The sequence below is a fragment of the Verrucomicrobium sp. 3C genome (assembly GCF_000379365.1).
Lineage (GTDB): Bacteria > Verrucomicrobiota > Verrucomicrobiia > Methylacidiphilales > Methylacidiphilaceae > Methylacidimicrobium.
The window spans coordinates 1,418,036-1,475,706 of the sequence record NZ_KB901875.1 but is presented as its reverse complement, the minus strand read 5'-3'; the positions used below and the strand labels follow the sequence as shown (position 1 = coordinate 1,475,706).

51 protein-coding genes, 2 tRNA genes and 1 pseudogene (2 of these 54 running past the window's edge) are annotated in these 57,671 nt (G+C 60.3%); 9 read left to right on the top strand and 45 right to left on the bottom strand.

Translation table 11 applies throughout. The annotated features are described in order from the left end of the window. The 6 genes and pseudogenes from A37A_RS16440 to dapF all read right to left on the bottom strand — a co-directional run. Positions 1-19: the start of an IS200/IS605 family accessory protein TnpB-related protein gene (locus A37A_RS16440; protein ID WP_231363886.1), read on the bottom strand. 1,565 nt of this gene lie to the left of the window's left edge; only the first 19 of its 1,584 coding nucleotides appear in the window; the start codon lies at positions 17-19; its stop codon lies beyond the left edge, outside the window. 34 nt (positions 20-53) lie between these two features. After that, positions 54-555 (bottom strand): annotated as a pseudogene (locus A37A_RS16435) (IS607 family transposase). Positions 556-1,157: 602 nt separating this feature from the next. Continuing rightward, complete coding sequence (locus A37A_RS0107850; RefSeq protein WP_018290969.1) at positions 1,158-1,562, bottom strand: hypothetical protein; 405 nt, start codon at positions 1,560-1,562, stop codon at positions 1,158-1,160. A 143-nt stretch (positions 1,563-1,705) separates the two neighbouring features. After that, positions 1,706-2,440 carry a 4-hydroxy-tetrahydrodipicolinate reductase gene (gene dapB / locus A37A_RS0107840; protein ID WP_018290967.1) on the bottom strand — a complete coding sequence of 245 codons (735 nt, stop codon included), beginning with the start codon at positions 2,438-2,440 and terminating at the stop codon, positions 1,706-1,708. A gap of 14 nt (positions 2,441-2,454) precedes the next feature. After that, entirely contained in the window at positions 2,455-3,333 is an 879-nt protein-coding gene (gene dapA, locus A37A_RS0107835; protein WP_018290966.1) for a 4-hydroxy-tetrahydrodipicolinate synthase, read from the bottom strand. Next, positions 3,330-4,148, bottom strand: a complete 819-nt coding sequence (dapF, locus tag A37A_RS0107830; protein ID WP_018290965.1) for a diaminopimelate epimerase — start codon at positions 4,146-4,148, stop codon at positions 3,330-3,332. The genes dapA and dapF overlap by 4 nt, the downstream gene beginning before the upstream one ends. A gap of 58 nt (positions 4,149-4,206) precedes the next feature. On the opposite strand from dapF, the gene hisH reads away from it, so the two are divergent. Both hisH and A37A_RS0107820 read left to right on the top strand, forming a co-directional pair. Then, a complete protein-coding gene (gene hisH, locus A37A_RS0107825; RefSeq protein ID WP_231363826.1) occupies positions 4,207-4,890 on the top strand; it encodes an imidazole glycerol phosphate synthase subunit HisH in 684 nt (227 codons plus the stop codon). Continuing rightward, entirely contained in the window at positions 4,887-5,624 is a 738-nt protein-coding gene (locus tag A37A_RS0107820; protein ID WP_018290963.1) for a HisA/HisF-related TIM barrel protein, read from the top strand. The genes hisH and A37A_RS0107820 overlap by 4 nt, the downstream gene beginning before the upstream one ends. 19 nt (positions 5,625-5,643) lie before the next feature. Here A37A_RS0107820 and A37A_RS0107815 read toward each other — a convergent pair whose 3' ends face one another. From A37A_RS0107815 to tgt, 8 genes are all read right to left on the bottom strand, one after another. Then, positions 5,644-6,819, bottom strand: a complete 1,176-nt coding sequence (locus A37A_RS0107815) for a metallophosphoesterase (protein WP_018290962.1) — start codon at positions 6,817-6,819, stop codon at positions 5,644-5,646. Between the two features lie 19 nt (positions 6,820-6,838). Next, on the bottom strand, positions 6,839-10,072 hold the full coding sequence (gene carB / locus A37A_RS0107810; RefSeq protein ID WP_018290961.1) for a carbamoyl-phosphate synthase large subunit: 3,234 nt from the start codon (positions 10,070-10,072) through the stop codon (positions 6,839-6,841). Between the two features lie 295 nt (positions 10,073-10,367). Further along, entirely contained in the window at positions 10,368-11,465 is a 1,098-nt protein-coding gene (gene mqnC, locus A37A_RS0107805; RefSeq protein WP_018290960.1) for a cyclic dehypoxanthinyl futalosine synthase, read from the bottom strand. Next, positions 11,456-12,187, bottom strand: a complete 732-nt coding sequence (locus tag A37A_RS0107800; RefSeq protein ID WP_018290959.1) for a menaquinone biosynthesis protein — start codon at positions 12,185-12,187, stop codon at positions 11,456-11,458. The genes mqnC and A37A_RS0107800 overlap by 10 nt, the downstream gene beginning before the upstream one ends. An 82-nt stretch (positions 12,188-12,269) precedes the next feature. Next, on the bottom strand, positions 12,270-14,030 hold the full coding sequence (recJ, locus tag A37A_RS16430) for a single-stranded-DNA-specific exonuclease RecJ (protein ID WP_018290958.1): 1,761 nt from the start codon (positions 14,028-14,030) through the stop codon (positions 12,270-12,272). Positions 14,031-14,240: 210 nt separating this feature from the next. Continuing rightward, positions 14,241-16,535: a protein translocase subunit SecDF gene (locus A37A_RS0107790; RefSeq protein ID WP_018290957.1), complete on the bottom strand. Its 2,295-nt coding sequence runs from the start codon at positions 16,533-16,535 to the stop codon at positions 14,241-14,243. A 31-nt stretch (positions 16,536-16,566) separates the two neighbouring features. Continuing rightward, positions 16,567-16,926 (bottom strand): preprotein translocase subunit YajC, encoded by a 360-nt coding sequence (gene yajC, locus A37A_RS0107785; protein WP_020494166.1) that lies wholly within the window; start codon positions 16,924-16,926, stop codon positions 16,567-16,569. Between the two features lie 9 nt (positions 16,927-16,935). Then, positions 16,936-18,072, bottom strand: a complete 1,137-nt coding sequence (gene tgt, locus A37A_RS0107780; protein WP_018290955.1) for a tRNA guanosine(34) transglycosylase Tgt — start codon at positions 18,070-18,072, stop codon at positions 16,936-16,938. 267 nt (positions 18,073-18,339) lie between these two features. Between tgt and A37A_RS0107775 the strand changes: the two genes are divergently transcribed. From A37A_RS0107775 to A37A_RS0107765, 3 genes are all read left to right on the top strand, one after another. Next, positions 18,340-19,290 (top strand): DUF4931 domain-containing protein, encoded by a 951-nt coding sequence (locus tag A37A_RS0107775; protein WP_343122723.1) that lies wholly within the window; start codon positions 18,340-18,342, stop codon positions 19,288-19,290. 81 nt (positions 19,291-19,371) lie between these two features. After that, entirely contained in the window at positions 19,372-21,531 is a 2,160-nt protein-coding gene (locus A37A_RS0107770) for a glycoside hydrolase family 57 protein (protein WP_018290953.1), read from the top strand. Next, entirely contained in the window at positions 21,519-23,561 is a 2,043-nt protein-coding gene (locus A37A_RS0107765) for an alpha-amylase/4-alpha-glucanotransferase domain-containing protein (RefSeq protein WP_026195719.1), read from the top strand. The genes A37A_RS0107770 and A37A_RS0107765 overlap by 13 nt, the downstream gene beginning before the upstream one ends. A gap of 18 nt (positions 23,562-23,579) precedes the next feature. Here A37A_RS0107765 and A37A_RS20050 read toward each other — a convergent pair whose 3' ends face one another. From A37A_RS20050 to A37A_RS0107665, 19 genes are all read right to left on the bottom strand, one after another. Further along, positions 23,580-23,873, bottom strand: a complete 294-nt coding sequence (locus A37A_RS20050) for a hypothetical protein (protein WP_155996520.1) — start codon at positions 23,871-23,873, stop codon at positions 23,580-23,582. Positions 23,874-24,201: 328 nt separating this feature from the next. Further along, positions 24,202-25,245 (bottom strand): sulfotransferase family protein, encoded by a 1,044-nt coding sequence (locus tag A37A_RS16425; RefSeq protein ID WP_231363824.1) that lies wholly within the window; start codon positions 25,243-25,245, stop codon positions 24,202-24,204. A gap of 1,399 nt (positions 25,246-26,644) precedes the next feature. After that, positions 26,645-27,439 (bottom strand): cytochrome c oxidase subunit II, encoded by a 795-nt coding sequence (locus A37A_RS0107745; protein WP_020494165.1) that lies wholly within the window; start codon positions 27,437-27,439, stop codon positions 26,645-26,647. After that, complete coding sequence (locus A37A_RS21355) at positions 27,417-27,662, bottom strand: hypothetical protein (protein ID WP_018290946.1); 246 nt, start codon at positions 27,660-27,662, stop codon at positions 27,417-27,419. Before A37A_RS21355 ends, A37A_RS0107745 begins: the two co-directional genes overlap by 23 nt. A gap of 51 nt (positions 27,663-27,713) precedes the next feature. Further along, complete coding sequence (locus A37A_RS0107735; protein ID WP_018290945.1) at positions 27,714-28,010, bottom strand: hypothetical protein; 297 nt, start codon at positions 28,008-28,010, stop codon at positions 27,714-27,716. A gap of 8 nt (positions 28,011-28,018) precedes the next feature. Further along, on the bottom strand, positions 28,019-28,228 hold the full coding sequence (locus A37A_RS0107730) for a hypothetical protein (RefSeq protein WP_018290944.1): 210 nt from the start codon (positions 28,226-28,228) through the stop codon (positions 28,019-28,021). A gap of 7 nt (positions 28,229-28,235) precedes the next feature. Then, a complete protein-coding gene (locus A37A_RS0107725) occupies positions 28,236-28,547 on the bottom strand; it encodes a hypothetical protein (protein ID WP_018290943.1) in 312 nt (103 codons plus the stop codon). Between the two features lie 27 nt (positions 28,548-28,574). Further along, entirely contained in the window at positions 28,575-29,375 is an 801-nt protein-coding gene (locus tag A37A_RS0107720) for a cytochrome c oxidase subunit 3 (protein WP_018290942.1), read from the bottom strand. A gap of 18 nt (positions 29,376-29,393) precedes the next feature. Beyond that, positions 29,394-31,295 (bottom strand): cbb3-type cytochrome c oxidase subunit I, encoded by a 1,902-nt coding sequence (locus tag A37A_RS0107715; protein WP_018290941.1) that lies wholly within the window; start codon positions 31,293-31,295, stop codon positions 29,394-29,396. Between the two features lie 238 nt (positions 31,296-31,533). Further along, entirely contained in the window at positions 31,534-32,193 is a 660-nt protein-coding gene (locus tag A37A_RS18295; protein WP_018290940.1) for a cytochrome c, read from the bottom strand. After that, on the bottom strand, positions 32,190-32,783 hold the full coding sequence (locus tag A37A_RS0107705) for a cbb3-type cytochrome c oxidase subunit II (protein WP_018290939.1): 594 nt from the start codon (positions 32,781-32,783) through the stop codon (positions 32,190-32,192). The genes A37A_RS18295 and A37A_RS0107705 overlap by 4 nt, the downstream gene beginning before the upstream one ends. Then, on the bottom strand, positions 32,780-34,237 hold the full coding sequence (locus A37A_RS0107700) for a cbb3-type cytochrome c oxidase subunit I (protein ID WP_020494163.1): 1,458 nt from the start codon (positions 34,235-34,237) through the stop codon (positions 32,780-32,782). Before A37A_RS0107700 ends, A37A_RS0107705 begins: the two co-directional genes overlap by 4 nt. Before the next feature lie 19 nt (positions 34,238-34,256). Next, positions 34,257-34,667 (bottom strand): hypothetical protein, encoded by a 411-nt coding sequence (locus A37A_RS0107695; protein WP_018290937.1) that lies wholly within the window; start codon positions 34,665-34,667, stop codon positions 34,257-34,259. 15 nt (positions 34,668-34,682) lie between these two features. After that, positions 34,683-35,891: a hypothetical protein gene (locus A37A_RS0107690; RefSeq protein WP_018290936.1), complete on the bottom strand. Its 1,209-nt coding sequence runs from the start codon at positions 35,889-35,891 to the stop codon at positions 34,683-34,685. A 2-nt stretch (positions 35,892-35,893) separates the two neighbouring features. Continuing rightward, positions 35,894-36,508, bottom strand: a complete 615-nt coding sequence (locus A37A_RS0107685; RefSeq protein WP_018290935.1) for a cytochrome c — start codon at positions 36,506-36,508, stop codon at positions 35,894-35,896. 13 nt (positions 36,509-36,521) lie between these two features. Then, complete coding sequence (locus tag A37A_RS0107680; RefSeq protein WP_018290934.1) at positions 36,522-38,534, bottom strand: quinol:electron acceptor oxidoreductase subunit ActD; 2,013 nt, start codon at positions 38,532-38,534, stop codon at positions 36,522-36,524. 26 nt (positions 38,535-38,560) lie between these two features. Further along, a complete protein-coding gene (locus tag A37A_RS0107675) occupies positions 38,561-41,812 on the bottom strand; it encodes a 4Fe-4S dicluster domain-containing protein (RefSeq protein WP_018290933.1) in 3,252 nt (1,083 codons plus the stop codon). A 25-nt stretch (positions 41,813-41,837) separates the two neighbouring features. Continuing rightward, a complete protein-coding gene (locus A37A_RS0107670) occupies positions 41,838-42,491 on the bottom strand; it encodes a cytochrome c3 family protein (protein WP_018290932.1) in 654 nt (217 codons plus the stop codon). Positions 42,492-42,666: 175 nt separating this feature from the next. After that, positions 42,667-42,738, bottom strand: a tRNA-Met gene (locus A37A_RS0107665). Between the two features lie 180 nt (positions 42,739-42,918). Here A37A_RS0107665 and A37A_RS0107660 point away from each other — a divergent pair. Both A37A_RS0107660 and A37A_RS16415 read left to right on the top strand, forming a co-directional pair. Then, a tRNA-Pro gene (locus tag A37A_RS0107660) sits at positions 42,919-42,992 on the top strand. Positions 42,993-43,003: 11 nt separating this feature from the next. Next, a complete protein-coding gene (locus A37A_RS16415; protein ID WP_018290931.1) occupies positions 43,004-43,684 on the top strand; it encodes a polyphenol oxidase family protein in 681 nt (226 codons plus the stop codon). Between the two features lie 46 nt (positions 43,685-43,730). Here A37A_RS16415 and A37A_RS16410 read toward each other — a convergent pair whose 3' ends face one another. From A37A_RS16410 to thrS, 10 genes are all read right to left on the bottom strand, one after another. Then, a complete protein-coding gene (locus tag A37A_RS16410) occupies positions 43,731-44,093 on the bottom strand; it encodes a hypothetical protein (RefSeq protein ID WP_018290930.1) in 363 nt (120 codons plus the stop codon). Positions 44,094-44,135: 42 nt separating this feature from the next. Continuing rightward, complete coding sequence (gene hpnH / locus A37A_RS16405; RefSeq protein ID WP_018290929.1) at positions 44,136-45,221, bottom strand: adenosyl-hopene transferase HpnH; 1,086 nt, start codon at positions 45,219-45,221, stop codon at positions 44,136-44,138. A gap of 86 nt (positions 45,222-45,307) precedes the next feature. Further along, positions 45,308-45,598, bottom strand: a complete 291-nt coding sequence (gene tatA, locus A37A_RS19160; RefSeq protein WP_020494162.1) for a twin-arginine translocase TatA/TatE family subunit — start codon at positions 45,596-45,598, stop codon at positions 45,308-45,310. Positions 45,599-45,727: 129 nt separating this feature from the next. Continuing rightward, complete coding sequence (ispG, locus tag A37A_RS16395) at positions 45,728-47,488, bottom strand: (E)-4-hydroxy-3-methylbut-2-enyl-diphosphate synthase (RefSeq protein WP_018290927.1); 1,761 nt, start codon at positions 47,486-47,488, stop codon at positions 45,728-45,730. Continuing rightward, entirely contained in the window at positions 47,485-48,927 is a 1,443-nt protein-coding gene (gene rseP, locus A37A_RS0107620; RefSeq protein WP_018290926.1) for an RIP metalloprotease RseP, read from the bottom strand. Before rseP ends, ispG begins: the two co-directional genes overlap by 4 nt. A 2-nt stretch (positions 48,928-48,929) precedes the next feature. Continuing rightward, entirely contained in the window at positions 48,930-50,093 is a 1,164-nt protein-coding gene (locus A37A_RS0107615) for a 1-deoxy-D-xylulose-5-phosphate reductoisomerase (protein WP_018290925.1), read from the bottom strand. After that, a complete protein-coding gene (rplT, locus tag A37A_RS0107610) occupies positions 50,090-50,467 on the bottom strand; it encodes a 50S ribosomal protein L20 (RefSeq protein WP_018290924.1) in 378 nt (125 codons plus the stop codon). The genes A37A_RS0107615 and rplT overlap by 4 nt, the downstream gene beginning before the upstream one ends. A 187-nt stretch (positions 50,468-50,654) precedes the next feature. Beyond that, complete coding sequence (rpmI, locus tag A37A_RS0107605) at positions 50,655-50,864, bottom strand: 50S ribosomal protein L35 (RefSeq protein WP_018290923.1); 210 nt, start codon at positions 50,862-50,864, stop codon at positions 50,655-50,657. 31 nt (positions 50,865-50,895) lie between these two features. Continuing rightward, the gene (gene infC, locus A37A_RS0107600; protein WP_081616214.1) at positions 50,896-51,516 is read right to left on the bottom strand and encodes a translation initiation factor IF-3; all 621 of its coding nucleotides are present in this window, start codon (positions 51,514-51,516) and stop codon (positions 50,896-50,898) included. Then, complete coding sequence (thrS, locus tag A37A_RS0107595) at positions 51,488-53,323, bottom strand: threonine--tRNA ligase (protein ID WP_018290921.1); 1,836 nt, start codon at positions 53,321-53,323, stop codon at positions 51,488-51,490. Before thrS ends, infC begins: the two co-directional genes overlap by 29 nt. Before the next feature lie 513 nt (positions 53,324-53,836). Between thrS and lgt the strand changes: the two genes are divergently transcribed. Next, positions 53,837-54,655: a prolipoprotein diacylglyceryl transferase gene (gene lgt / locus A37A_RS0107585; protein WP_018290919.1), complete on the top strand. Its 819-nt coding sequence runs from the start codon at positions 53,837-53,839 to the stop codon at positions 54,653-54,655. Here lgt and cimA read toward each other — a convergent pair. Beyond that, the gene (gene cimA, locus A37A_RS0107580) at positions 54,638-56,269 is read right to left on the bottom strand and encodes a citramalate synthase (protein WP_018290918.1); all 1,632 of its coding nucleotides are present in this window, start codon (positions 56,267-56,269) and stop codon (positions 54,638-54,640) included. The genes lgt and cimA overlap by 18 nt on opposite strands. Before the next feature lie 62 nt (positions 56,270-56,331). Here cimA and raiA point away from each other — a divergent pair, with 62 nt between their 5' ends. Continuing rightward, on the top strand, positions 56,332-56,700 hold the full coding sequence (raiA, locus tag A37A_RS22015; protein WP_196799539.1) for a ribosome-associated translation inhibitor RaiA: 369 nt from the start codon (positions 56,332-56,334) through the stop codon (positions 56,698-56,700). A gap of 54 nt (positions 56,701-56,754) precedes the next feature. On the opposite strand, the gene A37A_RS0107570 is transcribed toward raiA, so the two are convergent. Beyond that, positions 56,755-57,671, bottom strand: the 3' portion of a protein-coding gene (locus A37A_RS0107570) for a M3 family oligoendopeptidase (RefSeq protein ID WP_231363822.1). Its footprint extends 853 nt past the window's final position; 917 of the gene's 1,770 nt are visible here — the last part of the coding sequence; the start codon falls outside the window, past its right edge; it ends in the stop codon at positions 56,755-56,757.

The following is a 57,671-nucleotide window of genomic DNA, read 5'->3' as shown; positions in this document are numbered from 1 at the left end:
AAGCCTGCTCGGGTGTCACACTCAAACGGGTCTGTTAGGGGAAAACGGGAAGCTTACTCATGGAGCGCTTCGAGTGCCTTCTTGGCGCGGTTCTGGGCGGATCTCTTCCCGTAGAGCCTGGCACACAGGGAAACGATAACTTCGTGCAAGTCGGGCACGATATCGTCGGTCCTCTCGTCCGGTTCCACCACCACGACCGATCGGCTCTGCGCAGCCAATGCCGCTTCCAACTCGAAGCCCAAGCGCATCCGCCGTTCGCGATGCTCGACCAGGATGACGCCGACCTCCGGATCACGCAGCAGCCCAATCATGCCTTTTCGATGGCCGTTCATTCCGGAGCCGACCTCCTTGACGGCCTTGACGATCGACAACCGTTTGCTTGAGCGCGAACTCGGAGAACCCAAGCCAATGCCGGTCCAGATCCGCTTTTGGATCGGCGCTGGATACCCGCGCGTAGAGGGCCACGCCATCGGGTTGTGCCGTCTCCGCATGCACGATCACGGTTCCGGTCGGCAACTGCTCGGCCGGAGCCGGCAAACGCCCCTCCTTCCACATCCGCCAAGCCGTCTTGTAGCAAACGCCCTGCCGCTTGGCCCAGACACTTAACTTCTCGCGAATATACTGTCATAGACATCCGTATATGTCCATAACATTTGGAGCCGATGTCAACCCTTCCGCAAGACCATTCCCCTCGTCCAATCGTTGAGGCGGGATCAGAGAGGAATGGAAGAACGATTTCTGCTGAGAAGAGGGTCCACCGGACAACAGGGGATCCAGCAAGCAGCCTGTCAGCGCCGCGATCGCGACCAGAGGCACAAGATCGGTCGATTTCTTAGACATCATAGGTGGTTTGGAATCCCGCTCTCACGGGCAAGCCATGAGCGACTCTCGCAATCACTGTCTACCTGAATTCGCCGTCGCTAGGCCGGACTTTGTTCAGTTTATGTTCAGTTGATGACCGCGCACGCATCGGGGATCTTCCTCGGGATGGCGCTAAGAAGTTTCGCGCGACCGGGTCGCCACCGGGGCGGTGCCGGTTTTCCCCCGGAGCTGGATGAGGACACGCTGCAAGGGGGCCAAAACCCCAGGCCCAACGAAGCAGATAGGTCCATTTCGCAAGCCGCAGGGGAAAGCTTGGGAGAGAGCAGCCTAGAAGCTTACGGAACCTCTTCCGGCGGTGCGGTTGGCTCCTCACCATCCTCAGCCGGTTCCTTCTTCCCCTCTTCCTCCGCGGGCTTTTCTTCCCCCGGCACCCCTTCGGGAAGCCCTTCGATCCCCTCAACCAACACGACTCGAGGAACGGCTCGGGCCTGATCGATGGCTTCCCGTTTCCCGCCGGTCCAGTCAACTCGCTGCCTGCAAAGGGGGCCTCTGCCGAGGGCCGCGTCGTCCGTCAAACGACCGACACGGAAGGGCGTACCATTCTCCCCGCCCGCAGCCCCCTTCTTCGACACCTGGTCGAAAAGAGCCCCCAACCCAAGGGCGATGGGAAACGTCATAAGGAGACAGAGCGCCGCCAGAATGGGCTTCATGCTTCGAATGAAGACTGCCTTAGCCTGCATGTCTCACAAAGTTCGTACCCGAGGCGCGGTGCCGGTTTCCTCGGAGCTGGATGAGTACATACTGCAAGGATGGAAAGTCACGACCAACGAAGCAGACAAGCCCATTTTGCAAGTCGCAGGAGAAAGCTTGTGAAACATGGCGATTAGGTCAACCCGAGAACGTCCTCCATCGTGTAGACTCCAGGAGGCTTTCCGACCACCCAGCGTGCCGCGCGAAGAGCCCCCAGCGCGAAGGTGTCCCTGCTCTCGGCCCGGTGGACGAACTCCAAGACTTCTCCGGGGCCGGCGAAGAGCACGGTATGGAGCCCTACGATCTGCCCCGCTCGGATCGCATGAATCCCGATTTCCTCCGCTTTCCGTGGCCCTGGCTCGCCCTCTCTTCCATGCCGCGCGGCTTTCTCCAACGCCATCCCGCGCACCTCGGCAACGATTTCCGCCAAACGGCGGGCGGTTCCACTGGGTGCATCGCGTTTCCTGCGATGGTGCGCTTCTACGATCTCCACATCAAACTCTCCTCCCAGAACCGCGGTCGCCTTCCGCACGAGGTAAAAGAGGAGATTGACCCCCGTCGAAAAGTTGGGCGCCCAAACCATGGGTATTTTTTCCCCTGCCCGGCGTATCCGATGGGACTCCTCGGGGCCATGGCCCGTCGTCCCGACCACCAGCGGCTTTCCTGCTTTCGCGCTTGCCTCGGCGACGACCGGGGTGAACTCGTGCGAACTAAAGTCGATCGTAACGTCGCTCCGCGTCAGCGCCGACTTCAGGGCATCTCCTTGGTCGATTTCTCCCGCAATCCCCCAGTCGCCAGCCCGTCGCGCCTGCTCGAGCACCGCCGTCCCCATGCGCCCCTTCGCACCAATCACGACCAGATGAATCATAGCTTCACCTTTTCCTACTCCATTCCCACGAGCGAGAGCGTCTTCTCCAGTCGAGCCTGGTTGCTCGGCTGGAGGGGGACCAGGGGCAACCGGACATCGGACGTCATCCAACCCCGAAGCGAGAGAGCCGTCTTGATCGGTACCGGGTTGGTCTCGACGAAAAGATCGCGAAAGAGAGGGTAAAGACGCCGATGAAGACGTTCGGCTTCCTGAACGTCGCCGGAGAGAAAGGCCCGAACCAAGTCGACGACCGCCCTGGGCAGGAGATTCGAAGCCACGCTGATCACGCCGGCCGCGCCCACGCTCAAAAAAGGCAACGTTAACGAATCGTCGCCGCTCAAAAGGGCAAAGTCATCGGGGAGCACTTGACGAAGCTGGCTGAGCCGGTCGACTGAACCGCCCGCTTCTTTCAGGCCTACGATGGTTTTGTGCTCCCGCGAGAGCGCAAGCACGGTCTCGACGGCGATCTCGACCCCGCACCGTCCCGGAATGCTGTAGAGGACCAGAGGCAGCCGCGTGCTTTGAGCAATGGCGGAAAAATGAGCAAAGAGCCCGGCTTGGCTCGGCTTGTTATAGTAAGGAGCGACGAGCAAGGCTCCGTCGGCTCCCACCTCTTTCGCTGCCCGCGTGAGCTCAATCGCTTCGGACGTGCTGTTGGAGCCCGTGCCCGCCAATACCATCGCCCTCCCGGCCGTAAACTCGACCGTTTTGGCGATGACCCGAACATGCTCCTCATGGGTGAGCGTGGGAGACTCTCCCGTCGTTCCCACGGGAACCAACCCGGCCACCTCTTCCTCGATCTGCGCCTCCACTAGGCGTTTCAATGCCTCATCATCCACGACGTCGCCGCGAAACGGAGTGACCAGCGCCGTATATACTCCACAGAGCTTCATTCGCTCACCTCCATTTCCCCCTTGAACACCATTGTAGCCGGACCTTGGAGTCTTACCCCATGAAATCCATCGCCCGCTGACTCGAATAGAACACGGAGGCAATCTCCGCTCCGGACCAAAACCGACACGGGCGAGGCAAGCCCCTTCGCCAAATGAGCCACGAGAGCGGACGCGGTGACCCCGGTGCCGCAGGCCAACGTTTCCGCCTCGACTCCTCGTTCATAGGTCCGCACCGCGAGCCGGCCCGAGCCCAGCAGCTCGACGAAATCGGCATTTGCCCCTTCGGGAGCAAAGTCCGGCAACCACCTCAGCTCCCGCCCCAACTCCTCCACGTCAATCCCCTCGACGCTCTGTACGAAAACCACTAGGTGAGGAACTCCGGTATCAATCCAGTACACTTCCAACGGTCCATGCCGAGTCGCAACCAGTTGCCGGAGTGGCGCGGCGCCCGGATCGGGCATCGAGATCGAGACTTCTTCTCCAGCAAACCAGGCTTCCACGGGCCCAGCGCCGGTAAGAAAAGAGATCCGATCCTCCTCTTGCCCCTTCCCAAGAGACTGCAGGAAGCGGGCAAAACAGCGCGCGCCGTTCCCGCACAGCGAGGCCTCTCCCCCATCGGCATTGTAATAACGCATCCGTATGCCGTCTTCTTTCCCATCCCTTTCCGCGACAAGCATCCCGTCAGCACCGATGCCGAAGTGACGATTGCAGAGCCGCGCGATCTGTTCCGGGCGGAGCCGGAGGCGGCTGTCCCGGTTATCGACGAGGACAAAGTCATTGCCGGCCCCTGTCATTTTCGTAAAATGCAGCTTCATTCGTAGACGCAAAGTTTTGATCGAATCCGATCTTTTGCAAACGATTTGCACAAAAACGTTGGACTCCTTTTCCCCTGAATCCGCTTGCGTTGGCTCCCGCCCTCTTCTCGGCGTCGTCGATTACGGCATGGGCAATCTCCGGAGCGTGGAAAAGGCGCTCACCTTCGTCGGAGCCGCTCCCCGGCGGGTCGCCCACCCCGATGACCTGTCCGATTTGGCGGCTCTCGTCCTTCCCGGCGTCGGAGCATTCGGGGATTGCGCCAGCCGGCTTGCGCAAACAGGGCTCTGGAATCCTCTGCGAGAATGGGTGAACCGCGGACGGCCATTCCTCGGCATCTGCCTCGGCTATCAGCTTCTCTTCGAGGAAAGCGCCGAAAGTCCCGGAGTAGCTGGACTCGGACTCATCCCCGGCAAGGTAGTCCGCTTCCCGAAGAGCGTCGGAAAGGTCCCGCAGATTGGCTGGAACAGCATCCGGATCCTTCGCGAAAGTGAGTTCACTCGAGGGATCCAGACGGGGGATTTCGTCTATTTCGTTCACAGCTACTTTCCCGTTCCCTCGGATCCGGATTGGATCGCGCTCGAAACCGAATATGGAGTGGCCTTCGCCAGCGGCGTCTGCCGGGGCGCGCTCTTCGCGGTCCAGTTTCATCCGGAAAAGAGCCAGCGGGTCGGGTTGCAGTTCTTGACCAACTTTGTCGAAGTCGCCGCACGCTGCGAGGCTACCACCCAATCCACTCCATGAAGCTTTTCGCCGCCATTGACCTGCTCGGAGGGAAGGTCGTGCGCCTCCGGCAAGGAAAACGGGATTCCGCGACCATCTACTCAGACGACCCGGTGGCGACCGCGGTCCGTTGGGAGCAGGAAGGGGCGGACGGCCTGCACATCGTCGATCTGGAGGGAGCATTCTCCGGCGCGTTTTCCTCCCTGCCCTGGGTCGCGGCGATCGCGAAGCGAGTCCAGATTCCCGTGCAACTCGGCGGGGGACTCCGCACCGAAGAGGCCGTGGAAGAAGCCCTCGGGCACGGAGCCTCCCGGGTCGTCATTGGAACGCGCGCATGGGAAGAGCCCGAATTTCTTCCCAAGCTCGCCGCCCGCGTTGGATCGGAGCGGATCGTCGTTGCGCTCGATGCCCGTAACGGGGAAGTCCGGATCGCCGGCTGGGAGCGGGGCACGGGGAAGGAGCTGATCGACGCCGCCCGCTACGCCCTGGCTGACGGAGCAGGATTTCTTCTCTATACCGATGTTTCGGTCGATGGGATGCTCTCCGGACCGGACCTAGAGAGAACCCGGCAGTTGGTCGAAAGGGTCCCGCTCCCGATCTTTGCCTCGGGCGGAATCGGGAAGCCCGAAGATCTTCGCGCGCTACAGAGGATTCCGCGGCTCTACGGCGCGGTCCTGGGTCGCGCGATCTACGAAAAGACGGTCTCCCTCCGCGATTGGCGGGAAGAGGTGGGCGGAAAAGGGTCGTCGTCCTAGCGCCGAGCCAGCATCTGGTTCAAACTTGACTACTCTCTCCGGAAGCGAGGTGAAGAGTGATTCGGAAGATTTCCGAGCACTGTCCGATGCGGATGGGAGGCCCCCAGGTGCCGGCGCCGCGAGTGACAACGATGTGGGTTTTCCCCCGGTGCGCATAGCCGCAGGCAAGCGGGTAGAGCCGGGAAACGACATGGTTGATGGGCCAAAACTGGCCGTCGTGGGTGTGGCCAGAGACGAGGAGAGCGGCACCGCAATCGGCCGCTTCGTCGAGCGCGGACGGGCGATGGTCGAGCACCAAGAGGGGCAGCCGCGGATCACTCTTTTCCAGGATCTGACGAAGGGGCTGGCGGGGACGCCCGTCGCCCAGCACCGTTTTGGCCCGATCGTCCCTACCGGCGATTCGGAGGAGGCCCCCGACCTCCACGCACTGGTCGCGCAGGACGCTCACCCCATTTTTTGTCAGAAAGGCATCCACCCCGTCCGCGCCGCTATAGTATTCGTGATTTCCGAGGCAAGCAAAGACACCCAAGGGAGCGGAAAGAGAACCGAAGAGCGCTCCCACGCCAGCCTTCTCTAGCACCTGCGCGGAAGCATCGACCAGGTCTCCCGGCAGCAGGACGAGGTCTGGCGAGGTCGACCGGATCGCCTCCGCGATGCGGGCAAGCCGCTTCGCCCCAAAGATTCCGGTGATATGGAGATCGGAAGCGACGGCGATTGTCAGACAGGGGAGAGCCGAAGGCGGAGCCAGGGACGAGCCGAGAGAAAGATCGAGCTCCTGGACCAGGATCCGGCGTGCGTTCCAGGCGCCTTTGAGAAGCAGAACCGCAACCAGGATCACTAGGCCGGCACCGGGAGCCCACGAAGGGAGGAGGCTCGCCTCGAGCCTCGAGACTCCGGGTAGCAGCCGCAGCAGATCCCAAGCGGAGATTCCGAGAAAGAGATAAAGCACCGAAGGGATCCAGAGCGAGGAGAGGAGCACGGCCCAATCCGTGACCGGGGAAGGGCTTCGCTCCTGCCAGCGCCGGGCCACGGGATAGCCGAAAACACAGGCGGCCGCGAGACAGAGGTAACCGCTCCTCCAGAAGGTTGAGGGCGGAACGATGGCCCACCCGCGAAGGACCACGTAGAGTCCGAGGACCAGGTAGCCGCCTATCAGGAGAGCCGAGAGGGATATCCCCGGGATCCGTCTTGCCACTGCGCTCTCCGATCGGCTCCTATTCGATTGATGCCAAAGTCGCGTGATGCTCTTGCAGCGCCTTGACCCGGAATTCCTTATGCTGCAGGGAACGGATTGCTTTCACCGTCGCCCAGGCGGCGGCCATCGTAGTCATGACGGGGACTCCGGCATAGAGCGCCCTTGTTCGAATCTGGATCTCATCCTGCCGCGCGGTTCGTCCTCCGGGGCAGTTGATCACGAGCGCGATCTCCTCGTTCTTGAGCATGTCGAGGATGTTTGGGCGCCCTTCGGAGAGCTTGTGCAGGCGATGACAAGGGACGCCCGACTCGGCAAGAGCTCGTCCGGTTCCCGCCGTGCTGTAGAGGGTAAATCCAAGTTCCTGAAGGGCGCGGGCGATCCGGGCGCCCTCTTGCTTATCCTGATCTCGAACGCTCAGGAAGACGTTGCCCCGGAGCGGGAGGCTCGGCGAGGCGGCCGTCTGGGTCTTGGCGTAGGCGAGACCCAGATCCTCGTCGATCCCCATCACCTCGCCCGTCGACTTCATCTCGGGGCCCAGGAGGATGTCTACACCGGGGAACCGACGGAAAGGGAAGACCGCCTCCTTGACGCAATAGTAGCTCGGGATTACTTCCCGCGTAAACCCAAGCTCGGCCAGCGTTTGCCCGGCCATCACCTTCGCTGCGATCTTGGCCAGCGGGACGCCGATGGCTTTGCTGACGAAGGGAACGGTACGGGAGGCCCGGGGGTTGACCTCCAGGACGTAGAGGCCGTCGCCCTTGACCGCAAATTGCACGTTCATCAGCCCTTTGACCTCGAGCTCCAGTGCTAAGGCTCGAACCGCTTCTCGGATCTCTTCCTGAATGGCGGACGAGAGGGTGGGAGCGGGGATCACGCAGGCGCTGTCGCCGGAATGGACCCCGGCCTGCTCGATATGCTCCATGATCGCGCCGACGACAACGGTCCGGCCATCGCAGAGACAGTCGACGTCTACTTCCGTCGCCTCTTCCAGAAACCGATCGATCAGGATTGGCCTCTCCGGAGAGACGAGCAGCGCCTCCCGAACGTAACGTCGCAAATCTTCTTCGGTGTAGACGATCTGCATCGCCCTGCCTCCGAGGACAAAGGAGGGTCGGACGAGGATCGGATATCCGATCTTCGCTGCCCCGACCGCTGCCTCTTCCTCGCTCCGCCCGGTCACGCTGAGCGGCTGGCGCAAACCGAGCTTGGCCACGAGCTCGGTAAAGAGCTGCCGATCCTCCGCCCGCTCGATCGAGCGCACGGTGGTCCCCAGGATGCTCACCCCCGAACGCTCCAACGCTGCGGCGAGGTTGAGCGGCGTCTGTCCGCCGAATTGGACGATGGCGCCCGAGGCTTGGGTCGCCTCGTACGCATTGAGCACGTCCTCCAGCGTGAGCGGCTCGAAGAAGAGCAGATCGCTGCAGTCGTAGTCGGTGGAAACGGTCTCCGGATTGGAGTTGACCATGATCGCCTCCATTCCCATCTCCCGAAGAGCGATCGCCGCATGGACGCAGCAGTAGTCGAACTCGATTCCTTGCCCGATTCGATTCGGACCGCCGCCGAGGACCAGAATCCGCTTCTTTTCCCCAAGCGGCGGCAGCTCTCGGCATCCGTCCTCGTAGCTGGAATAGTAGTAAGGGGTATAGGCCGTGAATTCCCCGGCGCAGGTGTCCACGAGCCGGTAGGAGGGACGAAGATTCTGCTCGCTCCGCAGGGAGCGGACCTCTTCTTCCGAGAGCCGCCAGAGGTGTGCCATCTGCCGGTCGGAAAATCCTTTCCGTTTGGCCCGTGCGAGTGCTCTGGGGTCTTTCGGTGCCTGCGAGAGCCTCCCCTCCTCTTCGGTCAGCTCTCGAATCTGATCGAGAAACCAGGGGTCGATCCCCGAGAGCTCGGCAATTTCCTCAAGATCCATCCCCGCTCGGAAGGCGTGGCGGATGTAGAAGATCCGTTCTGCCCGAGGAGTGACGAGGTAGTGACGAATCTTCTCCATCGATGGGTCGGAATCAGACTCCGCACCTCCCGCTCCCAAGCCCCAGGCACCTACCTCGAGCGAGCGAAGGCCCTTTTGGAGCGACTCCTGGAAGGTCCTTCCCATCGCCATTGCCTCTCCGACGCTCTTCATCGAGGAGGTCAGCGTCGGATCGGAAGCCGAAAACTTTTCAAAGGTAAAGCGCGGCAACTTCGTCACGACGTAGTCGATCGTCGGCTCGAAACTCGCCGGAGTCTCCCGGGTAATGTCATTGCGCAGCTCATCCAGGGTGTAGCCGATCGCCAGCTTTGCGGCGATCTTGGCGATCGGATAGCCCGTCGCCTTCGAGGCAAGCGCCGAAGAGCGGGAGACCCGGGGATTCATTTCGATGACGAGCTGCCGCCCGGTCTTCGGATCGACCGCGAATTGAATGTTCGACCCACCGGTGTCGACACCGATCTCCCGGATTACGGCGAACGCCGCGTCGCGCATCCTCTGAACCTCCCGATCGGAAAGCGTCTGGATCGGCGCGACCGTGATGCTATCTCCGGTATGCACCCCCATCGGATCGAAATTCTCGATCGAGCAGATCACGACACAGTTGTCCGCCCGGTCGCGCATGACCTCGATTTCGAACTCCTTCCAGCCGAGCAGGCACTCTTCGATCAGAACCTCCCCGATGGGGGAGGTCGCCAAGCCTCCGGCCACGATCCGCTCGAACTCCTCGCGGTTGTAGGCAATCCCTCCTCCCATGCCGCCAAGGGTGAACGCAGGCCGGATGATCAACGGAAACCGTCCGATCGCCTCGGCAATGCTCCGGGCCCCCTCAACGCTCCGCGCCGTCCCCGAATTGGGAACGCTCAGCCCGATTCGCAGCATCGCCTCTTTGAAGAGCTGTCGGTCCTCGGCCTTCTTGATGGCCTCGGGCTGGGCACCAATCATCCGAACGCCGTGGCGCTCTAAAAGCCCCGCGTCGGCCGCGGCCGTGGCCACATTGAGCGCGGTCTGCCCTCCCAGGGTGGGCAGAAGCGCGTCGGGCCTCTCCCTCTCGATGATCTTCGCCAGGACCTCGACCGAGATCGGTTCTAAATACGTCCGATCCGAGAACTCCGGATCGGTCATGATCGTCGCTGGATTGCTGTTCAGGAGAATGACTCGATAACCCTCCTCCTTGAGCGCTTTGCAGGCCTGCACTCCAGAGTAATCAAACTCGCAGGCCTGCCCGATCACAATCGGCCCGCTGCCGATCAGCAGGATCGAATGGAGGTCATCCCGCCTGGGCATAGTCTAACCGCCATTTCGCACAAGCTTTCTCCTGAGGCTTGCAAAATGGGCTCGTCTGCTTCGTTGGGCTTGGTTTTCCATCCTTGCAGTATGTCGTCCTACAACTCCGGTGGAAAACCGGCGCGGCGTCTCGACTACGAACTTTGTGAGAAATGGCGGCTAAGGGCAAGTTCTCTTCCAATCTCTACGATGATGGCAGTCCCGCTCGTGCGCAGCCTGGGCAAGCAGGGCAGCCCCCGCGCCTCCAGCGAACCACCGCTCGGGATGAGGTACCCAGGGTAGACAACGGATGCGGTCATGACAAAAGCTCGTACCAGTTGTTCCGACGTCTCGGTTCGAATCCTGCCTCACCGATGAAGCTCTCGATCTCCTTCTCCGTCATCCGAAAGGTCGTGCCTGCCGCCGAGACGACATTCTCTTCCATCATTACGCTTCCGAAATCATTTGCTCCGAAGCGTAACGCCACCTGCCCGATTTCCGGTCCCTGAGTGACCCACGAAGCCTGGATGTTGTCCACGTTGTCGAGGAAGATCCGCGAAAGGGCCTGCATGCGTAAGTATTCGGATGGCCCGAGCTTTCGACCAGAAAGTGCCGTATTCTCGGGCTGAAATGTCCAGCAGATGAAAGCAGTAAAGCCGCGGGTCTCATCCTGTAGCTCGCGGAGGCGACGGAGATGCTCGATCCGATCCGCAAGACTTTCGACATGCCCGAACATCATGGTGGCGCTCGATCGCAACCCTAACCGGTGCGCCGTCCGCATCACTTCGAGCCACTGGTCGGCCGTACACTTCCGCGCGGCGATGCGCTTGCGGACCTCGTCGACCAGGATTTCGGCGCCTCCTCCAGGCACTGAGCCCAAGCCGGCGTCTCGAAACCGGCGCAGCACTTCTTCGAGCGGCATTTGGAAGGTTTGGGAGAAATGAATGAACTCCGGCGGAGAAAACCCATGAATATTGATCTTCGGATGCTTCTCTTTCAGGTAGTGGATCAGCTCCAGGTAGTAGTCGATTCCCAGGTCCGGATGGTGCCCGCCTTGCAGAAGGATCTGGGTTCCGCCAATCGCCTCGAGTTCCGCGACCTTTTCGCTGATCTTCTCCGGGCTGAGGACGTAGTGGTCCGGATCCCTCTTTCGCCGGTAGAAGGCGCAGAACTTGCAACCGACGTTGCAGACGTTGGTGTAGTTGATATTCCGATCGACGATGTAGGTGACGATCCTTTCGCCGGCCCCTTCGTATGCCTCCCTCTTTTTCTGCCTCCGCCGGACATCCGCCAGGATCCCCAGCTCCGGGAGGGGAAGGGAGTAGAGATCGCACGCCTCTTCGGGCGAGATCCTCTCACCGGCCATCACTTTGATCCCAAGTCTATTCCTGCCGTTTCCGTTGATCAAATCCACAACAACTCCTTCCCGGAGGGTGCAGTCCTCCCTAGGATCCGCAGCTCTTCGCAAAAGCGCGCCACCCCCTCCTTCTCTCGTTCTCCCACCTCATATCGGATGAATCGCGTCAAGTATTCCCATTCGCTCTGGTCGTTGGCAATCGAGGATCGTGCCGCAAGACCGCGCCTCTTCGCCTCCCGCAAGAGGGCTGCTACTTCCTTACCCCTTGCTTCCTCCCGTCGAACAGCCCAAACGGCAAAGACAAATGGGAGCCCCGTCCGCTCCAGCCACGACTCACCCAGATCCATGAGCGTTGCTGCTGGATTCTCCTTGCGGTACGCGAGCGCCCGATCTCCGATCAAAAGCCGCGCCGCAGCCCGCTCGGAAAAGGCAACGTAGTTCGGACGAAAGCCAAGAAAATTCTCCAAGAGCACCCGGAGCAACAGGAAGGAAGATCGCGTATCGGGGTCGATGGCAATGCTCCGAACTTCAGAAAGCGGAGCGTCATGGGCAAGAATCACGCTTTTCACCGGCCCATCCGCCACGATGCCAGCGCCGTCAACTAGGGCAAACTCTTCGGACAAGGAGGCGCCCAACGGCGCAAGAGCCGCATCGAGCTTTCCCGAGCGAAGCCGGTCGGGCAATTCTACCGGCGGGAAGAACAAAGTCTGCTCCTCCAGCCCGTAGATCAGGGGCTTTGCATTGAGATATGGGGCACAGCCGATGCGAAAAGTACTCATATGCGTTGGTCCCATAGCCTTTCTAGCCGATCGACCGCCTCTCGTTCAATCCTTCCCCCACGCAAGCCGGAATCTCCCCGTTTCAGACTGGTTCCATCCTCCAATCCACAATCCGCACCCGCACGCGCTTGCCTAGCGAATCCCAGTCCAGGTGGCCCGCGACCTGAAATCGGCCCGCGATCGCCCCCCTCATCGGAAGGTCGAAACCGAATGCCTCGCACCGGGAATCGCCGGAACGAAGGGAGAGCCGCGTGCATCCTCGAGCTTGAACCGGCACCCCCTCTAGGGAAAGGGTGGGAAAGGCAAAGAGCGGGCGGGCATTTCCTGCCCCGAAGGGCGCCAGTTGCTCTAGCTCCTCGTAGAGCGGGAAGCCCGCCGCAGAGAGGGGAAGTTCCCTGGCGATTCTGAGACGCTTGCGAAAGATCTCCGGCGAACCCGCGCGGCTCGCCCATTGGGCCAAGTTCAGACGAAACGCTGGCAGGTTTTCCTCCCGGAGGGAAAAACCAGCCGCCAGATCGTGTCCACCGAATTTCTCCAGATGGGCGGCGCTCTCCCGCAACCCCTCCACGATCGACATCCCGGGAATGCCGCGAGCGCTTCCCTTCCCCTCCCCCGATTCATCAAAGGCAACGACGGCGACCAGCCGGTGAAACCGGCTCAAGAGACGCGAGGCCACGACTCCCGCGACTCCCGCATGCCACCCCCTCTTCCCGACCACGATCGATCCGCTGGTCAAAGCCAACGGCTCTTTCCGTAACATCCCGAGAGCCTCCTCGAGCATCTCTCGCTCGACGAGCCGTCGCCGCAGGTTCTTCCGATGCAACGAAAGCGCTCCCCGCTCCGCTTCGGCGGCTGAGTCAGCAAGCAGGAGGCGCACGGATTCCATCGCGTCGTCGAGCCTTCCGCTCGCATTGAGGTGAGGGGCAAGGCGAAAGGCGACATCCTCCACGGTCGCCTTCTCGCCCACGTTCGAAACCCTCGCCAGCGCCCGCAAACCAGGCAAGCGCTGTTGGCCAAGCTGCTCCAGGCCCCGCGCGACAAAAATCCGATTGTCCCCGGTCAGAGGCACAACGTCGGCAATGGTACCCAGGGCAACTAGGTCCAGCTCTTCCCGCAGCCGCAACCGCTCGCGGTAGGCCGGCTCCAGCTTGAGGAGCCCGTGGAGGAGCTTGAAGACAAGACCTACGCTCGCCAAATGGCTCCCCCTGCCATCCTGGTGAGGGTTGAGGATCGCGCAAGCCCGTGGCCAACTGCCGCCGGGTCGATGGTGGTCGACGACAACGGCGTCCACGCCCTCCTTTGCAAGCCAAGACAACTCCTCGATCGAGGTCGTGCCGCAGTCGACGGCAACCACCAGATCAGGCATCCCCTTCCTCCCTAGGTCATGGTCCCCGATCTCCTCGCGAAAAAGGCGAAGCGCCCGTTCCAGGCCCTTCCGGGTCAGACCGTAGCCCTCCGATGCCCGCTCGGGAATGAAAGCCGACGCCGGGGCTCCCAGCAGGCGGAAAGCACGGACCAAAAGAGCCGTGGAGCTCACTCCGTCGACGTCGTAATCGCCGTAAACCAGCGTCCGCTGCCCTTCAGCGATGGCCTGCCGCAACCGTCCGGCCGCTGTCCGCAAACCGCTCAACTGAAAGGGGTCCTCTAGGGCGGATAGCTTAGGATGGAGGAAGCGCGAAGCCTCCTCCGGGTCGCCATATCCTCTCTCCGCCAGGAGTCCGCCGAGCAAGGGAGAGATGCCGAGTTCTCGTCCGAGAGCTTCCGCTTCTTCTCCCGATGAGGCAATCTCCCAAATCGTCCCGACTCCTCGCTCCGGTTCGTAGCCCGTCTCGGCTTCGTCCATGACTTTTCCTTTTCCGCCTGAGCCTATCCTGCATCTCTCATAAGCGTTCTCCTGCGGCTTGCGAAGTGAACCGGGCGGCTTCGTTGGGACTTGGGTTTTTGGCCCTCCTCGCAGGATGTCATCCTACAGTTCCGGGGGAAAACCTGCGCCCCGCCTTGCATCCAGGTCCATTCGCCGCGCCTCGGGTGCGAACTTTGTAAGCCATGCAGGCTATGCACTCTGGGGAGCCGGGCGCTGCGTCGCTCGGCTGCGCTTTTCTCGAAGCTCGTGAAACCAGTACATCAGTGCGGGGGTCAGAAAGTGGGAGGAAAACATGCCACCGACCACGCCGATGAGAATCGCCAGAGCAAAGGGGGAGATGACCGGACCTCCGAGCACCAGCATGGAAACGGTGGCCAGGAGAACGGTACCTCCAGTGATCAGCGTACGAGCCAGAGTGAGATTCACCCCGGCATTGACATGATCCGGAAAGGTCCCAGCGAGCCGCAACCGAATCGCCTCCCGCACACGGTCCGAAATCACGATCTTTTCGTTGATCGAATAGCCGAGGATCGTCAGGAACGCGCCGACCAGCGGCATCGTGAATTCTTGACCTAAGATCGCCATGCCCCCCACGGCTAGAAAAACATCGTGAAGCTGTCCGAGGGAGGCTGCGGCCGCAAACGACCATTCGTAACGCAGGGTCACGTAGAGCAGGATCGCCGCGAGCCCCAGAGAAAGGGCCAGGATCGCCCGTCCTTTGAGCTCTTCGCCCACGACGGGACCGACGCTGTCGAGCCTGGCGTTGGTGAATCCGGCGGACGGGAGCTTTTGCTGGAGGATCTTAAGCGCCCTCTCTCCCTCTCCGTATCGGGTCTCCAGCGAAAGCTGCCGGAACTCTCGGGCATACTGCATCATGCTCGGATGGATTCCCGCCGCTTCCAGCGCCGCCCGCACCTCTTGGACCGGGGCTGCCTGCTGGTATCCGACGGTGAGCGAGTCTCCTCCGACGAAATCGACTCCTAAGAGCCTGTTGCTGCGCAAAAAGAAGGTTGTCAGCCCTGCGCCGAGCAGGACAAGAGCCAGCCAACACGCTACCCGGCGCCAAGCGAGGAAGCGGAAGTTCGGTCGCGTCAAGATCCGCATCATGGAGAGCCGCTGCAACCAGCCGCTCGCCAAGAGCCATTCGAAAGCATTCCGTGTCACCACAAGGGCGGCGAAAAGATTCGCCACGATGCCCAACACGAGGGTGACCGCGAAACCCTGCAGCGGCCCGCTACCCAACCACATCAGGATGACAGCGACCAGGATGACGGTGACGTTCGAGTCGAAGATGGCACTGAAAGCCCGCTCGAAACCGGCGGTCACCGCCTGACGAATCGGCTTTCCTGCGTGGATCTCGTCTCGCATTCGCTCATACACCAGGACGTTGGCATCCACAGCCATGCCGATCGTCAGGATGACGCCGGCAAGCCCGGGAAGGGTCAACGTGAAATGGAATTGCGCCAAAAAGCCGAAGAGAAGAAAGAGATTCACCCCCAAGGCGAAAATGGCCACCAACCCAGCCACGCGATAATAGGCCACCATGAAGAGCACGACGAGGGTTAACGCCACCCATCCCGCCCGCGCCCCGCTCAAGATCGAATCGCGGCCTAGAGAAGGATCGATCCCACGCTCCTCCAGCAGCTTGACAGGCATTTCCAGCGGGTTTTCTAGCACGCTCGCCAGATCTTCCGCTTCCTTGGGGCTCATGTTGCCGCCGGAAATGATCGCGCTTCGAAAGATCGCCGACTGAATCACGGGGGCACTCCGCACCTCTCCATCCAGCACAATGGCAAGCTGCCTCCCGATGTTCCCACTGGTCAGCGCCCCAAAGCGGCGCGATCCCTCGTCGCTAAATTCGATTACCACGGTGGGACGTCCGACTTCATCGAACCCACGAAAAGCCCGACGGACATACTTCCCCCCCATCTCCGCCCGACGCTTCACCAAGACTTGGCGCGATCCGGTCGACCGCCCCTCTTCCGACGCAAAGGAAAGGACCTCGTAGTCGGCGGGGATGCGCCCCTGGCCCGCTTGAACCTGCGCAAGGAGTTGGCCGCTCTGCGGGTGAACGAGCTTGAACTCAAGCTTGGCTACTTTCGAAAGCTGTTGGCGGGCTGCATTTTTTTCCGCTTCGGCCAGCCCCGGGATCTGAACGCTGATCCGGTTGCGACCCACTGGCTGGATGATCGGCTCGGACAATCCGAACTTGTCCACCCGCTTGCGGATCACTGCCGTGGCCTGCTGCAGCGCCCCCGGGGAAGGTTGGCCTTCCAACTCCAAGAGAAAGGCCGTCCCACCTTTTAGATCGAGGCCAAGCCGAATCGCCTTATCTAACGGAAAGAGCGAGAGTCCGGCGTTGGCCAAGAGCATCGCGATGGAGAAGAGACCAACCCACCGGCGCACCCGCTCCTCTGTTGCGGTGAAATACCAGATCAGGGCGATGAGGAAGAAGAGTGCCGTGACGAATGACCATAACAGCATGGCGTTTTCTCTTCCCGCTCCGAACGGCTTCCTACTTCGCTTCCGCTTCCGCCTTCGTGACCGACGTCAGACTCGTTTTGAGCACCTCGACCTTGACATTCTCTGCGACCCGGACAAGCACCGTCTTATCCTTCACGTTGGTCACCGTCCCTAGCAGTCCGCCGCTGGTGACCACGCGATCGCCTGTTTTTACGCCCGCGATGAGTCGCTCCTGCTCCTTCCGGGCTTTCTGCTGCGGACGGATCAGCAAAAAGTAGAAAACGCCAAAGACCAACGCCAATGTGACTAGAGACGAAAAGGCCGGCATGCTCTCCGGCGGCCCACCTCCCTGACCCGCCGCAGTAGCCGGTTGCGCCGCCGCGATCCACAAAAGTTCCCTGTCCATGCTCATGCTCCTCTCTTAGATTTTTTCTCTCAGACGCTTTCTCTGCTCCGTCAGGAATGCTTCCCAGCACCCGGTTTCCAGAGCCGTTCGTATGTTCTTCATCAGGCAAAGATAGAAACACAGGTTATGCAACGTGAGCAGCATAACGCCAAGAATTTCCTCTGATTTTAGCAGATGGCGCAAATAGGCTCGGGAAAAATGCCGGCAGGTGTAGCAGTCGCATTCCGAGGAGAGCGGCTCCGGATCGAGACGAAACGACGAGTTCCGGAGCGGAAGCCGCCCCGTTCCCGTGTAAGCGACTCCATGTCGCGCCAGCCTGGTCGGAAGGACGCAGTCGAAGAGATCGACCCCGAGATTGACCATCTCCACCATCTGCCAAGGTTCGCCCACGCCCATGACGTAACGAGGCCGCGCCGGGTCGAGATGAACCACCGTCTCCGCAACCGCGCGCAACCCCTCTTCGGGAGGCTCCCCCACGCTGACTCCCCCAATGGCAAATCCATCAAATCCGATCGCTCCCAGTTCTTCCGCACAGAGCGCCCGGAGCCTGGCATCTCCTCCTCCCTGGACGATACCGAAAAGCCCCGCTCCCGGCGTGGGGAGCGTGGCATGGGAATCCCGGAGTCGCTCCCATGTCTCCTTCCCCCTGGCAGCCCAGAGCACCGTTCTTCGGACCGCCTGGTCGAGCTCGCTTGGGGATGCGGGCCAGGGCGGGCACTCGTCCAGGCTCATGATCAGATCACTGCCAGCGATGAGCTGGAACTCGACCGCCAGTTCGGGAGAAAGAAAGAGAGGGCTCCCGTCCAGATGGGAGCGAAAAACCACTCCGTGATCGTCGACCCTCCGCAGAGAGGAGAGGCTGAAGACTTGATAGCCTCCGCTATCCGTGAGGATCGCCCCGGGCCAGCCGAGAAATCGATGCAGCCCGCCCAAATCGCGCAGGATATCGATTCCGGGACGGAGCAGAAGATGGTAGGTGTTGCAGAGAATTACCTGAGCACCCAGGTCGAGAAGATCGCGCGGAAAGACCCCTTTCACCGTCCCTCGCGTGCCCACAGGCATGAACGCCGGGGTGCGAACCAAGCCGTGGCCCGTGATCAACTCTCCGATCCGGGCTCGATTCGCCGACGAGCCGATCAGGCGAAACTTCATCTCGATCTCAAGTCGATCCTTTTCGATCGGACGTCAGTGGGCAGCAAAGAACGAAGTGATCATCTGCTCTGCTCTACCGGCGATTTCGGTTGAGCGGGATCACTCTTTCTCATAGAAGAGAGGTCTCGCAACCTTTTTCGGCTCGCATCAAGGCGCCAAGCCGCAAGGAGAGGAAGCGTCGGACATCGCGACATGCCGCAATTGCGCCGGGAACCACTTTTTCCAAAACGATGGGTTGTCTTTGCGCCGGAGCGCAAGCAACGGCCGATGGACTATCCTCCTCTGCCCGAACCGCCGAACCCAATCTGTCCTTTCATGGCGGGCAACGAGAGTCTCACCCCCCAGGAAGTCTTCGCCATCCGGCCGAAGGGAGGAGCGCCGAACTCTCCAGGATGGACCGTTCGCGTCGTCCCCAACCGTTTTCCGGCGCTTCGCATCGAGGGGGAGCTTCTCCCGGAAGGGGTTGGCATCTATGATCAGATCAATGGGATCGGCGCTCACGAAGTGATCGTCGAGACTCCGGATCCGGGTCAGGAGCTCGAGGATCAACCTGTGGGGGCCATCGCCGACGTGCTTCGGGCCTATCGGGCTCGGATCGTTGACTTGGTCCAAGACATCCGCTTTCGCTACATCTTCGTTTTCAAGAACGTCGGCATGCTCGCGGGAGCTTCCCTGCGCCACCCCCATTCCCAGTTGATCGCACTCCCGATCGTCCCTCGCGCGGTCGAAGAGCAGTTGGAGACCGCCCGCTCCCACTTCGAGCTCAAGGAGCGAAGCCTCTTCGCCGATGTCTTGCAGGCTGAGATGAGATCGGGCGATCGGCTGGTCTACGAAAACTCGGCGTTTGCTTCCTTTTGTCCATGGGCCAGCCGCTTCGCTTTCGAAACATGGATCATGCCGAAGTTTCCCGCCGCCCACTTCCATACGCTGGACGATTATCACCTTGGCCTGCTTGCGGAGGCACTCCGCCACGTCCTTCGCCGGATCCGGAAAGGCCTCCGGAAGCCCGCATACAACCTGATCCTTCAGACCGCACCCTTTCACCAGACGCGGGTCCGAGAATCGATCCCTGCCGAAATGGAGTTTCGCTGGCATATCGAAATCCTTCCCCGGTTGGCGCAGGCTGCCGGGTTTGAATACGGCACGGGGTTCTACATCAACACCACCTTCCCGGAGGAGGCCGCGAGCTTCCTCCGTCGGGTTCGAGAGGAAACGTAGCATGGGGCTTTTGCACTTCACGCCAGGCAGAGGTTTCCCTTCCCGAGTCTTTCCCACGGGTGCGCCCAAAGGAGCCTCACGATGAATGTCGTTCTCCTCTGGCATATGCATCAGCCGGACTATGTCGATCGCCAGAACGGGAAGGCCCGCACGCCTTGGGTCCGCCTCCATGCGGTGCACAGCTATCTCGATATGATCGAGATGGTCGAGCGATTCCCCACGCTGAAGGTCGCGTTCAATTTCACCCCCGTTCTGGTCGAGCAGCTCGTCGAGATCGGGGCAGGCGAGGTGATCGACGACTGCGAAGCCTGGAGCCGCATCCAGTCCGAGAACCTCACTCAGGGGGAGAAAGAAAAGATCCTCGAGCACTTCTTCCGCGCCAATTTCGACACGCTCATCCGCCCTCTGCCACGCTTTTGGGAGCTCCTGAATCAACGCGGGCGCATCGTCGATTTTCAGAACCTGGCAGAAGTGACCAACCTCTTCTCCGCCCAGGACTATCGCGATCTGCAGACTCTTTACAATTTGGCGTGGTGTGGCTTTGCGGCTTACCAGACCTACCCCTTGCTCCAGGAACTGCGCGCACAGGGGCGGGACTTCACCGAAGACCAAAAGAGCCAACTACTCGATCTCCACCGGGAGATCGTCCGCACGGTGCTCTCCCGCTACCGGGCGGCGATCGAACGGGGCCAGATCGAGATGACGACCTCTCCCTACTGCCATCCGATCCTGCCGCTGCTCCTGGATACCAACCTTGCCCGCCGATCGATGCCTCACGTCAATCTCCCCCCCCAATTCTCCGCTCCGGAAGACGTGCGGAGCCATCTTGCCCTCGCTCAGGAAATGATGCGGGAGGTTTTCGGAGCTCCGGCCCGAGGGCTTTGGCCCTCGGAAGGGTCTGTTGCTCCCGAACTCATTCCCTTCTTTCGCGACGCGGGTTTCGATTATTTCTTCACGGATGAGGCAATTCTTTTCCGCAGCTTCGAGCTGGATCCGCACTGGCGCGGCAGGGGAGTCGATCACATGGTTCTCTTCCAAGGATGGAGGGTGAGTTGGGGCGGAGCCACGGTTTCCGCCCTGTTCCGCGAACGGCCTCTTTCGGACTTCGTCGGCTTCCAAGCCTCGCAGAATCCCCCGGATCAAGCGGCCAATTTTCTCCTCCACCACTTCGAGAATATCTGCCAGGTGGCAACTTCCGAAGAGGCGGCCATCTTGATCGCCCTGGATGGCGAAAACGCCTGGGAGGCTTTCCCGGACGGAGGAGAACGTTTTCTCTCTTCCCTCTACCAAGGGCTCACGACCCACAGCCGCCTTCGGACCGTGCGGCCCGGCGACTACTTCGACGCCTACCGACCAAAAGTGGAGCTGGGCGCGCTCCATACCGGCTCCTGGATCAATGCCGATTTTGATATCTGGATCGGCGACTCCGAGGAAAACCGTGCCTGGGAATGGTTAGGGCGAACCCGGCAGTTCCTCCGCCGGATTGGGGAAGACCGGATACTTCCTGCGGAAAAGGTTGCCGCGGCAATGCGCTCCCTCTATGCAGCGGAGGGAAGCGACTGGTTCTGGTGGTATGGACCCGACTTCTCGACCGACTCCGACCTCCTCTTTGACGAGATCTTTCGCACGCATCTGCGCAACGTCTACCTGGCACTTGGGTTTTCTCCTCCTCCCTATCTGGACTTCCCGATCTGTGCCCCCGCAGCTCCGACGCCCTATACGATTCCGCGCCTCTATCTCCATCCGCAACTTACAGGGAGATTGGAAAATTTCTTCGATTGGGTGGGGGCCGGCACTCTGGACGCCCTTGTCCAACAGACGGCCATGTTCCAGGCAAACCGATTGGGCCAGAAGCTCTACTTCGGATTTGACGAAGAACACTTCTATCTGCGGCTCGATCTGGCGGGCGCCCCGGAGGAGGTCGAAGTGGAATTCCTCTCCCCGCACATCCGCCGCGTGATTGCGTCCGTGCTCCCGAACGGCTCCTGGAAGGTCCGCACCGAACATTCCGATGATGCCGTTCTCTTCTCCGTCGCCGACGAACGGGGCGCAGCCGCCTGGGAAGACTTCTTTGTCCTCATGGTGCCGGTCGGAGCGCTCGGATGGCAAGAGAAGGATCCGGTCAGCTTTTTCGTTCGCCTGCTGCGCGAAAGGCTCGCTCTGGAAAGATACCCGGAACGGGGAACGATTGACTTCTGTTTTCCATCCAAGGACTTTGAAGCCCGTCAATGGTTCGTCTAGATACGGTAAATCTGGTTTGGGTCGTCCACTTTCATCAGCCGTTGGGCAACTTTCCAGAAACCTGCCGCCGCTTCCTGGAACGTGTCTGTCGCCCTTTCCTGGATGCCGTGGTACGCCATCCGCGCATTCGCATGGGGCTCCATTTTTCGGGCAGCTTCCTCTTGTATTTGGAACGCGAGGAGCCCGAACTCCTGGAGCAGATCCGCCAGATCGTCTCCCGCAATCAGGTAGAGCTGCTGGGCGGCGGTTTCTACGAGCCCATCTTGAGCATGATCCCCCGTGAGGATGCCCTGGCGCAACTCCGGAAGACCGCTGTCTGGATCCAGGAACGTTTTGGCGTGAAGCCACGGGGTGCCTGGCTGCCCGAATCGGTCTGGGAACCCTATTTTCCGACCCTCCTTGCGGGGGGAGGCTACGAATATGTCCTGCTGGAAGACAATCTGCTGGAGCGAGCCGGCCTCGAACGAGCCGAGCTCTGCCATCCGTTTCTGACCAGCCATCAGTCGTCTATCGTCTCCCTCTTGCCGATCTCTTCCCGTCTCTCGGCGGAGATCCCCTTCCGGCCGCTCCGAGACGTCCATGCTTCCCTCGTTCAGCTCTGGCACCGTCCCGAACCGCAGACGTTGATCCTGGCACAGAGTGCGGAGGCTTATGGCTTCTGGCCTTCCACCTTCCACCGGTTTTATGAGGAAGCTGCCTTGGATGAGTGGCTGGTCTACCTGGAAAGCCAGTCGGAGCGGCTCGCCATGCAATTGCCCTTCGAAGCCACGATCGGGCGCTGGCCCCGGGTCTTCTTGTCCTCCGGCGCGCGGACAGACCTGGAAGGATATGCGCTTCCCACGACTGCGAGCCGTTCCTACTTTGCCGTACGGGAAGATCTCTCCCACCGCTTCGATGCCGATCGCTTTTTCCGCTTCCTCCATGGCGGGGCTTGGCAGGAGTTCCTGGAAAAGTATTCCGAGGCGAACTGGATGCACAGCAAGATGCTCTGGCTCTCCCGGCGACTCCAGGAGATCCCGAATGCCGACTCCCTGGCCTGTCGGGATCGCCTGCTCGCAGCCCAGGAACACACTCCTTATTGGCACGCGCTCAGCGGCGGGCTTTTTGCCAACTACTTGCGGGATGCCGTCTATCGTTTACTGCTCCAAGCCGAAGAGGAGATCGATCGGATCACCTCTGCTCCCCCGGCAACCGAGATGAGGGATCTCGACGGGGACCACGAACCGGAAGTCATCCTGCGCTCCCAGATCTGCCGGGCGATCGTTGACCCAGACTACGGCGGATCGCTCGTGGAGATGGCTTTTCTGCCGTCTCATTACAACGTGTCAAACACCTTGCGTCGGCATTCCCACGTCTATCCCGATGTTCCTCCGGTGGAGCCGATCGAGGACTGGCATCGTCGTCACCTTTTTCAAGAACACTTTGTTGCGGGTGAAACGTCCCTCGCCCAATTCGAGAAGGAATCCTACATCGAGCGCGGGGACTTCGTGAACCGGCCGTATCGCATTCTTTCGCTCGCGGAGGAAGGGACGGCTCGGCGGTTGCTCCTCGAACGGGAGGGAGGGATCTATCTCGACCAGGAACGACGGCCCGTCCGCTGCCAAAAGCTCTTCGAGCTTGAGGAACCCGATACGCTTCGGATTCGCTACACGATCACCAACGAGAGCGCGCTACCACTCGAACTCCTCTTTCTCTGTGAAGCCAACTACACCTTTCTCACCTCCGAGGGGTCTGGCCGATTCATCTCCCTCGGGGACGAGCAGCTACCATGCGGCCTACTTTTTGAAAAGTCTGGGATCCAATCGTGGGCTCTGGTGGATGAAACCCGTTCTTTGCGATGGAACTGGACGCTACCGGATGGGCCATGCACCCTCTGGCACCACTCCGTCCACACCATCGGCTATGCCAATGGCGAATTCGAACTCAATTACCAGGGATCCGCCCTCGGCGTCGTCTGGCCGCTTCACCTTGCTTCGCAGGAAAGCCGAGTATTTACGATTTTCACTCGGTTTCAACATCTCCAATGTTGAACTCGGAAAAGGATCTCACTACTCTCCTGCGCAAGGGATGAAAAAGATCTTTCTGGTTTCGTTATGCTTGAGTCTCTTCGTCTTGGGATGCGCTTCCCGGTCAAAGAAGGTAAAGAGCGGTGAGTCCGCAGGCGCCAGCTCGGGCTCGATGCCCCAGCCCGCCAACCAGCCGGAATCGGCGGCTAGCAATCCACCGGCAAGCACATCTCCTTCCTCGACCTCCTCAACGGGAACGTCCTCCAGCCAGACTCCGGCGACCGGGCAATATAAACCGTGGGGACAGGAAGGCCAGTCTTCCGGCGGAGCGTCCACCGCGAGCACAAGGTATCCCAAGGGGCTTGCCGTCGAGGGCAAGCCGGGTTACGTGAAGAGCCCCTACGCCCCGGACGCTGGTCTTGTGGATGTGAGAGGGTTTCCTCCAGGAACGGAGGTGCGCTGTCCGTACACCGGCAAGATCTTCATCGTCCCGTAAGCCTGCGGGGATTTGGCCTGCAGGTCTCACAAAGTTCGTACCCGAGGCGGGGCGCCCGTTTTCCCTCGGACTTGTATGACGTCCTCCCGCGAGGAGGGAAAACCAAGCCCAACGAAGCGGATGAGCCCATTTTGCAAGCCGCAGGAGAAAGCTTGTGAGCAATGGCGGCTAGACCTTCTCCCTCACTCCGACTCGTCGATCCGCGATCCGATCAATCGCTTCCTCAGCCTGCGGAACGATCTTTTCCAAAATGCGGAGCCCAAGAAGCAACCGGTAAATGTGCGACGCTTCGATCCGCGTCCGCAAGCCGGCCAACTCCCGCTCTCGCGTCGCAAGAATGGCCCGGTCCTCTTGCAGATCCGCCATGAGAACCGACTTGGTTTGGAGCCACGCTTCATCGATTACGTGGAGCAGCGGCACCATTCGCCGGAACTCCGCGTGGAGACACCGCATCCGGGAGGAAGCCGCCTTCGGTTCACGGTCGGCGCAAAGATCTTGGAGTGCTTCGAAGGTCTCTAGGACCAGCAGGGAAATGTCAGGCCGATTTTTTAGATCCTCGGTCGTAAACCGGGTATGCCGGAGGTCGGCCCGCAGAAAGCGGCGCGCCTCCTCCGCCGCCGCCTCGCGCCAAGGCAGCCTCAGCCGACCGCTCAGGCGCCGCAGCTCCCGCTCCGGTTCCTCCAAGAGCCGGTCGTAATCGACCGCGACAAAGGGCCTGGCGGCGACTCGGGGCCAATGGGCAAGATAATGGCTGGCCCAAAGAAGGAGGGAACTATACTCTCGAATGCCATCCCGCCGCAGAAGTGATTCTGCGCAGGCGAGCGGATGGCGGACGGCGATCACCTCGATGATCTCCATCCCGGCTTGAACCAACGCCTCCTCCCAAAAGGGAAGCGCCCGGAGGGTCCGCGGATCCTTGAAGGCCCACCACGCGCAGGCGGCAAACCTCCCTCGAATCTCCTCGATAGCCTCAGACATCAGAGACCGCACTACCGGGGAAGATAAGGGGATTTCCAGGGGCACCGAATGCTCCCAAAAGCGATCCCCCTCTTCTCCCACCAGATAGGTCAACCGCCGATTGATGGCGAGAAACCTGGCGTCCTCCCAAAAGCCGGTCGGATTGTCCGTTGCCGGCTCAATTAGTTCGGATCCTAGCTCCACGCCTAGAAAGCCGAGGAACCGGGTCAGGGCGCTGGTGCCGCACCGGTGCATGCCGAGGACGAGGACAGCGTGGGATTTTATCGGAGGAAGAGGATGCTGCTCCCCTCGTCCCGAGACGCGAAGCCGACATTCCGCCGCACCCTTCCGTCCCCGCCTTGCTTCCCTGCCCATTGGCTTCACCTCGGGTACGACCTTTGTGATTCGGTGATGACTGCAGCCCAGGCGAGCCCGACCATCCGTGGCGACGACTCCAGAAAAGTGAGATCTCGCTGCTCGTGTCACAACTCCTACACCTTTGAGTAAACCTTCGGGAACGCGGTTTCTTGCAGAAAAAGGCACGGCCTAGCCGCCATTTCTCGTGCGCCGTGAAAAGGGTGCATCGCCCAGTGGGGAGGGAGTGATCTCCACCCGGCAACTATTGCTCCAGCTGGAAGCACCCGGAGCGGCTACTGGTGGTAACGCCGGTGGTCGAAGCCTCTGGGGGAAAAGGCCCGAAAAGCGGGTCAGCGAGCAAGCAGGCCCTAAGGCAAGTGAACGCTGAACAAAGCCTCGAAACCGGCAATGCGGACGCCGAGCTCGTGAGAGAGAAGCGAAGGCCGTTGTCTCCCTGGGAAGGAGAGCAATACGTGCACTGGGGAGAGCCGCCGGGGTATTGGGCGAGGGCATGCGGGCAAAGGACGATGCATCAACACGGGAGGCCCAGCTGGCCGGGAGCTCGGGTTGGCCCCGAGCGGACCGACCGCTGCCCTGCGAGGGGCCGAAGCGGGACCAGGTGGGAGTCGGATAGGTCCATACTACCTGTGAGCTCGGAGAAAGTCCGAGGGAGGGAAGGGGCCTTAGTTCAAGGGAAACGTCGGAAGGAGCGAGAACGGAGAGTGGCGGTACGCCTACAACCTCCCTTGCGTATTCGGAAGCTCCAGATGACGTTGCAGGAGAAAGCGAAGGCAAGTTCGACCTCATCTCCCTCGGGAGATGTACGTGGAGCTTACCGTGGGCATAATCCTGCGCCAACCTTGTCCGGAAGCCGAATGCGGGAAATCCGCCTGTTCGGTTTGATGAGCGGGGAGTGGAAACGGCCGATAGGGAGAGATACTCAGGCACTGTCATACCGAAAGGGGCAGCTCCCGCTATGGCTCTCCTACGTCGCACCGCGCCACTTCTCGACTCCACACAAATTTCGTGGCCGAGCCGCCGCAAATGGACTTGGATGCGAGGCGGGGCGCCGGTTTTCCACCGGAGTTGTATGAGGACATACTGCAAGGATGGAAAACCAAGCGAGAGCGAAGCAGACAAGCCCATTTTTCAAGCCGCAGGAGAGAAAGCTTGTGAGCAATGGCGGTTAGCTCGTTTTCCGCCCTTTAAGGCTCCGGCAGAAAACTTCTCACCATCCCGCAAGGAAGGCTACGCAAGCTTTGCGGATCTCTCGCATTAACTCCGCAGGCAGGCTAAGTTACTGCCGCGCGACTACCTTCTCGCCAGTCGGTGGCGCAATCTGCGAAAGCTGGCCCACATCCTTGAGCCAAGTCTCGTAGTCGCTCTGGGTGTCGACAACGAGAAACCCTTTCATCGCAAAATGCCCAACCCCGCAGAGCTGGCCGCAAGCGATCTCGAAACGGCCTGTGTGTGTCGGCGTGAACCACAGCGGAATGGTCAGGCCGGGAATTGCGTCGCGCTGAATACGCATCTGGATGACGTAGTAGTTGTGAACCACGTCCCGGGAACCCAGGTAAATTAGGACGGGCTTGCCGACGGGCACGTGCATCTCGTTCATCGTGATGATGTCGTCCTTGGAGGCCGGATCGTTCTTGTCGATGCCGATCGGATTCATCCCGTCGGCCAACCGCATGTCTCGGCGGCCCAGCTTGCCGTCCGGTCCCGGGTAATGGAAAATCCATCCGAATTGCTGGGCTACCGCCTCCAAGGTCACGGCTTCCCCCGGTCCCGGAGGGTCGAGCACCCGGTTTCCCCAAAGCGGCACCGAAAACCCGAAGAGAAGCACCGTTTCCACAAAGATGATGGTCCACTCCAAATGCTTTGGCCAATCCGCCTTGAGCCCTTCGTAGCTGGCCCTTGGGCTCTTGTCTTCCCGGAACCGATAGAGGGCATAGGCGAAAAAGCCGAACCAGATCACGAAAAGGATGAGCGAGAACCAGAGAATGATCTCCATGAATTCATCGATCTGCCGCCCATGCTGGGACATGCAGGGGGAAATGCCAGTAAGCTCAAGAAGAAGTGCGAACACCATCTAACCCTCCCGATTGATTTTTTGACCGATTAGCCCGAATGAAAAAACGAAGGAAGGCACCGAACACCAGCCCAAGCAGTACCAGCATCAGCACCACGGCCGGCAGGATCCCCCGAGTTGCCGGAGACTTGGGCACTCCGCAAATCGCGCAGGCCCAGCTCTGCGCAGGCACTCCACAGACGAGCCCGACGAGGAAGAGCCGCACGGCGCCCAAACCATTCATCTACCGTTTCCTCCGATCCTCTTTCCTTGCCGAGGAAGGATGCGCATTCCACTACCGATACCGCGTTTCTCCGCCGACATCCGCTTTTTCCCGATCCGCCTCCTCCAGGAACTCCGCATAGGCTGGCGGGGGCTTCCGAGACCGCCGATAGAGCGTCCAAATGAGCAGCGCCACGCTTCCCAGCGGGATCAAGACGACCGCCACCAGTGCCCAAGCCGCAGCATCTCCGGGCTCATGCCCAAGCGCAGGGACATTCAGCGCCGAGCCATAGAAGGCGTCCCCCGTCACGATGAGCCCTAGTACCCCGAGGAAGAGGAGCCCTCCGCCCACGGACAGAAGCTTGCTCATTCGTACTCTCATTCGATGAGTCCCATCCGCCGAGTCTTTCGCAGGAACCAAGCCCCGTAAACGACTACCAACAGCGCGCCCGCAAAAGAGCCCGCGCCCAACCAGAGAAGCAATCCCCCTTGATGATCGAAGTAACCCTTCAGCGACCAGCCTCCCATTCCGAGAAAGAGGCAGGTGACGACGGTCACGAAGACGAGGTGAAACTGCCGCAACGACATGATGACCCTACTTTACAGAGGTGACAGTGTTGAGCTGGTCCACATAGCAGCAGACGAAGATCACAAGTAACACCACCACGGAACCAAGCGCAAGAGCCACTAGGTGATGCACGGTCTTCTTCTCCCAAAAGAAGTGCATCAGGATTCCCAGGGCCAGGATCGCCTGCGTTCCCGCGACAAGCAGCCCGACCCCGATGTTTCCTCCGCCGAGCGGGAGGTAGGAGGCGGCAACGTTGATTACGGCAAGCAGCAGGAGGAGTCCGAACACCTTGAGATAGGCGGGAACTTGCTTCCGGGGATCATGGATTTCTTCGCTCATGGCTTGTCTCCGCTGGGAAAGGTCATCCTATAAAAGATAAAGGGTGGGGAAGAGAAAGATCCAGACCAGATCTACGAAGTGCCAAAAGAGGCCCGCGACCTCCACGCGATTGGCCAGATGCTCCGGGTTGGTTCGGTAGAGCTTTGCGCCCGGCCCCCAGAAGAAGCCGAGCACCAACAATCCTCCAAGGATGTGGAGTCCGTGAAGCCCGGTCATCGTAAAGTAGGTCGCGAGGTAGGTGCTGTACCGAGGAGTGAAATTCGACCACCACTGGATATCGCTCTTTGGGATCTCGAGCACCTTCTCTTCACCCGTAGCTGGCCGGCGGAAAATCGACTGCAGTTGATAACCGAAGCTGCCGGCATCTTCCGCGTCCGGCAGGATCCGAAGCGTCGGGCTTTTCAGTGCTTCGGCCGGAGTCATTTCCAGGTGCCCCGTGATCTCCTGCCCATTGTTGAGGATGACCCCGTAATGGTGAAACTTGTCCTTGTACTCCATCGACTTGATCCCTAGGAAGACCACGCCGCAGACCAGCGTCGCCGCAAGCCAGCGCCGATAGCTCTGGAATTGCCGCATCTTTAGCGCGGTCCAGGCCATCACCATCGTAATGCTGGAGGTGATCAGCACGAAGGTGTTGAAGAGCCCGATAGGCACGTTCAGCAGGTGGTGCGGCCAATGGGTCGCCCCCATCCGGAGGAAGATGTACGCCGAGAAGAGGCCGCCAAAGAGCATGACTTCCGAAGCCAGGAAGAGCCAGATGCCGATCTTCGCGTTGTACGAGCCCGTATCTGGCCGCGCGGTAACGGTGTAGGGGATTTCCAGTTCCATCTCGTGATTCCTTTTCCGTTAGACAGTGGTGAGTTTCGCTTCGGCGACTCTGCTTTCTTCCCCCTCCCACTGTGGCAGATAGTCACGAGGGGCTCCCGGAACGCTATACTCGTAGGGACCACGGTAGACCGTGACGGGATGGAGGAAGTTCCCGTGTCCGGGAGGGGTCGGGGTCGCCCACTCCAGTGTGTTCGCTCGCCATGGGTTGTCCGAGTCGACCTTCCTCCCGCGCCAGATGCTCCAGAAGAAGTTGATGATAAAAGGGATTTGTCCAACCGCAAGAATCCAGGCTGAAACGGACATGACCTGGTTGAGCCAGAGCACGGGCTGCGCCATCTGCCAGCCGGCTCCCCCATCGTACCAGCGACGATGCACTCCAGCGAACCCTTGGACCAACATGGGGAAGAAGACCCCGTTAAAGAAGATGATGGTCATCCAGAAGTGCACTTTTCCCCAAAATTCGTTCAGCATCCGCCCGGTTGCCTTGGGGAACCAGTAGTAGATTCCGGCGAAAAGCCCCATGATCGAGGCTGGCGCCATCATGTAGTGGAAGTGGCCGATCACGTAGTAGGTGTCATGGAGCACCATATCCGAAGCGGTCCACCCGAGCGGCAGGCCGGTCAAGCCGCCGATTCCGAACATCGGCAGCCAAGCAAGGGCAAAGAGCATGGGCGTCGAAAGCCGGATCGACCCACCCCAAAGGGAAAGGAGAAGAACCGTTCCCAAAAGAACCGACGGAATCGAAATTACGGTCGTGAAGATCTGGAAGAAGGTGCTGATGCTCTGCCCCATGCCCGTCATGTACATATGATGCGCCCAAACGACCATCGAGAGGAAGCCGATCGCCAACAGGGAATAGACGAAGATCTTGTAGCTCCACAAGGGCTTCCGTGTGTTGTTCGCGAAGACCTCACCCACGATTCCCATGGTGGGTAGAATCTGCACGTAGACCTCGGGGTGGCCGAGGAACCAGAAAAGGTGCTGCCAGAGCAAGGCCGAGCCGCCCCCGCTCACCGGCCAGTGGCGACCTCCAATGACGAGGCCGTCGGGTGAGAAGAAGCTGGTTCCGAAAAGCCGGTCCATCAACTGCAGGATCGCCGCTGACTCGAGCGGGGGAAACGCCAGGAGCAATAGGAAAGCCGTGACCAGCTCGGACCAGACGAAGACGGGAAGCCGCATCCATTGCAGGCCGGGGGCGCGAAGCTGAATGATGGTGGCAATGATATTGATTGAGCCGAGCAGCGATCCGGTAATGTTGAAGGCCATGCCGATCAGCCAGAGAGTCTGCCCGTTGAGAATCGGCTCGAACCCCATTCCCGTGTCGGCCACGTCGGCCAGGGGCACATAAGAGGTCCAACCCGATTTTGCCGCTCCTCCGGGAACCAGGAAGCTCCCGAGCATGATCACCACACCCGCGAAGAAGCTCCAAAAGCTCGCCATGTTGAGGCGGGGAAAGGCCATGTCCGGGGCGCCGAGCTGCAAGGGAACGACGAAGTTGCCGAAGCCGGCGAAGAGCGCGGGAACGATCGCCATGAAGATCATCATCGTTCCATGGATGGCGCCGAAGGAGTTGTAGAGATTCGGGGTCATCACGCCGCCGGGGGCCATGTTGGCGCCGAAGACCGCAGTCAAGAGCGGACCGATCACCGGCACGGGCTTCCCAGGGAAAGAGAGCTGCCAGCGCATCACCACCATCAGACCGAAGCCGAAGAGGGCGACGAACAAGGAGGTCATCATGTACTGGATGCCGATCACCTTGTGATCGGTGGAAAAGACGTATCGCCTCCACCACGAAAGTTCGATCTGGTGCTCGTGATGGCCGGCTCCCTGCGCGGTCGCCGTGCTCCCGCCGCCTTGCGGCCGTCCTGTCGTGTACCCCTGCTCGTTCCTTTCCTGCGGCACTCCCGTTCCCTCCTTCATGGCTTTTAGAACGCTAGATTCTCTCGTTGCTCCCTTTCGCTACAACTGAATGATTTCCTCTCAAGCTGACAAGATTTTTCTGCTTTGGTTATCATAACAGGTTTCCGCGCAAGCCTCACGCATCCCTGGGGCTCGGCCAACCCCCAAGGCGGCTTTTGGAGGCTTCTCGTTTAGGGGTTCTCCCGAGAGACCTCCGCTTTTCCCCAGAGGAGACATGCCGGCCGCCCATTTTCGTGGCCTACTTTGCTTCCTTCCCCGCGCCCTTGCCGGCAAGCGTCTCGACCTCCTCGACCTTCCAGGGTGCCCCGTGGTCTGCCGTCTCCGCTCGGACCGCCTTCACCTGCCCTTCCTCGACAGCGGAGCCGTGATTGCCCCACGACTGACGCAGGAAGGTCAGAACCGCTGCGATCTTGGCATCGCTCAGCACCGTCTTCCAAGCCGGCATCATCCCGTTGTATTCCGCTCCTGCAACCTGGACCGGTCCCTGTAAGCCGCCAAGGACGATCGCCGCCAGCATCCGTGGATCCCCATTCACCCAGTCCGAGCCGGCGACCGGCGGGAACTGCCCGCTCATCCCCTGACCGGAGGGCTGGTGACAGGCGGCACAATTGGCTTGATAGACATCCTGTCCAACTTCAATCGGGTTGGCTGCCGCGGGCTTTTGCGTCGGCCCGCCCCCGGGGGCTGTCGACCCAGCGAGCGGCGCGGCAGGCCGGGGAAGACCGGCAAGGTATCCGCTCGCGTCATAGACGTCCCAGCGCAACCCCCCGCTATACCGGAGGAAAAAGGCACCCGCGAAGAGCACGATGACGGTTGCAAACATCAGGAAGGGACAGGGGATGCGCTCTTCCGGAGCGCTCTCCTGCTTCCTCTCTTCCCGCTGATCTTCGCGAGTCATGGCGTCTTTCCCGTCTCCCCGGGCGGAACTCTCTTGAGGGAGAGCAGATACGCAACCAGGCCCCGAGCCTTGGGGCCAGGGACTACCTGGAACCCAAGAGGCGGCGCATCTCGGCCGGATAAGGAAAGCGAGTCGGGCAGCGGCGTTCCCAGCAGCGGGACGCGCGCAAACAGGTACCGGTAGGACGGCATCAGCGTTCCCGGATAGATTGTCCGAGGGTCGTACAAAAGGCGATAGTACCAATAGGGCTCGGTCCGGCGTTCTCCCACGTTGGCAAGATCCGGGCCCAGACGGAGCACGCCCAAAGGCACGAGGTGCTCTTCTCGGTACTCCGTTGGCAGGGTCCGACGCGCCCCCCAACCTCGGGCGATGTCTGAGCCTAGGTTGGGTGGCCGAACTACCTGCGTGTGACAGGAGGCGCATCCGTTCGCTGCGTAAACCTTCCCGCCAATGACCGCTCGCCCGAAGGGCGCTCCCCCGTCCGCCGCGCTGGCCGGCCCGAGCTTTCGCAGGGGCATCCAGACGAGCAGGAGCCACCCCACTCCTGTCGCCAGAAGGATGCCCAGGAGAACTCGCTTTGGCTCGGTCACGACGTGCGAACTCCCTCCATGCCGGTACCCGGAACCGCCACTTCGTCCGCCACGCGACGGTTCGAGCCGCTTTCCACGACAAGCCAAAGAAGATGCAGCCCGAAAACCGCATGTGCCGCCAACAAGGCCATCGCCGGCGCCGCGGCGCTGCGGAGGAAAGGGAGAAGTGAGACGATCACCTCATGAATGGGTAGCTCGGGGTCGTCGAGCCCCACGCCTTGAAAGAATCCGCCAACGACGAGAAGGCCCACCAAAAAACTGATCCCATAGCTGCTGAGCCGGAAGTGGGCCTTCGCCAAGGTCGGCGACGGCCAGGGTCGACCCAGCACCTGCGGTAAGAGGGCGTAGAGCAGGGAAAAGAAGGTCATACTCAAAAAGCCGTACAGGAAGAGAATCAACTGAGCCTCTTCCAGGACAGTGTAGTGCACATAGCGGCTCCAAGCCGGCAGGATCAGCAGCGCCCCAAGCCCCGCAGCCGTTAAAAATGAAATCATCCCGAAGCGTAGGAAATGCCAAGTCGGATCCCAAACCTTCTTCTCCGCTAGTCCCCCGCGCGCCGCAACCCAGAATCCCACCCCGACCGCTGCGGCTGCCACCCAGAGCAGGAAGCGGGAGGAAACGCCTAACGAAACCATCCAGAGGGGGAAAGGCCCGCCCACTAGGTGCGCCGTCCCAGCAAGATTAGCAAAAAGAGCCCAGGACCAAAAGGCTAAGCGACCGAGCCGGGGAAAAGCGAGCGGGCAACCCAGCAAGACGGGGGCAAGGAGATAGACGATGCCGAGGGCGAATGCCCCCAAGCCCGCATAGAGCAGCCCGTCGTTGAACCACCATTCGAGCGAAGCCACGGCCACCCCGCGCACCGCTGGATCGTGTAGCATGAGCGCCGCTACGCCTCCACCCCACGGAATCCAGACCAGCCCCAGAAGGAGAAAACGCGACGCCAGAGAAGTTTCCTCCCATCGGCCCACGAGAGCAGCGACCAACCAGACAGCCGACAAGAGGTAGGCCAACCCCAGGGACGGCAGGGAGAATGTCGGCAATCCAAGCCAGGAGAGAGAGCGGCTTTCCCCAGCGAGCACCCCGGTGATTCCGCCCCACAATCCCACGTTCCAAAGGAAGGACGAGGCAAGACACCATCGCCGCCCGAGAAGCGGAAGCCGCCCTCCCTTCGTGACGGCCCAGAGAGCCGCGCTCAGTCCCACTGGGATGCTGAATCCGTAGACAAAGCTGAGGAAAGCGGCCGGACTGATTCTTCCGAAGGTGAGCCAACCCCACGCACCCAGGAACCGAGGATCGACGAGCTTGAGACTGCCGAGCAGGGCCAGGATGGTCGCCACCCAGAGCCAGACGGCCGCAGGCCCAAGGAGCCATAGGAAAGGTGCTCGCAGCGACCGGCCGGCTTCGCCGGGTGAAGCCTTTTCTGGAGCTTCCTCGGATGCCAAAGTCTTTGCCATGGTTACCGTCTCCTCTCGTTCATGGTTTCGGCGCGGGAGAGGGAGGCTGCCGCAAAAGCGCACCAGGAAGAAGGACCTCGGATGGGCCTACCGCCTTGCTCTTCAGTCGCTCCTCCGCCAACTCCATCGCGCGCTCGATGGGAAGCGCTACGACCCCTTTACCGCGATCCAGCCACCGGTAACTGCCGAGCGCTTCGCGATCCGCCCTTCGCAGAGCTTCCAGCCGGGTGACTCTCTCGCTCAATCCCAGTTTGGCGGCCTCTTCCTCCGCCTGCGCCAGACTCCGGGTGAGGAAGGAAACCCCAATCGACGGCAAGACCAGAAGTAGCAAAACCCACGCGATTGCCGCCACGCTCGGGGAGACGCCCCTTCCCGCACCGGCTCGGCCGTCCTTTGCTTCCCTTCTCGTGCAAGCGTTTTCGATCGGCATCCTCAATCCTCCCCCTTAGCTGATCACCTCCACCGATTCCCGCAAGCGAGGGTCACGTAGAGGATAGAGCTCGCAGGAGAGGAGCCGTCGCAGGAATGCACCCGCCATGAGAGATCCCATTCCGGCCCACACCGCGATCTCGAGCCATCCGATGGCAACTGCCTTTTCGAAGACTCGCGGAAGAATCAGCCAGTAGAGTTCGACTGCCTGCATCCCGAGGACCCACCCAGCAGCCAAGGCGAGCATGCGCGGGTTGCGCTTGGTCGCCTGCGGGAGCAGAAAGAGAAACGGCACGAAGAAACGGCCGAGAACCAGTCCGATCGCCAGCCAGTTCCAGCTTCCGAAGTTTCGCCGAATGAAGAAATAGGTCTCCTCGGGGATGTTGGCATACCAGATGAGCATATACTGGCTGAAGGCGAAGTAGCCCCAGAGGGCGGTGAAGGCGAACAGCAGCTTGCCCATCAGATGGAGATGCTCCTCGTTCACTTGCGGAAGGTGATGCCTTTCCCGCAGCCAGACGATGATGAGAATCCAAAGGGAGAGGCTTGCTCCCGCCGCCCCCACGAAGACATAGCCACCCCATAGCGTCGAGCCCCAGCGGAAGTCCAGCCCCATCAGCCAGTCGATTGCGGCAAAGGTCATGCATGCGCCGTAGACGACGAGAAGCCCGTAAGAAGCTTTTTGCATTCGGACCGTGCGCCACGGATCCCCATCGCCGTCTTGGAGGCGCGAGCTGTTCCAAAAAAAATGCGCCGCAAGGATCCAAAAGGCGAAAAAGAAGATCGCCCGGAGGCAGAAAAACGGAAGATTGAGATACGCGGATTTTGCAAGAAGGGCCGGATCGTGGGCAAGGGCGGGACTCGTCCACTCATAGAGATGGTGGCCCCAGAATACGTCCCAGCCGATCGGCAGGAAGAGCAGAGCGACCCAAGGGAAGAGGCTGGCGACGTTCTCCGCTTGCCGGCGGACGACGACTCCCCATCCCGCGTTGGTCACGTAGTGCAGCAGCACCCAGAAGAGGGCGCCGGAACAGAGGCTAAAGAAGAAAAAGAAGGAAAAGAGCCAGCCATGAAGGAATTCCCTCGCATGCCACCAGCTCCCGGCAAACGAGGCGGCCAGGAACAGAATGCCCGCTCCTTGGAGGCAAGCGGCCAACGTCTTCCACTTTGCCGCTGGGACAGGAACAGCCGCGCGGGTATCGGAGGGAGATTGGTTATGGACCATCGCTACCGTCCTCCCAATTGCTGCCGCTCCGAGATCGGTATATCCCCAAGCGTGGCGTTCTGACTCAACTGCAAAGCCCGGATGTAGGCGACGATGGCCCAGCGTTCTTCCACGCTCAAATTGGCTCCATACCCCAGCATCAGCCCCTGTCCGTGGGTGATGACGTAGAACATCTGGCCATCCGGCATTTGCCGGGTATGCTCGCTGTGATAATTGGGCACTCCGACGAGTCCATACTGGGTCACGATGCCGTTGCCAGACCCCGTCGATCCGTGGCAAGCGCTACAGAAGATCCCGAAACCCTCCTGTCCCTTTTTCAGGGTTCCCGCTGTCAGGGGAATGGGGATTCCGTCGCCCCAGCGATCTCCCATCATGCCGGTATTGAGATAGGGAAGGCGCGCCGCATCCTCGCCCGTCGGCACTGTTCCCAAGACAGGATAGCGGCTTGCCCGTTGATTCGGGAAGAAGAAGCTGGGAGCCTGCTCCTTCACTTTTGCCTGTCGCACCATGTCGGGAAAAATCTCGATGGGGTTTCTCGTCGTCTTTGTACCGCGGAATCCCGTCACGCTGACGATCGCAAAGACAAGGCAAGCGAGCAGCAAAAGGAAGGTGCGCATGATTCCCGGCGGCCTATCGAGGAATAAAGGTGAGTCGTCTTCCTCCCAAGCTCTCCAAGAATTGGCGACTCTCGATGGGAGAGAACGCTGGATCCCTGGCTTCGATGACGAGAAACAAACCGTCGTCCGTCGCCCGTCGGGAGAGTTCTCCCCAGTTCCAGACCGGATGGTGCGGCCGGGGGAGGCGGGCGAGAAAAACCACAGCCAGAAAGCCGCTGAAGGCCGCGAAGAGGATGGTGAGCTCCAGCAGCACAGGGACGAAAGCGGGAAGGCTGAAGTAGGGCTTGCCCTGAACGACGGTGGCGTAGAAGAGGCCCTGGAGTTGCCCCGTTGTGAGGCTCTGGAGAAGCGGGGGCCTCGGGATCGAGGTGGCCGTCACCATGGCGATTCCGATGAGCAGACCGAGCAGACCTCCCAGCAAAACGAAAAAGGAGACGCGAGACTTCGGAAGCCGCATGGCCCGTTCCATGCCGTGAATGGGATAGGGAGCGTAGGCATCCCACCAGACGTATCCTTTCTTTCTCGTCTCTTCGCTCGCCCTCCGCAGCTCCTCTTCCGAAGAAAACTCGGCGCCCAAGCCGTAGATTTCCTGGCCCGGCCGGAACCCGGACTCCCCAGCCGCCGCTTCCCTAGTTCGTCGCCCCTTCGGCTTCGCCAGCAGCGTCTTGATCTCGGCGACCGAGATGGTGGGCAAGACGCGCAGAAAGAGCAGGAAGAGAAAAAAGAAGAGACCGACGCTGCCGAAAAAGAGGCCCCAATCCACCCAGGTCGGCAGGTAGTGGCGCCAAGAGGCGGGCAGGAAATCCCGCTCCAGGCTGACGACGATGATGGAGTACCGCTCAAACCACATGCCCACGTTGATGAGGATCGAGCTGGTCCAGAGAATCCACGGATGGGACCGGCAGAAACGAAACCAGAAGATCTGGGGCAGGATGACGTTGAAGCCGAACATGGCGAAGTAGGTGCATCGGTCCGGCCCCGTGATCCGATTCCAGAAAGTGTAGCGCTCATAGGGGTTGGCCCCATACCAGGCGATGAAGAGCTCGATCAAATAGGAGTAGCCGACGAGCGATCCCGTTGCCAAGAGCACCTTTGCCATGTTGTCCAGGTGCTTTGCCGTAATCATATCTTTTAGGCCGGGATAGGCCGCACGCAACGGGACCATGAGCGTAACGATCATCGCAAAGCCGCTGAAGATCGCTCCCGTAATGAAATCGGGCGGAAAGATGGTCGTGTGCCATCCGGGCAAGACGGTTGTCGCGAAATCGGTGGAGACGACCGAGGCCACGGAGATCACGAGCACGCTGACCACCCCGGCGATGCAGAGATACCCCGCTTCGTAGTGGCGCCACGCGCGAAGCGAACCCGTCCACCCCCAGCAGAGCACATGATAAAGCCGCTTCTTCCAAAGTTTGGTTGCTCGATCGCGAAGGGAGGCGATATCCGGCAAAAGACCGAAATACCAGAATAGGCAGGAGACGGTAAAATAGGTTCCCACGGCAAACTCGTCCCAGAGCAGCGGAGCTCGAAAGTTCTGCCAGACCGCATACGACTCCGGTACGGGCACCAGGTACCAGAACATCCACTGTCGACCGATGTGAAAGAGCGGAAAGACCGCCGCACAAAGGACCGCGAAAATCGTCATCGCCTCGGATGCCCGATTGACGGAATTGCGCCACCGTTGGCGCGTGAAGAGCAAAATCGCCGAGATCAAGGTACCGGCATGACCGATCTCGATCCAAAAGACGAAGTTGAGAATTGCAACGCCCCAGAAGACCGGGCTCTGCAGTCCCCAAACTCCCAAGCCCGTGCTGACGAAGTAGACAACGACCAGCGGAACCGCCGCCGCCAGAAGACCAAAAGCCCCCGCTGCCACCCACCACCAGAGCGGCGCCGGCTTTTCCACCAGCGAGCAGACCGCATCGGTCACCCACGAGGCTTCTCTCTGGTTCAAGACTAGCTCGGGACGAGCCAAGAGCGTGCTCCCGCTCTCTCCCTTTTCGACTCTTTCCTCGGCGATCGGCATCGTGATTCCTTCTCTTGGCTTTCTGCTCAGCCGGCTTCCGGGCCTTTGCGTGGCGCTTCGCCCGACTCTCCCGACTCCCGACTCTTTTCCCTGCCTAAAAGAGAGGGATTCGGGTTGCGAACGCGTGCAAGGTAGGAGACTCGGGGACGAACGTTGAGATATTCCAGCACCCGGTAGGCGCGCGAATTCGCCTTCCACCGGGAAACCCGGCTTTCGGGATCGGCCAGATCACCGAAAACGATGGCTCCCGCGGGACAAGCTTCCTGGCAAGCGGTCCGCACGCTATCCCGAGGGATGGCCTGCGGCACTCCCTCGCGGGCCCGGACAAGGGTGGCGATCTTCGCCTCTTCGATCCGCTGCACGCAAAACGTGCACTTTTCCATGATCCCGCGCATCCGAACGGTGACATTGGGATTTCTCTGCATCTGGATCGTCAGCGGGCTTCCGAGATCCCCAAACGGTCCCAGATACAGGTTCCCCACCGACCAGGGCCCGATCTTTTTGGTCTTCAGCACGTCTCGTTTGTTGTAATCAAAGAAATTGAAGCGGCGTACCTTGTAGGGACAGTTGGCGGCGCATGCCCGCGTGCCGACGCAGCGGTTATAGACCATTACGTTCAAGCCCTCATCGCTGTGCACGGTGGCGTTCACGGGACAGACGGTTTCGCAGGGAGCATTCTCACACTGTTGACAGAGCATCGGCTCAGGAGTCACGCGCAAGTCGGCTTCCGTGTTGGAGTAATAGCGATCGATACGAATCCACTGCATGATGCGGCCGCGACGGACCTGTCCTTTGCCGACAATCGGAATGTTATTTTCGCTCTGGCAGGCGATGACACAGGCATTGCAGCCGACGCAGCTTCCCAGATCGATGACCATCCCCCATTGATAGGAGCCCTTACTGATTCCATCCGTGTACGCGGGCCCGGGCTGCTTGGCGGCGTATGGGTTAGGGTAAATCGAGACTTCCGGCACCGCCCGCGCCTCTTCGTCTTCTCTCTTGACAAAATCAGGTGTCGCCCGATATTCCGCCAGGGTTCCCTCGCGCACCAGCCCCCGATCGCCCGGATCCCCATGGAGTTGCGACTGCGCGATTGGATAACTCTTCCCGCTTCGAGTTACGGAAACCCCGGCGGCGAAATGCCAGGTTTTCAGAGTACGAACCGAATAGGCGTTGAAGCCGTGGCCTTGCGCCACTCGTCCCCCGAAGGATCGCCCATATCCCAAGGAGATCGAAAGCGCGTTTTCCGCGTGGCCGGGAACCACGAGCGCCGCAGCTTCCAACCGCCGTCCGTCCACCTCCACGATTACCAGCTCCGCCTGCCGAGAATCTCCTCCCCCAGGTAACACTCCGAGCCTCCGGGCGGTCTCGGGCCCGAGAAGAAGCGCATTGTCCCAGGTCAGCTTGGTGATGAAGTCCGGTAGCTCTTGCAACCAGCCGTTGTTGGAATAGCGCCCATCCCCGATCTTCGGGCAGGGGTAAAACGAGAGATCGAGCCGGTCCGTTGCCGACCATCGCGCAAGCTCCTTGAGAACCGCCTGCTGAGCTTGATCCCAATTCGGCTGCAGGGAGAGCGGGCTCGGACTGCTGCCCCGCCAGAAACCATCATGCAGGCATTGCCGCCACGCCTCCACCCGGTCCTTCTCCTCAATACGGCAAATCGCGCCAAAGTTCTCTTGCACCCGTCTTGCCGCAGGGGGCAGCGGCAACAAGGACGGTCCTCCTGCCAGCGGAGGTTGCGAAAGCTGCATGGGGCTCGCCTCTTCTGGAAGGGCCAAGGCATCGGCTTCCCCGCACAGAGACGCCAAGACATCAAGCTCCGAGAGCGAGCCAAAAAGAGGCAAAATCATCGGCTGCGCACTCAGATAGGTTCCGTCGGGAGCGATCGCGTCCCCCCAACTCTCTAGGTAATGAGCCATCGGAGCGTGCCAATGGCTTGCCAGCCCCGTCTCGTCCGCCAATAGCCCGAAATGAATGACCTCCGGCACGCTCCGCTGGAGCCGGAGCCAATCGAACTCCACGGGTGCCGTGTAGACAGGATTGGACCCGAGAATCAGGAGCGCGCGGATATTCTCCTTCCGCATCTCCTCTGCGATCGACTCCAGCGGGAGTGCCTCGTCCTCCAAGGCGGGAATCAGGTCCAGCGCCGATCGCTTTTCGAAAGCGGCGTTGATGGCTAGGCCGAGCATCTGAAGGGGTAGGGAAGATTCCCTGCCCACAACCACCAGCGGGCGCTTGGCTCGCGCCAAATCCCGAGCCGCTTCTTTCGCCCACTTTCGAACTGGCTCCCCCCAGGCATCGCCAGCGGACCGACCGAACGGCTCCAACTGCAAAAGACCAGCCTCTGCGAGTTCCCGAGCGACCAGCGCAAGGAAGGCCATCTGGTCCCCCGCCCTCAGAGCAAGCCGATGATCTGCCATTGCTCCCGTTGCCGTCAGCCGATCCTCCAGGGCGTAGATCCGGCTCATCTCCTCCCCGGGCTCCCTCAACCTGCGGTGCGCGGCGACGCCGCGCACAGCCCACGGCCCCTCCGCTTCTCCCGAAGCAAAGTCACACCCGACCGAAAGGATCACATCCGCTTCCGCCCAGCGCGGAAGAAGGGACAACCGCTTGCCGAAAAGCTGGTTGGTGGCCGCAAAGCGGGCACCATTCCCCAAAGGATCGTAGCCACAGAGAAGTGCTTCCGGGAACCGCCGTTGGAACTCCGCCCGCAAGGAAGAGATGGTGGGAGAAACCGTCGGCTCGACGAGGACCGCAAGCCCTGCTCCCTTCCGTTCGCGCCAAGCAGTGCTTTCTTTACTGAATGATTCCACAAACTTATCGCGCGTAGTAGGATATGCGTTGTTCTGGAAGCCGGAAGCCCGGTCGGGATCGTAGAGACCCAGGATCGAAGCTTGAATCTGCGAGGTCAATCCCGCGTCGGAAAAGAGCCGATTTGCCTGGAGTTGGGTGGGCCGGCCCTCGTAGGTCGTCACAAAAAGAGGTACTCCCCCATAGGGAGCGGGGGCTGCCGTCGCGTAAAGCAACGGCTTTCCGGGCACTATCCACTCGGGGCTGGCCGTATAGGGCACCAGATGACCCTCCGGACGTCGACAGCCAGCCATGCCGACTCCGCCAAGCGCCAAAGACGCCCCCATGAGTCGGAGGAAGGCCCGGCGGTTGATCGGATCCCAGGCAAAATCCTCCGGCGGCTCAGTTGCATCCAGATGGGCCACCCTCCCAACGGGAGAGAGAGCGCCGCCTTCGGGTGCGTTCCGCTTGCTTTTCCTCACATCCATCCGTTCACCCTTTCCATCGCGCGCGCTACCGGTGACAAGCAGAGCAGTTCTCCGATGGCTTAATATTCTCGTTCTCGATCAGATGCATGCCCATTTCGATCTGCTGCAGACCGGCCGGAGGCTTCCAAGCCAGATCGAAGACCTTGTCCTGAGGTCGAAGGAAGTATTCCGGATTCCGATGGCAATCCAGACACCAACTCATGCTCAGCGGGGCCTTATGATAAACTGTCCTCATCAAGTTCACCTCCCCGTGGCAGGTAAAGCAGCTCACGCCGCGGTTTACATGGGCCGAGTGATCGAAATAGACATAATCTGGCAACTGATAGATCCGGGCCCATCGCACCGGCTCCCCACTCTCCCAGCTCTCCCGCAACTCGGCCAGCTTCGGACTGTCGGCTTTGACCATCCGGTGACAGCTCATGCAGGTTTGGGTCGTTGGAATGTTGGAAAAGCCACTCTTTTCCACGAAACTGTGACAGAAGCGGCAATCGAGTCCGAGGCCGGTTACATGCAGAGAGTGATCGAAGGGGATCGGCTGCTCCGGCATGTAGCCCACCCGTGTGTACTTCGGAGTAAAATAGTAGGCGATTCCGGCGACCGTTAAAACGCCGATGATGAGAATGCCGACGACGATCTTTGGTGGGAGCTCATTGGCTGCCTTCCCGAAGAGATTCGCCATTCTTTACACCTTATTTACAGCCCAAATCCCCGCACCTCCACGAGAGAGCGACTCCTTCACCCTTAGACCATCCACCTAAAGAGCGGCTAACAGAGCCCTTTTTCGGCAACAAGCCTTTTGGCGATAAGGACGAAGCTAACCCGAACGCTATCGTCGACACCTTCCTCCTTGCCTGTGGCAGGGGAGAGAATCGAACTCTCGACCAAGGGCTTATGAAACCCCTGCTCTGCCGCTGAGCTACCCTGCCCTGGCGATTGTTGCCCCTACAACTGGTCTTCCGCGACAAGCGCAGATCGCTTCCGACGGAGCCAAGCTCCTGCTATTCTTTTTAGAGCAAGGGGAAGGTCAACACAAATTCCAGGAAGATCCGAGACAGAGAAAGACCTTTTCCTTTGGCTGATTCTCTCTACAATCTGCCCTAATTCGGCGGGCTGTGGCGCAGTCTGGTAGCGCGCTTGGTTCGGGACCAAGAGGTCCAGGGTTCGAATCCCTGCAGCCCGAGAGGACCACCGATGGCACGCTTGGCAAGGCAATCCCCCGCCGCGGCCGAGATTGATCCCGGGTGGATCGGGGCAGCCGATCGGCCGTCCTGGCAATGTTTTCCCGCACTTACCGCAGAGGGCCTTCCCCACGGCTTCTCCCTGCGGTCGCGCACCGCCGGTCGCCCTCCGCCTGTTCGAGACCTGGGCATGGATCCCGATCGCCTTGTCGAAGCCGAGCAGACGCACGGCAATGGGATTGCTTTCGTCGAAACCCCCGAGCCTCTTTTCTATCCCGACGTGGACGGCCTCCTGACGGCATGCCGGGGCGTCGCTCTCAAGATCCGCGTAGCGGATTGTGCCGCCGTTTACCTCTTCGATCCGGAGATTCCTGCGGTCGGACTCGTGCATTCCGGACGGAAGGGAAGCGAAGCGCAAATTGTCAGGAAGGCCATCCAGGGATTCCGGAGCCGCTGGGGCTCTCCCGCCGAGCGCCTGATTCTCCAGGTGAGTCCCTGTATTCGCCCTCCCCACTACGAGGTCGATTTTGCGCAGCAAATTCGGGAACAGGCCCTGGATGCAGGGGTTCGAGCTTTCTTCGACTGCGGCATCTGCACGGCGTGCCACCTCGATCGCTATTTTTCCTTTCGGGCGGAGAAGGGCGTCACCGGAAGAATCTGGGCGGTCACCATGCTTCCCACTTGTAGGTCGTAGCGGGATTGGAGAGAGGCGTGTTGGTCGGCCTCCTTATCCTATAGAACTATAGAAGGCCCTGTTGACGCATTTCCAAAGCGACCTGTTCGGCTTCTTTTTGTCGCTCCCCGTTCTTTTTCGCCTTCCAGGCCTCGTAGGACTTCCCGTCCGCCGCGTCGACTCCGCTGAATACGATCTCCTGAATCTCCCAATAGGGGATGCGCACCGAAGCCTGACCATCCGAGATCATCACCTCGACAAAGACATCCTCCCCCTTTCCCAACCGATTAAAGAGATACCCGGTCAGCGAACGCTCCCCGGACAAGCGCAGGGTTACATCTCCCCGATAGTGGAACGCTCTCTCAATCCGTTCGGCCAGAGATTCCTTGGGCGGCAAAGCGGCTTCTGATCGGTCTGGGTTCCCTTCCATCGTTCTAGCCTCTCCGCGCTGCTACCGCTTCGTCCTCCACCCTCACACCATGGCCGCTTCTTTCTCTTTCTCCGGATGCGGCGACGGCTGCTTGTCTCCCTGCGACGTCTGCGAGCGCCTACCATTGCTCAAGCTAGCTCGAATTGTGCGCAGCAGACCGCCAAAGGAACCAAAGGTGTCGTTCACCGCGCTCGGCTCGTATCCGGAATGCACCATACAATCGGCACAGTGCGGATTTCCGCTGCGCCAGCCGTATTCCTCCCAGCGGGTTGTTTCCATGAGCACTTGAAAGCTCTTTGCATAACCTTCCTGGAGAAGATAGCAGGGGCGCTGCCAGCCGAAGATATTGTAAGTCGGATTCCCCCAAGGGGTACAATCGTACTCGATCTTGCCTTGGAGGAACTCGAGAAAAAGAGGAGAGAGATTGAACTTCCAGCTCTTCTTTCGATCGCGAAAGATCTCCCGGAAGAGTGCCCGCGTCTTTTCCCTCTTCAGAAAATGGCCTTGGTCGGGAGCCTTCTCGTAGCTGTATCCGGGAGAAAACATAATTCCCTCAATGCCCAGTTTCATTGCCTCATCGAAGAACTTCCGAATTCGCTCCGGATCCGCGCCGTCAAAGAAGGTCGCATTGACCGTCACGCGAAATCCGCGACGAACGGCTTCCTGAATTGCCGCTACCGCCGTCTCGTAAACCCCGTCCCGACAGACCGACTCGTCATGATCTTCCCGGAGCCCGTCCAAATGAACGCTGAAGGTAAGAAATTGGGACGGCCGGAAGAGATCGAGCTTCTTCTTCAGAAGGAGTGCATTGGTGCAGAGGTAGATATATTTCTTCCGCTCAACCAGTCCTTCCACGATACGGTCGATCTCCTTGTGAATCAGCGGCTCGCCACCGGGGATGCTCACGATGGGCGCGCCGCACTCCTCGGCCGCCGCCCAACACTGCTCCGGGCTGAGCCGACGGTTCAGGACATGGTCGGGATACTGAACTTTGCCGCAGCCCGCGCACGCGAGATTGCACCGGAAGAGCGGTTCGAGCATCAGGACGAGCGGATACCTCCTCCGGCCGGTAAGCCTTTGTTTGAGGATATAGGAAGAAACCGTCCAAATTTGCGAGAGCGGAACCATAAGCCTAGGAGGTTACGACGAGGAAACAGCCTGTCAATCCTTGAAAACCATTCCTCCTTCCGTCGGTTCCGAGCGACCGCCCCCTCTCAGGAGGAATTCTTTTCCTCTCGAGGGATCACCCCGTTGGGGGGGGGAGTCGGTGCCGAGGGAGGAGCAGAAGCCTGCGCTGCGGACGAGGGGACGCCAGCGCCAGGTTCCCGCAAGGTTTGGTGAATCTCCCGCTCGAACTCCTCGCGAGCCTTATGGAACTCGCCCAGCGCTTTGCCGACTCCGCGAGCAAGCTCCGGGAGTTTCTTGGCGCCAAAGAGAAGGAAGACGACGACAAAGATCCAAAACCACTCCGAACCCGACGGCAACCCGAATGCCAACCAGAGCATGCTCCACTCTACACTCTCCTTGAGCTTTTGCAAACTCCCATGCGCCGGGCATCCCTGGTATGGGATTCCGTATCGCACCTTGGGCCACGACTGCCCTTAAAAAAGGAGAGTAAGATGCCGAGCCGTGGATCAGGTCTCAGGCGGCGGGACCCATTTTCCCTCGTCGCGGATCAATGTCATCAACGAATCGACGGCCTGCTCCTGCGGGAGATTAAAACGGACCGCTTTCTTCCCGACGTAGAGATTGACCTTGCCAGGAGCACCGCCGACGTAGCCGAAATCGGCATCCGCCATCTCTCCGGGACCGTTGACGATGCAGCCCATCACGGCGATCTTCACACCTTTGAGATGTCCGGTCGCCGCCCGGATGCGCGCCGTAGTCTCTTGAAGATCGAAGAGCGTCCTGCCGCAGGAGGGACAGGCCACAAAGTCGGCCTTGAAGCTGCGATTGCCAGTGGCTTGAAGGATATTATAGGAAAGTTGGAGCGCCTTCTTCGGATCGCGCTCGGCGCGAAGCAGGATGGCGTCTCCGATCCCATCGCAAAGCAGTCCGCCCAGTTGGAGGGCACTGTTGAGCAGCGATCGCAGGGGGTCGGTCTGCTCGCCAGGAAGGAAGGTGTCCTTGAGCAGAATCGGATGGTGCACCGGAATGCGGGCCGCAAGCATCCGGAAGGCGAAGAGCGGTGGATAGGGACACCCGTCCCGCACGGTCACCAGGCGAGGCGGTCCGCACAGCAAAGCGGCCAGCGTCTCGGAGTCTTCGGGGTCCACCTCCACGACACCATCCACCGGGTAGCCGAGTTCGGGAACGGTTTCGGTGTTCCGAAAGCTCTCTTCGAGGGTGGCAAAGTGCTCCTCTAGTACGGCGACACGCACCGGCTCCGCTCCACCCACCTTCGGATTCCGTTCCCACGGCATCGACGCGCGGCGCTCGAACGTAAACGGGTCAAAAGGCGCTTCGATTTTCTCCTTAGGGTGCGGAGCCTCCGCAAATGGCGCGAGGAGCGAGCGCAACGCGTGGGCCACGGGGATTTCCCGAACGCTGTCCTCGGTCAAGGAGACGCGGATCGTGTCGCCGATTCCATCCGCCAAAAGGGCCCCGATGCCTACGGCACTCTTTACTCTTCCGTCTTCTCCGTCCCCCGCCTCCGTCACCCCAAGATGGACCGGATAGTTCCAATCCGGGCCCAATTCCTGGAGGGTTGCAACCAGTCGCCGATAGGCCGAGATCATGATGCGAGGATTGGAGGCCTTCATCGAAAAGACGATCCGGTGAAAGCCAGTCTTCCGGCAAATCCGCGCGTACTCCAGGGCGCTCTCGACCATGCCCAGAGGCGTATCTCCGTACCGGTTGAGAATCCGGTCCGACAGGCTGCCGTGATTGGTTCCGATCCGCATGGCGATTCCTCGCTCCATGCAGAGTTTCACAAGCGGAAGGAAGGCCGCCTCCAATTGTTCGACGGCGGATGCGTACTCCTCTTCGGTATAACTCCGAATGAGGAACTTCTTGCGATCCGCGTAGTTTCCCGGATTGATCCGGATCTTATCCACCCATTGGGCTGCCTCCATCGCCGCCTCGGGCTTGAAATGGATGTCGGCCACGAGCGGCACGGAACAGCTGCGGCGAGAAAGCGCCTCCCGAATGGCCCGAAGGTTCGCTGCGTCCTTGACCGTCGGAGCCGTGATTCGCACGAGTTGGCAGCCGGCATCAGCCAGCTCGAGAGCTTCCCGCACGCAGGCTTCGGTGTCCATCGTGTCGGAAGTCAGCATCGACTGGATGACGACGGGCTCTCCGCCTCCAATCACGATTGAGCCGACCGGCACCTCCCGCGAACTACGCTTCGCATACCGGGCGACGTCGGAAACGTAGGAAGAAAGCAGGCGCGTCATGGCGATCGAGGTTCGGCAGGGGCGTCTGAATGGGTTTTTGCCGGAAAGTGCATCTCCGGATTCTTCCCGTCACCCTTCCAGGGCAGGTCTTGCACATCGAAAAAGGTCACGTAGAGGATGAAACCCACAAGGAGAGTCGCAAAGATCATCTGGAGGGCCTCTAGCAAGCGGAGGCTGAGCGGCCGGCCGCGCACCCATTCCGCAATGGAGAGAAGGATATGGCCCCCGTCCAAGACGGGAATCGGCATGAGGTTGAGAAGAGCCACATTGACGTTGAAAAGCACACTGAACCAGAGAGCGAGGCGCCAGCCGTATGGACTCTGAAAGAGCAGATAGTACAAGCGCATGATGCCCACCGGGCCCGAAAGATGCTGCGGCTTGATGTCTGACCGGGGAGAGAGCATGGCCGTCACGGTGCTGGTCATCGCCCGCACGCTGGCGAGAATCTGCTCCAGTGGGTTCGGATGAACGATGCTCATCGTTCCCGCCAAGTCCCACTGAAGTCCGATTCGGGGAACACTTTCTGCCACGGGTACCTCGGGGACGATCTCCACCGACCGACTCCGCCCTTCCCGAGCCACCTCCAGGTTGAGGGACTTGCCTGGATATCTCAGAATATAATCATTGAGCGCGATCGGAGAGAGCAAGCGATGCCCGTCGACGGAGAGAATCTGATCCCCTGGCCGCAGGCCCGCTTTCGCAGCCGGGCTTTGCGGAAATACCCGTGCGATTGTCGGCGTCTCTTCGGGTAGGATCCGGATTTGTCGCAACCCTTTTCTCTGGAGGACTCCGCGTTCCTCCCGAACGGGGATTACGGAAACGGAGAGCACCTTCCCTTCGCGTTCTAGCAAGATCGGGATCTCGGTTCCCTCGCTTCGGACAACATTCCATGTAATGGCACTGTTGTCCATCCCCTGGAAGCGACGTACCGGGTGGCCGTCCACCAGAAGGATGCGATCTCCCGGCTGCAACCCCGCCTTCGCTGCCGGCGAGTTGGGAAAGACGTAGCCGATCGTCGTTGTCGCCTCGCCTTGGCTGACCGGCCGACCAACGACCCATACGATCAGAGAAAAGACGACAGCCAGAACGAGGTTGGCCGCGGGACCGGCCACCGCCACCAGGATCTTGTCCCATGGTTTGACCGGAGGCAGAGTTCCGGTGTCCAATCCCCGCTTTCCCTCGAGCAGCTCCGATCCCGCCATCTGGGGAAGCGCTACGAACCCGCCCGCAGGGATCCAGCCCAATGCGTACACCACTCCGCCAATTTCCTTCTCCCAAATGGGCGCACCGAACCAAATTTGGAAACGCTCCGCTCGCAGGCCGCGGCGGCGAGCCGCCAGGAAGTGCCCCAGTTCGTGAACGACAATCAAGACGTTGAAGAGAAGCAGAACCTCAAAGAGAGTTCCCACGAAGCGCACGATCTCGCTGAAGGGCAACATAACTAAGAATAGCTCCTTTTTTCGATCCACTCAACCGCCGCGACGCGAGCCTCTTCGTCGACCCGCTGTAAGGTCTCGAGATCGCTAGCCGCAATCGGCTTGTGTGCGTCGATCGCAGCCTCCACGCACCGCCAGATGGCGGGAAAAGGAATCTTCCTCTGCAGAAATGCGGCAACCGCAACCTCGTTTGCGGCATTGAGCACGCAGGGAACCGTCCCGCCCACTTCTCCCGCCCGCCGAGCCAGTCGGAGCGCGGGGAAACGTTCGTGATCCGGTTCCTCGAAGCAAAGTCGGCCTACGCTCGCCAGATCGAGGAATCGCACCGGGCTCGGGAGGCGCTCGGGATAGGTAAAAGCATATTGAATCGGCAGACACATGTCGGAATGGCTCAACTGGGCAATCTGAGAACCGTCTATGAACTCGACCAGAGAGTGAACAATGCTCTGCGGATGGACGACGACATCGATCGCCGAAAGCGGCGCGGAGAAGAGCCAATGGGCCTCGATCATCTCCAGCGCCTTGTTGAACAAGGTTGCCGAATCAATCGTGATCTTCCTCCCCATTTTCCAGGTCGGATGATCCAATGCATCCTCCACCGTTGCCGACTCGATCCGCTGAGCGTCCCAGGTGCGAAACGGTCCTCCCGATGCGGTGAGGACGATTCGGCGCACTTGACGGAACGGACTACCCCCCAAACACTGAAAGACCGCGTTGTGCTCGCTGTCCACGGGCAAAATCGAGATCTTCCGCGCCTGCGCTTCCGCCATGACGATCTCTCCTGCCATGACGAGGACTTCCTTGCTGGCCAGCGCAAGACTCTTTCCGGTTCGAATCGCGGCCAAAGAGGGGCCAAGCCCCGCCGTTCCGACGATGGCGACGAGAACTAGGTCGGCTTCGACCTCGGCGACCATCTCGGATAGACCATCGGCGCCCTCATAGATCCTAGTCTTCCCAGGAAACCCCTGCCGCCAAGCCGAACCGGAAGGCGGGCAAAAGAGCCCAATTGCCCTTGGCCGAAACTCTTCTGCCTGTGCCCGCAACTCGTCGATCTGCCTGCCAGCCGCCAAGCCGACCACCTCGAGTCGCTCGGAAAGTTTCCGCGCGACGGTGAGCGCACTTTGGCCGATCGAGCCCGTCGACCCGAGGATCAGGACGCGCTTTTTCATGCCGCCTGGACGGCGGGCGGACAAACTTTCTCCTTGGCGAGCGAAACGATTCGAGAAAACTGCGCCGGCGAACGAACGGCGAGGTCGGCCATCACCTTCCGATCGATGGCGATTCCCGCTTTCATCAAGCCCTCCCAGAAACGACTATAGGTCATCCCTTCGGCCCGAGCCGCTGCATTGATCCTGGCGATCCAAAGGCTGCGAAACTCCCTCTTTCGTGTCTTGCGATCCCGATACGACCAATACTTGGCCTTGAACGTCGCATCTTTCGCGTACCGGTAGAGCTTGCTCCGTCTTCCGCGGAAACCGCTTGCCTGATCGACAACTCGCCTGCGCCGCTCGCGCGAAGCCGGTGCGTTCGTTGCTCTCGCCATAATTTCTTCCTTTCTTTCGCCTTGACCGCTCTAGCGGCTGCTCCCCATCCCGACTCTCCTCTGCAACCCATGGAGAGATCTCCTCGAAAAACCTGGGGATGTTGCCGGCTCCACGCTCGAAAGTCAAAAGGGAACGAAAGGATAGCGCCAGATCGAGGCGCTGGTCAAGCCAGCCGGAAGAGCTGCACTAGGCAAACGGGAGGCTGTCGCGCACGTGACCGACATCCTCGCTGCGTACATTCTTCGCCTTCCCCAGTCGCCGCATCCGTTTTCGATTCTTGCTCGATGCAAGATGACGCCGTCCCGCGCGGGGGGCAAGCACCTTTCCCCGAGCCGTAACCTTGAACCGCTTGACAACCGCCTTCTTGGTCTTTCTTCGAGCAATCGCTTTCGGCATATACTTTCCTTCGTTTCTCCCCTGGCCTGGGTCAGGCAAGCTCCGCTTCGCCCTCTTCCGTGTACTTGCGGGATCTCTTTTGCGCAGGGAGCGGGAGTAGCATCAAGACAATACTTCGACCGATCGGCTTGATCTCCTGGTCTGCGATCCCAACATGGCCGAGATCGTCGCGCACGCGCCGCATCAAATCGACCGCCAACTCCTTGTGGATATTCTCACGACCACGCAGCATCAGGTTGAAGCGCACCTTCATCCCCTTCCAGAGAAAGCCTTCCGCGTGCTTCAACTTGATCGCATAGTCGTGCGCATCGATATTCAGGTGAAGCTGTAGCTCCTTCAGCTTCGAGGTTCCCGAGCCCCCCTTCTTGGTGTCCTTCTCCTTTTTGGCCAGCTCATACTTGTATTTACCATAGTCGAGGATCTTGCAGACCGGCGGCCTCGCGTTGGGGGCTATCTCCACGAGATCCAGCATCCGACCGCGAGCAGCCGCCTGGGCCTCGCCCGCCGACATAACCCCCAAGGGCTTGCCGTCCGAGTCGATCACAAAAACCTCAGCCGCGCGGATGAACTGATTGATCCGCACGCGGGGCTGCCGCTGAAAAGAACGATACGGAGGTCGCACGCTAAAGAGACCGACTAGACACCTCGTCATCTACCTGTTCGGCAAATGCCATCAGGTCCATCGCACCGAGGTTCCCTCGCCTACGGCTCCGCACCGAGAGAGTCTTTGTAGATTGCTCGTTCTTTCCAATAACGGCCATATACGGAATCTTTTGCTTCTCGGCAATCCGAATCTTCGCATTGAGCGTCTCGTTTTTTTCGTCGACGCTCACCCGCAACCGACGATGGCGCAGGGCCGCAGCAGCTTCTCGCGCATAGTCGAGCTGCTGGTCGCTGATCGGCAATATCCGCACCTGCTCGGGTGCGAGCCAAACAGGAAAGTCCCCGCCGAAATGCTCGATCAAGATCGCCAGGAAGCGCTCCAGGGAACCAAAAGGAGCGCGGTGGATCATGACCGGGCGATGTTCCCGATTGTCCGCTCCGGTGAAGGATAGCCCGAAGCGCACGGGCAGGTTGTAATCAAGTTGCACCGTGCCCAGCTGCCACTCTCGTCCTAGGCAATCCCGCACCAAGAAATCGATTTTTGGTCCGTAAAAGGCGGCTTCTCCCTCCTCTTGGGTAAAGGCCAAGCCGGCTTGCCGGATGGCCGAAGCCAGCGCTGCTTCGGCCTTCTCCCACAGAGCGGGCTCACCGATGTACTTCTGCAAATCCGGCCCCCGCAGGCCCAGCCGGACCCGACAGTCGCGCAAATCCAGCGCGGAAAGTACTGTCCGAACTAGCTCCAAGCAGCCACGCACCTCGTCCTCGATCTGGCTTTCGGAGCAGAAAATGTGCGCATCGTCCTGGGTAAAGCCACGCAAACGAGTCATGCCTCCCAACTCTCCCGATTTTTCCCACCGATAGACCGTGCCGAACTCGGCGAGCCGGACCGGAAGCTCGCGATAGGAGCGCGGGCGGCTGGCGAAGATCCGCGCGTGCATGGGGCAGTTCATCGGCTTGAGGAGATAGCCCCCAACCAGACCAGACTTCACCCGATCGGCATACTCCGCGCAACGGCAACCTTCCCGCTCGAGGCTCTCCCATGCTGTAGGCTCGGGGATCGGAGGATACTGGGACTCCTGGTAGAACGGGAAATGGCCGGAAGTCCGATAGAGACCTAATTCCCCGATGTGAGGCGTAAAGACCGTTTCGTAGCCCTGCTTGGCCAGGAGATCCCCCAAGAACGCCTGGAGCTCTTGCCGGATCACGGCACCTCGAGGAAGCCAGAGAGGGAGACCAACCCCCACCGCCTCGTCCAAACAAAAGAGCTCCAACTCCCGACCAAGCTTCCGGTGATCCCGTTTCTTAGCCTCCTCCTGTCGCGCCATGTGCTCTTCAAGCTCGCGCTCGGTCGAAAAAGCCGTCCCGTAAACGCGCTGAAGCTGAGGATTGTTATCGTCTCCACGATAATAGGCGCTGGCCACGTGCGTCAGCCGTATCGCTCCGACCGACGCCGTGCTCTTCACGTGAGGGCCCGCGCAGAGGTCCAGGAACTCTCCGTTCTGGTAGAGCGTGATTGCTTCCTCATCCGGAATGCCTCGCAGGATGTCCAGCTTGAACTCGCTGGGCACCGGGCGTTCGGTCAAGGCACCCAGTCGTCCACGCAGAGCCAGCTTCTCCGCTTCCTGCCGGCCTGTTTGGATGCGGACGAACGGCTGCCCAGCATGCACGATCCGGCGCATCTCCTCTTCGATCCGCGGAAAATCTTCCGGCGAAATCCGATGGGGAAGGGAGACGTCGTAATAGAATCCATTCTCCACCGGCGGTCCTGCGGCTAGTTGCGCTTCCGGCCAGATCTCCAGAAGAGCCGTCGCCAGGATATGGGCTGCGGAATGACGCAGGGTTTCGAGCTCGGTCACAGTACTTCCTTCCTTTTTCCCATTTATCTCTAATCCCTATTCCGATCCCCGCAAGGCTATGCCCCGTCCCGACGATCGACAAGAAAAGGGGAATTTTCCTGCGCGGTTTACCGCTGCCTTGCGAGAATCAAAGTTCCAAGACCAACAAAGCAAACAGCCTTGGATTTGCAAGCTGCAAGAGAAAGTTCCCGGACGAAGCGCTCCGCCATTCTGGCGGGGCTAGGTTAAAAACCATCGGAGGGCAGGCTAGCCCCATGTCTCACAAAGTTCGTATCCGAGGCGCGGCGGATGGGCCTGGATGCAACGCGGGGCGCAGGTTTTCCCCCGGAGCTGTATGACGACATACGGCAAGGAGGGAAAACTAAGTCCGAACGAAGCAGTGAGGTCCATTTCGCAAGCCGCAGGCGAACGCTTGGGAGACAGGCGGGCTAGACCAAAGCAAGGCAATGCCGTTTCCCGAAAGGGCGCCTTGCCGCAGAATCCGCTCCGGCATAGCCTCGACGACGGCCACCGATGCTCGCCTACTACGTCGACAATCTGAGCCCCTATCTAGTCCGCTTCCCGGGCGGCTGGGGAATCCGCTTCTACGGGCTGGCCTATCTCGTGGGCTTCCTCTTCCTATGGTGGGGCTTACACTATCAGCGGAAGAAGGGCTGGCTTCGCTTGTCCCCCCGGCAGATCGACGACCTGGTCTTCTGGCTCGCTCTTGGAGGGGTCATCGCGGGAGGAAGAGTGGGCTACTGCCTCTTCTACGATCTTCCCCACATCCTCGCCCATCCTCTAGAGCTCTTCGCCCTCTGGCGGGGAGGGATGTCGAGCCATGGGGGGATTGCCGGCGTCCTGATCGTCCTTTTCCTGAGTGCCCGACGGTGGGCAGTGCCTTTTTTTCACCTGGCCGACGCCGTCGTCTGGTGTACGCCGGTCGGGCTCGGCCTGGGCAGGATCGCCAACTTCATCAACGGAGAGCTCTGGGGCCGACCTTCCACTCTGCCCTGGGCAGTAGTCTTCCCGGAAGCCCCGCCGATCCACGGATTGCCCGTGCCGCGTCACCCTTCGCAACTCTACGAGGCGGCCCTCGAGGGATTGTTTCTTTTCGCCTTGGTCTACTGGCTCCGGGCACGTGGATCCCGAGAAGGCACGGTCGCGCTCTCCTTCCTCGCCGGCTATAGCGCCGTTCGAATCTTCGCGGAATGCTTTCGCGAACCCGACGCCCAGATCGGCTTTTACTTTGGCTTCCTGACGCAAGGGCAGATCCTCTCAGGGATCACCCTGGTCCTCGCCGGCATCCTCTGGTGGATGAGAAGCCGACGATCCCTAACCCGTGTAGGATGAGAGGGGATCGCGGGGCTGCTCCAGACGCAGCAGCCAATACTCGATGCTGTCGACCAGCGCCTCCCAGGAGGCCTCCACGATGTTCGTCGACACACCGACGGTCGTCCAGCCGCTCGAACCATCGGAGGACTCCACCAACACTCGTGTCGCGGCAGCGCTGCCCCCCATCTGGCCCAAGATGCGAACCTTGTAATCGCGCAAGCCGATTCTAGCAAGCTCGGGATAGAACCGCTCGAGGCCGCCGCGCAGGGCCTGATCCAGGGCATGGATCGGGCCGTCGCCTTCCGCAACCGTGTAGACGGTCTGTCCCTTCACCGATAGCTTCACGGTCGCCTCGCATACCTCGTACTTCTTCGCTGGGAAGCGCCGGATGGAGACGTGATACTCCACCAATTGGAAAAAGGGAGAGAATGGGAGCAAGAGCCTGCGCAGGAGCAGATCGAACGACGCATCCGCCGCCTCGAATTCATAGCCCTTTGCTTCCCTCTCCTTGATCTGCTGAAGCGCCTCGCGGATTCGCGGGTCGTCCTCTCGGAGCACCAAGCCCAACTCCCGCGCCTTGAGCACGACATTGCTTCGGCCGGAAAGTTCGCCGACAAGGATCCGCCGGCGATTGCCCACGATCCCTGGGTCGATGTGCTCGTAGCTGCGGAAGAGTTTTCCAATCGCGTTGACGTGAGTGCCACCCTTGTGAGCAAACGCGCACCGGCCGACGAAGGGCGCCCGGGGATTTGGGGCGAGATTCGCGGTCTCATCCACAAAATAGGCAAGCTCTTGAAGACGGGATAGAGCTCCTGGAGGAAGAGCCCGTTTGTTGAGCCTGATCTCCAAGTTGGCGATCGTCGAGATCAAGTTGCAGTTGCCCGTCCGCTCCCCATAGCCGTTGATTGTCCCCTGGACTTGGGTTGCGCCCGATTGCACAGCGGCCAACGCGTTGGCTACCGCAAGCTCGCCATCGTTGTGAGTATGAATGCCGACCCGGCACTGGACTTTCTGCCCAGTCAGCCTCGTCAACTGCGCGATCGCCTCGGGTAGCGATCCGCCATTCGTATCGCAAAGAACCACCCAGTCTGCTCCCGCCTTGGAGGCCACGGTAAGGCAATCCAAGGCGTAGTCTGGATCGTCTTGATATCCATCGAAGGCATGCTCGGCATCATAGATCACCTCTTTGCCGCAAGCCTTAAGGAAAGAGACGGTGTCTCGAATCATCGCCAGGTTGTCCTCTGGAGTCACGCGAAGAACTTCCCGGACGTGGAGAAGCCAAGTCTTGCCGAAGACCGCCACCGCTTCGGTCCCCGCGTCCAAAAGCATTCGGATTTGAGGATCCTGCTCGACCGAAAGGCTCGCCCGCCGGGTGGCGCCGAACGCCACGATCCGGCTCCTTCGGAGAGGAAGGTGCGAAACCTCTTGGAAAAACGCAAGGTCCTTTGGATTGCTCCCCGGCCATCCTCCCTCGATATAGAGGATCCCGATCTCATCCAGCTTCTGCACGATCCGCAATTTGTCCAGAAGCGAAAAGTGGACATTTTCCCCTTGAGCGCCGTCACGAAGCGTCGTGTCGTAGATCGTCACAGCTTCCTCGGAACCAGGATCCACCTCTTTCCGGCTCGACATTGCTCCCACCTTTCTCGAAGAAAACCCCTGGACAAAGCGAAATCGAGAGAAGAAACTTCACAATGATGCAGATCCAATGGAATCCGCAAGGAATTAAGCTGACCGCGCCTCTTTACTCCTATATCGAAAAAAAATTACAAAAGCTCGAGCGCCACGAAGATAGAATCGTTGGAGCCCATGTCACGGTCCAGCACGATCCGCCAAAGGCTTCGGTAAACAAGCAGGCTTTCGTCGTTAAAGTCCATCTCTCCCTCCCCGGACCAGATCTTCACGCCGAAGACCACGGACACGACCTCTACCAAGCGATCGACTTGATCGCGGACCGTCTCGAGGGCCAACTGCGCCGCCGAAAAACCGAATTGACAGAAAAGCGAAGGCACGAGTCCCGCGAAGCGAAAGGGGAACTCCACTCCGAACATCCTCCCGAATAGGGAGGCATCCGTGCCTCTTGTGGGAATCGCCGAGCGCGGTGGTTTTCGCGACCCCTACGCCGCTTCAGCGGCTCCGCAGCCAATGCGCTGGAGCTCCTCACGGACTGCCGTCACCAGGACTTCCAAGTTAGCTCGTCCAAACGAAAAGGGGAGTCCGGCGGCCGCAAAGAGCTCAGGGAGAGGCTTCGCCCCCCCCAAGGCAAGAGCGTGCCGATAGGCATCCAAGGCCCCGGCAGGGTCAGCAAGTGATCGCCTCCAGAGGCCCAAGGCACCCAATTGGGCGATCCCATACTCGATGTAGTAAAAAGGATACTCGAAAATATGGAGCTGCCGGTGCCAAAGGGAACGCAAGACCCCTTCATAACCGCTCCAATCCTCTCTCCCGCCGAAACGCTGCAGCAACTCCTTCCAGGCAACGGCCCGTTCGTCCCGGCTATGGCCGGGATGCGTATAGAGCCAGTGCTGGAATCCATCGACGACCGCCATCCAGGGCAGAAAACGGAGAATTCCTTCGAGATGGTTGCGTCGAGCGCGCTGTAGCTCTTCTTCGCCGTAAAAGTTCCCCAAGTGGGGAGCAGCCAAAAGCTCCATGGACATCGATGCCACCTCGCAAAATTCCAAGGGGGCGGAGCGATAGGCATAAAGGGGTTGGGTGCGGGCAAGAAGGGTATGGAAAGCATGACCGCTTTCATGCAGCAGGGTTTCCAGGTCTCGGTGCGTGCCGACCGCGTTCATGAAGATAAAAGGCAGTCGCGCTTCGGATAGCGTACTCTGGTAACCCCCGGGCGCTTTGCCCTTTCGGTTCTCAAGATCGACCAACTCGCTTCGGCGCAACTGTCCGAAGAGATCTCCCAATGGCTCGTCTAAGGCGTATATCGCCTTTTCGGTCTTCTCCAAGAGTTCGGCGCAGGTGCGAAAGGGACGCAAAGGGGGCTTCCCCTCGGGATCTACGACCAGATCCCAAGGGCGAA

Excerpts from the sequence above, each read along its gene's own strand:
- infC (WP_081616214.1), bottom strand. The coding sequence starts at position 51,516 with ATGACGAGGTGTCTAGTCGGTCTCTTTAGCGTGCGACCTCCGTATCGT.
- A37A_RS0107765 (WP_026195719.1), top strand. The coding sequence starts at position 21,519 with ATGGTTCGTCTAGATACGGTAAATCTGGTTTGGGTCGTCCACTTTCAT.
- tatA (WP_020494162.1), bottom strand. The coding sequence starts at position 45,598 with ATGCTCTGGTTGGCATTCGGGTTGCCGTCGGGTTCGGAGTGGTTTTGG.
- A37A_RS0107770 (WP_018290953.1), top strand. The coding sequence starts at position 19,372 with ATGAATGTCGTTCTCCTCTGGCATATGCATCAGCCGGACTATGTCGAT.
- cimA (WP_018290918.1), bottom strand. The coding sequence starts at position 56,269 with ATGTCGAGCCGGAAAGAGGTGGATCCTGGTTCCGAGGAAGCTGTGACG.
- recJ (WP_018290958.1), bottom strand. The coding sequence starts at position 14,030 with ATGGACGAAGCCGAGACGGGCTACGAACCGGAGCGAGGAGTCGGGACG.
- A37A_RS0107715 (WP_018290941.1), bottom strand. The coding sequence starts at position 31,295 with ATGAAGGAGGGAACGGGAGTGCCGCAGGAAAGGAACGAGCAGGGGTAC.
- A37A_RS16410 (WP_018290930.1), bottom strand. The coding sequence starts at position 44,093 with ATGGAAGGGAACCCAGACCGATCAGAAGCCGCTTTGCCGCCCAAGGAA.
- yajC (WP_020494166.1), bottom strand. The coding sequence starts at position 16,926 with ATGAGCATGGACAGGGAACTTTTGTGGATCGCGGCGGCGCAACCGGCT.
- A37A_RS0107730 (WP_018290944.1), bottom strand. The coding sequence starts at position 28,228 with ATGTCGTTGCGGCAGTTTCACCTCGTCTTCGTGACCGTCGTCACCTGC.
- carB (WP_018290961.1), bottom strand. The coding sequence starts at position 10,072 with ATGCCCAGGCGGGATGACCTCCATTCGATCCTGCTGATCGGCAGCGGG.
- A37A_RS0107700 (WP_020494163.1), bottom strand. The coding sequence starts at position 34,237 with ATGGCAAAGACTTTGGCATCCGAGGAAGCTCCAGAAAAGGCTTCACCC.
- A37A_RS0107745 (WP_020494165.1), bottom strand. The coding sequence starts at position 27,439 with ATGGTGTTCGCACTTCTTCTTGAGCTTACTGGCATTTCCCCCTGCATG.
- rpmI (WP_018290923.1), bottom strand. The coding sequence starts at position 50,864 with ATGCCGAAAGCGATTGCTCGAAGAAAGACCAAGAAGGCGGTTGTCAAG.
- dapA (WP_018290966.1), bottom strand. The coding sequence starts at position 3,333 with ATGAAGCTCTGTGGAGTATATACGGCGCTGGTCACTCCGTTTCGCGGC.
- A37A_RS0107685 (WP_018290935.1), bottom strand. The coding sequence starts at position 36,508 with ATGCGCACCTTCCTTTTGCTGCTCGCTTGCCTTGTCTTTGCGATCGTC.
- A37A_RS21355 (WP_018290946.1), bottom strand. The coding sequence starts at position 27,662 with ATGAATGGTTTGGGCGCCGTGCGGCTCTTCCTCGTCGGGCTCGTCTGT.
- A37A_RS0107675 (WP_018290933.1), bottom strand. The coding sequence starts at position 41,812 with ATGGATGTGAGGAAAAGCAAGCGGAACGCACCCGAAGGCGGCGCTCTC.
- A37A_RS0107850 (WP_018290969.1), bottom strand. The coding sequence starts at position 1,562 with ATGCAGGCTAAGGCAGTCTTCATTCGAAGCATGAAGCCCATTCTGGCG.
- A37A_RS0107775 (WP_343122723.1), top strand. The coding sequence starts at position 18,340 with ATGGACTATCCTCCTCTGCCCGAACCGCCGAACCCAATCTGTCCTTTC.
- A37A_RS0107820 (WP_018290963.1), top strand. The coding sequence starts at position 4,887 with ATGAAGCTTTTCGCCGCCATTGACCTGCTCGGAGGGAAGGTCGTGCGC.
- A37A_RS16415 (WP_018290931.1), top strand. The coding sequence starts at position 43,004 with ATGGCACGCTTGGCAAGGCAATCCCCCGCCGCGGCCGAGATTGATCCC.
- A37A_RS0107720 (WP_018290942.1), bottom strand. The coding sequence starts at position 29,375 with ATGGAACTGGAAATCCCCTACACCGTTACCGCGCGGCCAGATACGGGC.
- dapF (WP_018290965.1), bottom strand. The coding sequence starts at position 4,148 with ATGAAGCTGCATTTTACGAAAATGACAGGGGCCGGCAATGACTTTGTC.
- A37A_RS0107735 (WP_018290945.1), bottom strand. The coding sequence starts at position 28,010 with ATGAGCAAGCTTCTGTCCGTGGGCGGAGGGCTCCTCTTCCTCGGGGTA.
- rseP (WP_018290926.1), bottom strand. The coding sequence starts at position 48,927 with ATGTTGCCCTTCAGCGAGATCGTGCGCTTCGTGGGAACTCTCTTTGAG.
- dapB (WP_018290967.1), bottom strand. The coding sequence starts at position 2,440 with ATGATTCATCTGGTCGTGATTGGTGCGAAGGGGCGCATGGGGACGGCG.
- ispG (WP_018290927.1), bottom strand. The coding sequence starts at position 47,488 with ATGACGCGCCTGCTTTCTTCCTACGTTTCCGACGTCGCCCGGTATGCG.
- hpnH (WP_018290929.1), bottom strand. The coding sequence starts at position 45,221 with ATGGTTCCGCTCTCGCAAATTTGGACGGTTTCTTCCTATATCCTCAAA.
- A37A_RS0107670 (WP_018290932.1), bottom strand. The coding sequence starts at position 42,491 with ATGGCGAATCTCTTCGGGAAGGCAGCCAATGAGCTCCCACCAAAGATC.
- A37A_RS0107680 (WP_018290934.1), bottom strand. The coding sequence starts at position 38,534 with ATGCCGATCGCCGAGGAAAGAGTCGAAAAGGGAGAGAGCGGGAGCACG.
- lgt (WP_018290919.1), top strand. The coding sequence starts at position 53,837 with ATGCTCGCCTACTACGTCGACAATCTGAGCCCCTATCTAGTCCGCTTC.
- A37A_RS16425 (WP_231363824.1), bottom strand. The coding sequence starts at position 25,245 with ATGCACCGGTGCGGCACCAGCGCCCTGACCCGGTTCCTCGGCTTTCTA.
- A37A_RS0107790 (WP_018290957.1), bottom strand. The coding sequence starts at position 16,535 with ATGCTGTTATGGTCATTCGTCACGGCACTCTTCTTCCTCATCGCCCTG.
- A37A_RS0107800 (WP_018290959.1), bottom strand. The coding sequence starts at position 12,187 with ATGAGTACTTTTCGCATCGGCTGTGCCCCATATCTCAATGCAAAGCCC.
- raiA (WP_196799539.1), top strand. The coding sequence starts at position 56,332 with ATGATGCAGATCCAATGGAATCCGCAAGGAATTAAGCTGACCGCGCCT.
- A37A_RS0107690 (WP_018290936.1), bottom strand. The coding sequence starts at position 35,891 with ATGGTCCATAACCAATCTCCCTCCGATACCCGCGCGGCTGTTCCTGTC.
- A37A_RS0107695 (WP_018290937.1), bottom strand. The coding sequence starts at position 34,667 with ATGCCGATCGAAAACGCTTGCACGAGAAGGGAAGCAAAGGACGGCCGA.
- A37A_RS18295 (WP_018290940.1), bottom strand. The coding sequence starts at position 32,193 with ATGACTCGCGAAGATCAGCGGGAAGAGAGGAAGCAGGAGAGCGCTCCG.
- rplT (WP_018290924.1), bottom strand. The coding sequence starts at position 50,467 with ATGGCGAGAGCAACGAACGCACCGGCTTCGCGCGAGCGGCGCAGGCGA.
- A37A_RS0107615 (WP_018290925.1), bottom strand. The coding sequence starts at position 50,093 with ATGAAAAAGCGCGTCCTGATCCTCGGGTCGACGGGCTCGATCGGCCAA.
- A37A_RS0107725 (WP_018290943.1), bottom strand. The coding sequence starts at position 28,547 with ATGAGCGAAGAAATCCATGATCCCCGGAAGCAAGTTCCCGCCTATCTC.
- tgt (WP_018290955.1), bottom strand. The coding sequence starts at position 18,072 with ATGAAGTTTCGCCTGATCGGCTCGTCGGCGAATCGAGCCCGGATCGGA.